Origin of the sequence: Bradyrhizobium sp. IC4059 (assembly GCF_020193615.1) — a bacterium.
Taxonomy (GTDB): Bacteria; Pseudomonadota; Alphaproteobacteria; order Rhizobiales; family Xanthobacteraceae; genus Bradyrhizobium; species Bradyrhizobium yuanmingense.
The window spans coordinates 55882-111008 of record NZ_JADYVH010000009.1; the positions used below are offsets into that span (position 1 = coordinate 55882).

Here is a 55127-nt window from a genome sequence, read left to right on the forward strand (position 1 = left end):
ATGCCGGTGGCCTTGATGTCGGTGGTGTAGACGAAAGGCAGCCAGTCCAGCGTGACCGAGAAGATCAGGATGAACAGGATGCCGGTGAAGAAGGTCGGCAGCGAGAAGCCGACGAAGGCGAGCGTATTCGCGATCTGGTCGAACAGCGAATACGGCCTGGTCGCGGCATAGACGCCGACCGGAATCGCGATCAGCAGCGCCAGGATCTGCGCCGAGCCGATCACGTAGAGCGTGGCGGGCAGGCGCTGGAGGATCAGCGTGTCGACGTTCATCCGGCTGACGAAGGAGAAGCCCCAGTCGCCGTGCAGCATGGCGTTGAGCCAGTGCAGGTAGCGGAGGTAGATCGGGTCGTCGAGACCGAACTTGGCCCGGAGTGCCGCCTGCACTTCGGGCGGCACGTTCGGATTGGTGGCCAGTTCGGAGAACGGATCGCCGGGCGCGAGCGCAAGCACGACGAACAGCACCAGCGAAATCGCCAGCAGGCTCGGAACGGCGATCAGGAGGCGACGCAGGACATACTGACTCATAGGGAAGAATCCCGTCTAGCCTGCGCTCATGCCTCCCGGTACCAGTCCTGAAGGTTATCGGTCCGATTGGCCCAGCCCGAGAGCGCCGGCCGCAACGTGTTGGAGCAGGCATCCACCAGCAGGCGATGCATCACCGGAATGAACACGGTGTCCTGCCACAACAGGTCGTTGCACTTGATGTAGAGCGCGGCGCGCTTGACTGGATCGGTCTCGGTCTCAGCCGCAGCAATGGCGTCATCATACTCCTTGTTGACGTAGCGCGGGAAGTTCTGCCCCTGCCATTTGTTCTCCTTGGTGGCCACATTGGCGGAGATGTAGCGCCGCATGTGCAGGGCCGGATCGGGCTGCGTCATCGGGATCTGGAACTCCTCGATGTCGGCATAGAACTTCGGATAGGTGTCCGGGTTGGCGACGTCAGACGAGAAGAAGACCGAGGCGACGACCGATTTCAGCTCCACGTCGATGCCGGCCTTCTGACAGGCCTGCTTGACGATGGCCTGGGTCTTCTGGCGCGGACCGTTGGTCGAGGTCTGGTACAGAAGCTTGAATTTCTTGCCGTCCTTCTCGCGGATGCCGTCGGCGCCGACCTTCCAGCCGGCGTCATCGAGCATCTTCGACGCCTTCTCGATGTTGAACTCCCACGAGGTGTTCTTGGAGACGAACTTCTCGGGGCCGTTGAGGTAGTTGGCCGTGGTGCGGCCGGCCCGACCATAGATCGCCTTCTTGACGGAGTCGCGGTCGACGAGCAGGGCGAGCGCCTTGCGCACGTTCGGATCGGAGAAGATCGGGTGCTTGGTCTTCATCGAGGACCGTTCGCCGTCGATCTCAGTGTTCGGATCGGTGAAGTTGATCGCGATGAACTCGATGTCGCCGCCGGTGGCATAGACGGTCTTGCCCTTGCCGCCCTTCTCCAGACGCAGCAGCACGTCGTCTTCGACCTGCATGTTCCAGGCGAAATCGAATTCGCCGGTCTGGATCACCGCGCGCGCCGCCGAGACGGCATCGCCGCCGCCCTTCATCTCGATCGTGTCGAAATGCGGACGGTTGGGCATGTGATAGTCGGGATTGAGCTCGCCGCGGACCACATCGCCCGGCTTGAACTCGACGAACTTGTAGGGACCGGTGCCCACCGGGGCAAGATTGTTCGGCGCCTCGCGGGACTTCGAGCCTTTGTAGTCGGCAAACAGATGCTTGGGGAGAACGCATCCATAAGCGCCGACGAACGCGTTGGCCCAGAACGGCGTCGGGGTCTTGAACAGGATGCGAATCGAAAGATCGCTGACCTTCTCGACCGTGATGTCACCATAGGTGCTGATGCTGACGGCAGCCGTGGCGGGATCGCTGGCGTATTGCCAGGTGAACACGAAGTCGTCGGCAGTCAGCGGCTTGCCATCGTGCCATTTGACTCCCGGCTTGATTTTCCAGACCACCGATTTGGCATCGGCGGCGAGACCGCCGTTTGCAAGCGAGGGAATCTCTGCCGCGAGGATCGGGTTGAGATTGCCGTCGGCGTCCCAGCTGGCGAGCGGTTCGTAGAAAAGCCGCGATCCGTCCTGGTCCTTGGTGCCGGTGGCGAAATGAGGATTGAGCAGCGTCGGCCCCTGCCACCACAGCACCTTGAGAGGGCCGCCGCCCCCGCGCTTGGTCGGCTTGTAGACCGCGGGGCTCTGCGCCATGGCAACGCCGCCAAGCGCGAGGAGCTGGTTGGCGAGGGGAGCGGTGAGACCGACCGCGGCGAGGCGCTTGACGAAGGCGCGGCGGTCCATCCGCCCGTCCTTCACCTGACCGATCATCGAACGCAGCTCTTTGTCCAGCATGGTTGTCCCCCGTCTGGTTCCGACATGGATGCAGGCGGCCGCTCGCGACCGCCGGGTTTGGCTGGCGGTAGATGGCACACCGAATGGGGTGCACGTCAACTGGGACCGTGTGTATGCAAACGGTCTATTGGCTGTCCGTTGGGCAAAATTGCGCTCCGCAGCCCATCCGTTCGGCAATCCAGCATCAAAATCTGCTGGATTGCGCGCTGCACTGCGGAAAATTTGTTCGCTGGATCAGACGAAGTATCGAGGCGAATTCCTACGCCACGGACATGTCGAGCGGCGGCGCGACGTGATCTGGCAACGGACAGACGTAAGGAGTGCGGGCCGTCCGCTTCTGGAGATCCGCCTTGGCAACCTTGATCAGCTCCGGTTCCGTCAACGCCTTGATGCCGAGACCTGCCATCGCCTTGGCGGCCTGCACCATGGCCTTGTGCGCGTGCGGGCTCTTGCCCTGCGCCACCACCTGCCAGGTGTGGAAGGGCGTGCCGATTGCAACCGTCGGTGCGTGCACCTGCACGGTCGGCACCACCCAGCTCACGTCGCCGACATCGGTGGAGCCGACCAGCGGATTGCGCTTGGCATCGAGCGGCACCAGGAAGTCGGCCAGCGGCCGATCGGTCGGCTCCATGCCGATCGCGTAATAGACCGAGGCGATATCCTTGTCGCTCAAGGTCGCACGGATCTGGCCGGCAAAGCTCTTGTCCGCATCGTCGAAATGCGGCGGTCCGAGCTCTTCCATGACCTGATGCAGCGCCTGCTCCAGCGGCGTGTTGGGCAGGATATTGGAGACCGCGGAGATGATCTTCATCTCGACCTTGGTCTCGGTCATCAACGCCGCGCCTTGCGCGATCTTGGACACACGCTCGACCAACTCGTTCATGCCGGCCAGATCGCGCGCGCGGATCGAATAGCGCACGCGGGCATGGGCCTGCACCACGTTCGGCGCGATGCCGCCGGTGTCGAGCAGGGCATAGTGCACGCGCGCGTCGCTCGGCATGTGCTCGCGCATGTAGTTCACGCCGACATTCATCAATTCCACCGCATCGAGCGCCGAACGGCCAAGATGCGGCGAGGCCGCCGCATGCGAAGTGCGGCCGGTGAAGATGAAATCCGCGCGCGTATTCGCAAGCGAGGGCGTTACCGCCACCTCCCAGAAGCTGTGCGGGTGCCAGGTGATGGCGATGTCGGCGTCCTCGAACGCGCCGGAGCGCACCATGAAGGCCTTGGCCGCGCCGCCTTCCTCCGCCGGACAGCCGTAATAGCGCACGCGGCCGGGCACCTTGTTCTCGGCCAGCCAGTCCTTCACCGCGGTCGCGGCGAGCAGCGCTGCGGAACCGAGCAGGTTGTGACCGCAGCCATGGCCATGGCCGCCGGTCTCGATCGGGCGATGCTCGGCGACACCCGCCTCCTGGCTGAGGCCCGGCAGCGCATCGTACTCGCCCATGAAGGCAATGACCGGACCGCCCTCGCCCCACTCGCCGATCAGCGCAGTCGGGATGCCGGCGACGTTCTCGGTGATGCGGAAGCCCTGATGACGGAGCTCGGCGAGATGCTCGGCGGCGGACCGCGCCTCGGTGTAGCAGACCTCAGGCATGCCCCAGACCCTGTCGCTGAGGTCGATGAAGCGTGCCTTGATCGTGTCGATGCCACGCCAGATGTCGCTGCGGTTGTCCATGCTTGTCGTCCGTGATCCCTTGGTCAAACGAGGCGGCAATGGTTAGCAGCTTCACTGCACGGCGCCTAGCACTGCGCCGGACAGCAGCCATGCGCCGGATCAGATGACGATGTGTTTCCGGGCCTTTCCAAGATTTCACGCGGCGTTCTCCCGAATAGTTGGGAACGAGGCTTTCAAGACGGCCTGCTCCGGCCTAAATTAGGCGTGCTTCGCGCGTCGCTCCGCCAGCCTGCCGGAGCGATGCTCTCAGCCAGGAGAACTCCATGAGCGCTCTGACCGAATGGAGAGTGCCGCCGGCGAACCAGCCGCGGGCGAGCGACTATGGTTTCGATCTCGACCGCGCGCTCGGCTCCGTCGTCGGCCTGCACGCCATCATCCCTCCGGACGCCTTCAGTGCCGAGACGCTGGGCACCGAACGCGCCGGCAACGGCGTCGTGATCGATGACGGCCTGGTGCTCACGATAGGTTATCTCATCACCGAGGCAGAGTCGGTCTGGCTGCACCGCGCCGACGGACGAGTGGTGGAGGGCCATGCGCTCGGCTTCGATTCCGAGACCGGGTTCGGGCTGGTGCAGGCGCTCGGCCAGCTCGACATTGCGCCGCTGCCGCTCGGCTCGTCGGCGGCGACACGGATCGGCGACCGCGTCGTGGTCGGCGGCGCCGGCGGACGCACGCGTTCGGTCGCGAGCCAGGTCGTGGCCAAGCAGGAATTCGCCGGTTACTGGGAATATCTGCTGGACGAGGCCATCTTCACCGCTCCCGCGCATCCGAACTGGGGCGGTACGGCGCTGCTCAACGAACGCGGCGAGCTGATCGGCATCGGCTCGCTCCAGCTCGATCGCGAACGTGACGGCGAGGCCGAGCACGTCAACATGATCGTGCCGATCGACCTCCTGAAGCCGGTCCTGGAGGACTTGCGCAAGTTCGGCCGTGTCAACAAGCCGGCACGACCCTGGCTCGGACTCTACTCGACCGAGATCGACAACCGCGTGGTGGTGATCGGGATCTCCGCCAATGGCCCGGCCGCCCGCGCCGAGCTCAAGACCGGCGACGTCATTCTCGCCGTGAACGGTGACAGGGTGACGAGCCAGACCGCCTTCTACAAGAAGATGTGGGCGCTCGGCGCCGCCGGCGTCGACGTGCCGCTCACCGTTCATCACGAAGGCGTCACCTTCGACGTCACCGTGACGTCGACCGATCGCTTCAAGCTCCTGAAGGCGCCGAAGCTGCACTGATCCAAAAGGCTTTGAGGAAGCGGGCGATGACCGAGGCCGTGGTGGACGACATCGTGGCCGTGCTGCCGCCGCTGCTCAATGCGCTGGAAGCGCTCGGCTTCTTCCAGCGGCATCTGCATCCACCGGCCTTCGCCTCGGTGATGGATGCGATCGGCACGCCGGACGAGGCGCTGCAGACGGCGCACGCAGCAATCGGGGATTGGCCGGAGCAGTTCGGAGGCTTGCGCGAGCGGCTCGATCGCGCCTGCGGCGAGACGCTCGCTGCCTTTGCCGGCATTCGTGAGGTCGAACGTGGCCATGGCGATCTCGTCGCGGTGTTCCGCGCGCTGCGCCATGTCCCGCGCGCGCAGGAGGCGCTCTATCCGCTGGCGGCGCAATTTCCGCCCGTGAGCGGCTTCTTCCTCAACGCCGCCAATCGCGACAATGCGGATTTGTTGTCGCGGCTCCAAGCCAGCGCGAGCGAAGATACCGGCATCTTCCACGACCACAACGAGCCTGGCAGCCGCGGCGGCTTCTCGGTCTATGTCCCCGAATATTATGCGCCCGAGCGTGCCATGCCGCTGGTGATGGCGCTGCATGGCGGCAGCGGCAACGGACGCGGCTTTCTGTGGAGCTGGCTCCGCGACGCCCGCACTCTCGGGTCGATCCTGGTGGCGCCGACCGCGACCGGCCCGACCTGGGCGCTGATGGGCGACGACACCGACACACCGAACCTCATGCGCATCATCGATACTGTACGCGGCCGCTGGCGCATCGACCCCTCGCGCATGCTGCTGACCGGCATGAGCGACGGCGGCACCTTCTGCTACGTCACCGGCCTCGACGGCGCCTCGCCCTTCACGCATCTCGCCCCGGTTGCGGCGACCTTCCATCCGCTGATGGCGGAGATGGCCGACGCAACGCGCCTGCAAGGCTTGCCGGTCTTCATCACTCACGGCAAGCTCGACTGGATGTTTCCGGTGCAGACCGCACGGCAGACGCAGGCGGCGCTGTCCGCCGCCGGTGCCCAAGTCACCTATCGAGAGATCGACGACCTCAGCCACACCTATCCGCGCGAGATCAATGCGGAGCTGATGGAGTGGCTGAATGGAGAATGAACAACCTCACCTTGGATGCGCCGCATAGTCGCGGAACCATCACTCCGGGCCGACGTTATCGCCCGTCACCGGAGGTTCGCCATGCAGACTTTTTTCGGAATGATCCTGGGCGCGTTGCTGCTTGCGGGCGGCGTCTACGTCTATGATTCCATGCAGACGTCGTCAGTCGCCAAAGGCGACATCGCGACCACCAACCGAACGATCGTGAACTGGGACGTCGCCAAGGCCGATTGGGATGCGCTGCGCGATCGCGCGCACAAGGACTGGGTCCGGATCTCGTCGAAGTAATTTCGTCCGATCGACATGAACGAGGCGCCGTCGCAGACCCGCGACGGCGCCTTTGTATTGCGTCCTGAAATATCGCCGGCTCAGTTCATCTTGGCCTTGCGAGCGTCGGCGATGACCTGCTCGAACTCGGTCATGCTGAGCACGCCGGGCACGCGATACTTGCCGACGATGAAGGACGGGGTGCCCTGGAAGCCGAAAGCTTCAGCCTGCTCGTTGTTGCGCTTGAGGATGGCGTCGATGTCCTTGGCGTGGCCGGTGAGATCGCGCTTCAAGCGATCCATGTCGACCCCGGCAGCCGCGAGCAGCTCGTTGATGCGCGGCTCGGTCAGGCGCGAGCTGACGCCGATCAGGGCGTCATGGGCCTGGTGATACTTGCCCTGGAACTTGGCCGCCAGCGCGCTCCGCGCCGCGGTGACCGAAACCGGCCCGAGGATCGGCCAGTCCTTCATGACCAGCCGCACCTTGCCGTCGTCCTGGACCACCTGGCGCAGCTCGGGCTCGAGCTTGCGGCAATAGGGACAATTGTAGTCGGACCATTCGACGATGGTGATGTTGCCGTCGGGATTGCCTGCGACCGGCGTGTCGGGATCGCGCAGCACCTTGGCTTCGGTCAGCACCTCGTCATCGCCGGTGGCGGCGCGCGCCGAAACGATCCCACCCACGGCGAGAGCGCCCGCTCCGATCAGCGTCAAGGCTGCGCGCCGGCTCGGCCCAAGGCCATTATTCCCAAATCCAGTCATATCGTCCCGTTCCGGTCCCGTCTTGCGGATATACGCCCGCGCACCGGTCATTGTTACGGGTCATATAGAATGCCGCGGGCGCGATTGCCACGCGAATCGCGTCCGGCTCGACTAAGCTGCCGGCAGCATCGCCATCAAGGTCCCGCTCATCATGGCGATCAGCGTGGTCTTGCCGTCATGCTCGGCGTAGGCCTTTGCCTCGCAGAAGGTCAGCGTGCGGCCGGGCTTGACCACTTCGGCCTTGAAGACGAAACGCTCGCCACGGGCGGGCGCGAGCAGCGTGGTCTTGAATTCGACGGTGAGGATACCGGCCTCCGCCGGCATCAAGCTGAAGGCCGCAACGCCGCAGGCGTTGTCGAGCCCGGCCGTGATGATGCCGGCATGGATGAAACCATTCTGCTGCGTGAGGGCCGGCGCATGCAGCATCGCCAGCTCGACCTCGCCCGGCGCGAGCCGGACGATCACGATACCGAGCGTGCGCATGGCCGGTTGGGCATCGAACATCGCGATGGCCGCCGCGCGATAGCCCGGGTTTTTCGGCTCGAAGGCAGTCATGGCTCACACCTCGGCTGGTTCGGCAAGATGCTTCAAGGCAGCTTCGCGAATGCAATCGGCGAACGGGGCGGACTTGCGGAGCTGACGGTCCATGTGCACGCCGGTGATCTCGCACGTCGCCGCGAGCTCGCCGGTCTCCGCATTCGTCATGTCGTGCCGGAAGCGGATCGACTTGTCCCTGATCTCGAGCAGATGGCTGCGGATCTCGACGATGTCGCCGGCGAGCAGCTCGCGCTTGTAGGCGATGTTCTGCTGCACCGCGGCCATGCCGCGGCCGGAGATGCGCAAATAGCTCGGCGTCAGGCCGAGACGAGCGAACAGATTCCAATTGGCCTCGTCGAACTTGCCGACATACCACATGATATTCATGTGCCCGACATGGTCGCATTGCCACGGATAGACCGTGCCGCGATAGGTCGCCTCCTGCTCCATCGCATTTCCTCCCGCAATTTCGTCCTTGCTCGTTGATACGGTAGCGTATCAAACCCGTGTCACGTTAGCAATACGGCACCGTATCAAGACCGGGTGAGGCTTTCTTCATGAGCGACGGCAAGGGCGACGTCTGGGTCGAGGCTGGGTTTGCCGAGCTCGCCCGCGCGGGGGTGGAGGGCGTGCGGGTCGAGGTGCTCGCCAAGAATCTCGGCGTCACCAAGGGCGGCTTCTACCGGCGCTTCGCCGACCGCGCCGCACTGCTCGAGGCCATGCTCGAAGCCTGGCGCAAGGGCCGCATCGCCGCGATCGCGCAGCAGACGAGCCTCGACGGACAAGCGCCCCGCGAGCGGCTGAAGGCGGTGATCCAGCTTTATTCCGAGCGGCTCAATCCAGAAGGGATGGCGATCGAGCTCGCGATCCGGCAATGGGCCCGATCGGAGGACAACGCCGCGGCGGCGGTGGCGAGCGTCGACGCGGCGCGGCTCAGGCACGTCGGCGACCTCTATCGCGCAACCGGCCTTGCGGCCGAGGAGGCCGACGCGCAGGCCTTTCTGTTCTACTGCTTCATCTTCGGCCAGAGCCTGTTGTTCGTCGAGAGCGGTCCGCGCAAGCGGTCGCAGCTCGTGGCGAAATCTGCCGAGAAGCTGCTCGACTGAGCATGATCCGGACCCCAAGGGCCGGGTGAGCGCAGGTGTTCTGACAAGATCATGCGCGACACTTCAGGCGAATCGGCCGGAGCGTCGCTCCGGCCTTCGCAGCAATGCGAAGCTCAGGCGGCGCCCTTCAGCTTCTTGGTGCATTCGCTGTAATAGCCGCCGCCTTTTTGAATCCATTTCAAGCCGCCGTTGCCGTTGGTGGTCTTGTTGGCATTGTACTGGTCGACGCAGGTGTGCAGGCGCGCCTTGCCGGGCGTCTCCTTGGCATATTTCGGATCGACCGCGTTTGGGTAGACCGCAGGACCGGCCGGCAGGGCCGGCGCGGCGGCGGGTGCCTCTTCCTTCTTGGCCTGCTTCGGCTCCGCGGGAGCTGTGGGCGCAGCCGCTGTCGGCGCAGCGGCGGGCGTCGCATCGGCACCGCATTGGGCCTTGCGGAAGTCATTCCACTTCATGGTGCCGAGCGAGCCGTCCTTCTTGGCGGCCTGGTACTTCGCGCTGCACTCCTGCGCTGTCAGTGCCTGTGCCGGCGCGCTCGTCAGCAATCCCGCGACACCGGACGCTGCGATCGCATACAACAATTTCGTCTGAATGGTCATCCCTGGGTCTCCTGCTTGATCTTCCCCGACGGAAGTGAATTGAGGATTGCTATCCTAGCGTGCCGGCCGCTTGCGACAAGGATGCGATGGGTTGCGCCGGCAAAATATAGTGATCCTGCCGCTCAACTCATTCATGTCGCGTTCAGCAACGCGAGCCAACGTTCCAGCCCTTCGCAATTCTCGCAAGCAGAGTGCACCACATGACCTTCACGTCCCGCCTCGCCGCCGTTGCTCTCGCCTCCCTGCTCGTCACCGGCACCGCTTTCGCGCAGACCGCCGCGCCGGCCGCCAAGACCGACACTGCCGCCACCGTCGACGACAAGAAGGCAACGAAGGAGCGATCGGCGGAATCGCTGGAATGCTCCAGGCAGGCGGACGCCAAGGGATTGAAGGGGAAGGAGCGCAAGAAATTCCGTCGCGAATGCAAAAAGGAGGCGAAGGCCGGCAGCGCAGTCGCCGCTCCCGCAGCCGACAAGAAATAAGCCCGTCACGATTCCTTCCGAGCCTCCGCGGAAGGCCTCGCGCATTGCGGCATGATGAGCCTGCAATTGTGCGCCTCGCGCTGATTTGCGATAAGGTGGCGTGAAGCACATCACCGCCTCCCTGTCGTTCGAATGGCCGAGCCGTGCCACGATCCTGAGCACGGTGGAGACGCTCGTCATCGGCACCGCCGGCGGCCTTGTGTTTCTGCTCGCCGGCCTTCCCGGCGGGCTGATCTCCGGCTCGATGATCGCGGTCGGGATCGCCGCGATCGCCGGCCGCCAGCTGACCTTGCCGCCGATTTTGACCCAGACCGTGCTGGTGCTGCTCGGCATCTCGCTGGGCTCGGTCGTCTCGCGCCATTTGCTTCAGCAGGTCAGCGCCTACCCCGTCACCATCGGCCTGCTTGCGCTCGCCACGTTCTGCTCCACGTTCGGGTCGAGCTATTACCTCCAGCGCATGCATGGCTGGGACCGCACCTCCGCTTTCCTGGCCGGCAGTCCCGGCGCGCTGTCGCAGATCACGATCCTGGCGGTCGAGCGCGGCGCCGACCTGCCGGGCATTGCGGTGGTGCAGACCATGCGCGTCATGATCCTGACCGCCGCGCTGCCGATGGTGCTGGCGATTGCAGGCGTCACGCCCTCCGCTGCACCGTCGTTGACGACGACCATCGCCTCGCCGCTCGACCTGCTCGAGCTAGCCGCCGCGTCGCTGGCCGCAGCGCTCGTGTTGCGGCTGATCAGGTTTCCCGCGAGCTGGATGTTCGGCGCGATGATCGCCTCCAGCGTGCTGCATGGTGCCGGATGGGTCGAGGGCGGCCTGCCGGACTGGGTGCGTGGCGTTGCGCTGATCGGGATCGGCGCACTGATCGGCAGCCGTTTCGCGCGGATGCGGATCAAGACGCTCGCCGGCCACCTCCGCGCTGCGCTGGGCTCGTTTGCCGTGGCCATCGCCGTCTCCGCCATCTTCGTTGGCATCGTGGCGCTGACCACCCCGGTGAAATTCTCCGACGTCGTCGTCGCCTTCGCGCCGGGCGCGATGGACGCGATGCTGGCGCTGGCCTTGACGCTGCACATCGACCCGATCTTCGTCGGCGCCCACCACCTGTCGCGTTTCGTCTTCGTGACGATCGCAACGCCGGGCATCGTGCACCTGTTCGGGCGCACGCAGGACGACGTGGATGATTGAGCTTTAGCGCTTCGCGGTCCGCACGAATCCCCACGCGGCGATCGCGGCCATCACGAGGGAGATCAGCACGTTGTAGCCGGCGAGCGACAGGCCGAGGAAGCGCCATTGCACCTCGTCGCAGCGCACCACCTTCACGGTGTCGAGCTTCGACAAGAGATCGGCGGCGCTGCCGAGGTTGACGACCGGACCGGAGCAATCGGTCGGCCCCTTCCAGAACCCCCATTCGACCCCGGAATGGTAGGCGCCGAGGCCGGCATTGGCGAGCGTGGCCAGGGTGAGGATCGCCAGCCCAGCCAGCAGCAGCGGCCGCGGCGCGCCGCTTCGCGCCGCCAGCGCCGTCAGCACACCGAGCGGTATCGCAAGGTAATAGGCGTAGCGCTGCTCCAGGCACAATGGGCAGGGCAGGATCTCCAGGACGAGCTGGAAGAACCAGGCGCCCGCAATCGTGGCTGCGCCGATCAGCGTGACCAAGGCCGCGGCGGTCAGCGCGGGGCTCGTGGCGCCCGGCTTGAACGCAGGTATGGCGGCACTCTGGGTGGTCACGGCAGCCTCTTTCGTATCTCTCGCGCGCCCTAAGCCTCTAGCCCCGGCCCATGCGGCTGTCGAGAACGGCCGGGATCACTTTGGCGCGGGTTGACCCCGTCCCGTCCATGGCTATAGTCCGCCGGCTTCGCGACGCCGCCTATGGGGCCGACCGAGGGCCCCTGTGGCGGAACTGGTAGACGCGCTCGACTCAAAATCGAGTTCCGCAAGGAGTGCTGGTTCGATTCCGGCCAGGGGCACCACGCTTCGCCCTTCGGGCTTCGCGTGGCGGGGCTCGAAGGGCGAAGCGTGTCCGGCGAAGCCTCTTGGCGAAGTCGAACTGGTTCAGCAAACTCGAGCTACGACCCGAGCGTTGCTGCGAGCACATCGGCCAGGCCACGCCCGGTGCTGCCGTCTTCATCCAGGCCCGGATTGTAAATGGTGATCTCCAGGCCGACCGCCTTGCCACTCGCCAAGCCAACCCGGAGCACGGTCGATAGCTCGTCCCACGACAACCCACCCGGCACGCGAAAATCGACAGCCGGCATGATGGCATCGTCGAGACAATCGGCGTCGAGATGGATGAAGAAGCCGTCCAGCTCGGCTCGCATCAGGTAATCGACGGCTTCGCGTGCAGCGGCCTCGATGCCCCGCGCCCGCACAGCAGGAAGATCAAGCACCTTGAGCTCTTCGGGAAGCGGCTGGCTTCCATATTCCGCCTGATCCTGGTGATCGCGATATCCAAACGCCACAATGTCTTCAGGGCGGACCAGAGGACCGTGACCTTCGATGTCGGCCAGGAGGGACGGGCCGTAGCCGGAAACGAAGGCAAGGTCCATCGAGGCGCCCTCACCATTGGGCTCCGCCTCGGGCTGGAAAAAATCGGCGTGGCCGTCGATGAACAACAGGCCGTAGCGGCCGCGCCGTCGAAGCGCGAGCATCGAGCCCAGCAAGATCGTGCAATCGCCGCCCAGCACCAGCGGAAACTCGCCCGCGACAAGCACCGCTTCCACCGCGTCGGCGAGCTGGGGCGACCACGCCGCTATTGCGCCGGCGTTCAAGATGCCGGTCTCGGGATCCGGCACCGGATCTTTCGAAGGCACCACCAGCCGCCCGGCGCGGCGTGCGCCGATGCGCTCCGCAAGTCGAAGCTTCAGCAGCTGTTCGGGCAAGCGCTCCACGCCGTCGGTCGCAAGGCCGAGCGTCGAAGGCGCTTCGATAATTGCATAGGGCATGGTCGGCATGGCGCCTTCCCGCTCGCGACTATTGTGCCGAGTAGGTCACGGCCTCGATCTTGTGACCGTCTGGATCGCGGACAAACGCCCCATAATAGTTGAGGTCGTAACTCGGCCGCAGCCCGGGAGCGCCAGCGTCGCTGCCACCATGCTCTAATGCTGCTGCGTAGAAGCGATCGACCATCGCGCGGTTCTCGACGGCAAAGGCGATATGACTGCCGTTACCCACGGTCGCGGGTTTTCCATCGATCGGAACTTGAACGCTGAAGTGAAACGTCCCGCTTCCGTAGCCCAGTCCACCCTCGTCCTCGGCCATCGGCGTCATCCCGACGACCGGCAAGACCGCATCGTAGAAGCGCTTCGCACGCTGAACATCATTCGTACCGACGGAGACATGATGGATCACAACGACCTCCCGTTCCGGTGTTGCTTCGTAACGGTGAGCTTCCGGTCGTTGTTCCGCAGAGCCGCCTGCGGTTCTACCCACCACGAAGCAGATGCCGGGAACCCCGCCCCCGAAGTTGCTTTATCTACAAAGGAAGCAAGACATGGACACACGCGTCAGACATTGCAGGGTCCGGATCGGATCCGTGGATACCTTCTACCGAGAAGCCGGTCCTGAACGCGCGCCCGTCGTTCTGCTACCGCACGGCTATCCCTGTTCATCCTACGAATTCCGCAATCTGATGCCGCGACTGGCCGATAAATGGCGGCTGATTGCTCCCGACTATCCCGGGTTCGGCTATAGCGGGATACCTGATGACTTCGATTACAGCTTCGACGGCTATGCCGCGTGGCTCGACCAGTTCGTGAAGCAGCTGAAGATCGAACGCTTCGTGATCTACCTTCATGATTTCGGCTCACCGATCGGAGCCAGGCTGGCGATCATGCGGCCTGAAAGGGTGGTGGCCCAGATCATTCAAAACGGCGACATACCTTACGAAGATGCGCTTGGCCCGGCATACGCCGACATCGAGAAGTTCTGGTCACTGCCCGATCAGGAGATGCGTGCGGCGATGAGGGAAGCTATCACTGAAGAGAATTTCCGCGACGAGTTCCTGAATGACGTGCGTGCGGATCTGGCTGGGCTCATCGCGCCGGACCTTTGGCGATTGCACTGGTCGCTGATGACCGAGCGGCGGAAAGACGCCGCCGCAGACGTTCTGTTTGGCCTCAAGGCGAACCGCCAATGGTTTCCCGAGCACCGCCGATATCTTCAGCAGCACAAGCCGCCAACATTGATCCTGTGGGGGCCGCAGGACCATTACATGCCTGAGGAGTCAGGGCGGGCCTATCTCCGCGACCTGCCGGATGCCGAACTGCATTTCCTGGATGGCGGCCATTGGCTGCTCGAAACCAACCTCGATGAGGTTGTCGCGCTGACGCGATCATTTCTCGAACGGATCGAACCTTAACGGGCAACGACAGCGCTTTTGTCGCCAACCGGCACCGGCGCGGGCGGCAAGCTTCCCCGATCGTCCCGGGACGTTCGACTTCCCCCAGATATTCCCTATATCGTGCGGCAACGATCTTGACGCAGCGGACCGCTTCGATGGCCAGGAGACGCACGACGGACACGGACGACCTTCCCCGCTATTTCGTCTGGGTCCGGGGGCTCGAAGGGCCCGAGCCGCAGAAATGGACGGCGATGGATTTCGGCGTCGGCGATTGGAAGCGGCCGCTCGTGCTGGCCTATTTGGAGCTACCGGAAGACGAACGGCCGCTGTCGCTATCGGTCCTGGCGCGGCGATATCCGCCGCCGCGGGTTGATCTTTCGTAAGCTGGATTGGCGGCGGCACTCCGTCGCGCGGCAACGTTGGGTCGGCACATGGCAGTCCCGTGACTTTCCCGCCCCCATGATTATGGGTGTCACCGTCTTCGGGCTGCGGTTAGACTTGCCTCGCGCCGCGGGGGACACGCGGATCGCGGGACCATGATCATGACCGAACAAGGCGAGACGGGTGAAGCCATCACCATCCTCCTCGTCGAGGACGATGCGCCGACCTGCTGGCGGCTGCAGGATGCGCTGGCCAAGGCCGGTTACGAGGTCCGCAGCGCCGGTACGCTTGCGGAGGCGCGGCAGGCCCTCGCCGCCGGGGCGCCGCGCGTGCTGCTGACCGACCTCCGACTGCCCGACGGCCACGGCGTCGAGCTGATCCGCGAGATGCGGCAGCGCTTCCCCGACACCGAAATCATGGTGATTTCCGCGCTCGGCGACGAGGAAAGCGTGATCTCCGCGATCACGGTCGGCGCCACCGGCTACCTGCTCAAGGACGCCTTCCCCACCGACATCGCCACCACGGTGCGCGATCTGGTCGCGGGACATTCGCCGATCTCGGCCTCGATCGCCCGCTTCATCGTGCGCAGGACGCAAGGTGCCGCGCAGAATTCGGCGGAGCCGCCGCCCGGCCCCGCGCTCAATACGGCAAGGCTCACCCCGCGCGAGATCGATATTCTGTGGGGCATCGCCAAAGGCTTCAGCTATGCCGAGATCGCGAGCCATCTCGGCCTGTCCAAACAGACCGTCCCCGGCCATATCAAGAACATCTATCGCAAGCTCGAGGTGCATACGCGCAGCGAGGCGGTGTTCGAGGCGGTGCAGCAGGGCCTGATCAAGCTGTGAGCGAGATCGCGGCCAAAGCACCTACGAAGGCACCGACACGCCCGCGGCGCCGGCTAATCGCCTCGCGCCTCGTGCCCTATCTGCTGCTTCAGGCGCTGATCGTGATCGTCACGATCCTGGGGATTCGGTTGCTGCAGCCGAGCGATCCCGACGACTACGCGGTGGACGATTTCTCGGCGCGGGAGGACGGTCTGACGCGCCCGGTGACGCTGCCGCATTTCACCTCGTCGCGCTATTCGCTGGCCGACCCGCCGATCTACGCCGGCACCTTCACGTTCCGGAGCGGCGATGCGGCCTCGGGCTGGTCGGTGTTCCTGCCGCGCTTCAGCAACGCGGTGGAGGTCGCCGTCAACGGCGTCGTCGTGCTCGACTCCCGACGCGACACCAACGCCAACCGGCCCGACCGCAACACGCCGCAGATCGCAGCCATCCCCGCGTCGCTGCTGCGCGAGGGCGGAAACGAGATCACGGTGCGGCTGTTCGTATGGGGCCCGCTCAAGGGCTTCCTCGACACCGTCTATGTCGGGCCGGATGCCGCCTTGCGCCCGGCCTATGAGACACGCACGCTGCTGTTCGTCACGCTGCCTGTGGTTTTTTCCGCCTGGCAGGCGATCCTTGCCGTCATCCTCGCGATCATGTGGCTGATGCGGCGTCACGAGCCGGTCTATGGCGTACTGGCGACGGCGATGGTGCTCGGCGTGGTGCAGGCATTCGCGCCGCCGCCGGTGCCGCCGGCCACGGTATCGCACCTGGCCGCGGTGCTGCTGGCCTCTGCACCGATCGAGAGCGCGCTGATCGTCGTGTTCGGCGTGCTGTTCTTCGGCTGGCGCTGGCCGCGCTACGGCACGCTGCTGTTCGTGCCCGGCGTCCTCGTGTTCGTGGTCGGGCTGATCGGGGGCCCGCCGCTGCCGCGCATCCTGTTCCTGGTGCTCGGCATTCCCACCGTCGGGCTCTGCCTGTTCCTGATGGCCTGCGTCACCGCAACCGCGGTGGTGCGGCGGCAGGACGCGGCGAGCTTCACGATCGGCTGCGCGGTGACCATCGTGTTGGTCTGCTGGGTCCAGGACATGCTCACAGTGCTCGACATCGTGAGCAACGATCGCATCTTCGTCTCGCGCCTGTCCTATTCGGCGATGCTGGTCGCGATCGGCGCCGGGCTGACCTGGCGCTTTGCCCGCGCCTTGAACCAGGTCGACAGCTTTGCCGGCCAGTTGGTGACGCGGGTGCGGGAGGCCGAGGAGCGGCTGAAGGCGAGCTTTGCCCGCGAGGAGGAGCGCGCCCGCGCGGCGGCGCTCGCCAACGAGCGCACGCGCCTGATGCGAGACCTGCACGACGGCCTTGGCGGCCAGCTCGTAAGCATCGTCGCGCTGTCCGAGCGCGGCAGCGCGAGCGCGAGCATCACGGACGCCGCCCGCGCGGCGCTGAAGGATCTCCGTCTCGTGATCGATTCCATGGACGACATCGGCGGCGACCTGATGCTGGCGCTCGGCTCCTGGCGCGAGCGCGCCACGGCCCAATTGCGGCCGCACGACATCACGCTCGACTGGCGCGTGGCGACGCCGCAGGGCCTGCCGCTGCATCCCGAGCTCAGGCCATGGCACGTCGTCCAGATCGTGCGCATCCTCGACGAAGCCGTGACCAATGCGGTCAAGCACGCGCAGGCCCGCCGCATCGCGGTGACCATCGACACGTTCGACGCGGGCCAGGGGCCGTACGGCGTGATCAGCGTGACTGACGACGGAGGCGGCTTTGCGCTGGCCGGCAATGGCGAGGCCGCGGGGGCCGGCCAGACCGCGCGCGGCTTGCGCAACATGAAAAGCCGCGCCGCCCGCTGCGGCGCGGTGCTCGACCTGACGTCTGATTCCTCCGGCACGCGCGTGCGGCTGAAATTGCCGCAACGTTTTCCCGACAGCGACATGGCCGCGGGCTGAAAGAGCCCCCTCCCCGAACGTGTGGGGCGCACGGAGAGAGGGGACGGGCCGGGTAAAATTGGCTGCGGAGGACGGGGGGTTCGTCCGCAGGCCCCTTGGCCCGAAGCGATGCATCAATTCAATGAAGCGGAAATATCAGCGCACGCCGACGCGATTGACCGGGCCGCCGCGATTCATCGGCGTGCCGGCACGCACACCGACACCGGGCGCGCCGACACCGGGGGTCGCGACGGCAGCCCGCGCGACCGGCGCTCCCACCACCACGGCGCCAGTCGGCCGCACCACGCAGCCCTTCGGCACGCCGACGGTCTTGCAATAGACCACGGCCTGCGCCGGGCTCGTGCCCAGCGACACCATCGCCGCGCCCGCCAGCGCCATGACCGTCAGCCCTGCGCCCAGCGCTCCAGCTCTCTTCGACATCTTGCTCTCCTGGTTCCGTTCGGCGTCCCGACGCAATCACCGGGTCTCGCAGCCGAGGTGCAGCCTGAATGACAAAAGTCGGCGCGCGGATACATGCCATGAAGATGGGGGTACCGCGGGCGGGAGGACTGGCCGCTGCCATGAACATGGCATGGACCGGCGCCCGGCCTTTGCGGAATGGTCCGGCCCGATTGATCCCGGTCGGGACCAACGAGAATTCCAAAGAGGTGCTCCATGAAGATTTCGGTTCTTGCCGCGCTGCTGCTCGCAGCTGCCGCCCTGCCTGCTGCCGCACAGTCCGGTCCATCTGTGCAGGAGCAAATGGCCTGCCGCGGCGACGCCAGCAAATTCTGCGCCGAGCATATCGGCAAGCCGTCGCAGATGAATGCCTGCCTGCGCGAGAACAAGTCGAAGCTGTCCGATTCCTGCCGCAAGGTGGTCGAATCGCGCGGAGGCTAGTCGTTCATCCTTCTCTCTTGGAAGAAGCCAGAGAGGGCAGCGCTCTGCCGCCCTCTCGAGAAAATGCCAAAGGCGCGCCGCTATTCCTGCATCATTTCGCCGCTTCCGCCGAACTCGGCGGGAAAATCCTTCAGCTTGGGCAGGCCATCGCGCATCGGCAGCACGGTCTCGGCATAGTTGACGTGGACGCCGGGCGTGAACGCGAGGGTGGGGATGGTGGCGGCGAAAACGTCGACCAGACCGAGCGGCGGATGGTTGGTCATGAGATGGCCACCGCACTTCCTGCAATATTTGCGCTGGCTGAGCGGCGTCTTGACGAAGGTCTCGACATTCTGAGCGCCTTCGGTGATGCGCACGGCTTCCGGCTTCCACAGGCTGAAGGCGTTGACCGGACCGCCCGACCACGAGCGGCAGGAGCGGCAATGGCAATAGCCCATCGCCTCCGGCGCGCCCGTGACCTCGACCGTGACCGCGCCGCAGAAGCAGTTTCCGACATGTTTCATTTGGACGTCTCCCTTTTTCTGATGGATCGTTATCGCGCGTCGGCGCCCCGCGCGCCGTTTCGATTGGATGCGCGGGGCTTGACCTAGACTATACCGACCGGCGCCAGGGAATAAGCATGGAGACGCGTTGCTTGTACTGCCGGTACTCGTCGCCGAAGAGATCGACGAGATCGCTCTCCTCCAGCGCGATGCCGACGAAGATGTAGAGCGTGGTCACGGCCGCGAACAAGAGATGACCCGCGGTCATGACTGGCGCCGCCCAGAACGCGATGATGAAACCGAGATAGATCGGATGGCGGACGAATTTGTAGAGCAGCGGCGTCTTGAAACGCGGCGGCTGCATTTCCTTGCCGACGAGATGATTCGTCACCTGATGCAGGCCGAACAGTTCGAAATGGTTGATGATGAAGGTCGAGGTGAACACCAGCACCCAGCCAGCGAAGGACAATGTGACCAGTGTCACGGCAAGATCGGGGTTCTCGACCTCCCATATGACCGCGGGTAGCGGACGCCACTGCCAGAACAGCAGGAGCAATGACAGGCTCGCGAACAGCACATACGTGCTTCGCTCGACCGGCTTGGGGACGAACTGCGTCCACCAATCCTTGAATTGCCGGCGTGCCATCACGCTGTGTTGAACTGCGAACAGCGACATCAGCAGCAGATTGATAACGACCGCGCGAACGACGGGCGCTTCGGCACCGGTATCGATGGTCTTGGGCACCATCACCCCCATGACGAAGCCGATCGCGTAGAGAATGGTGACGAAAAACACGAGATACGCCGCAATTCCGTACAGAAAGGCGATGAACCTGAAAATACGAGAGCCCGTAACCTCCGGGCCGAGAGAATGAACCTGGTGATCAATTTGGGTCATGAAACACTCCGTTGTGCCGAGGCATCGACACGATTTGGTCTTCGCACCATGCCGGATCGGACGTCCCGCGGCTTTCGCGGACGATTGATTTTCGCCTGAGACGACTTTGATTTTTGCTTGAGACGACGAGAACGTGCGATTTCGCTTTGAAAACAACGTGCTGGACGGCGACCTCCGGGAGCTCAATTGCGACGGAAAACCCGTCCCGTTGCAGCCGCAGGTGTTCGATCTGCTGCTTTATCTGGTCACGCAACGGGCGCGTGTGGTCAGCAAGGATGACCTGATGAGCCAGGTCTGGAACGACCGCATCGTCTCGGATTCCGCCCTCAACAGCCGGATCAACGCCGCGCGCAAGGCGCTCGGCGACGACGGCGCGAGCCAGCGCCTGATCAAGACCATTCCGCGCAAGGGCTTTCGGTTCGTCGGCGAGGTCCGGGAAGAGGTGGCGGCATCGCCCGCGCGGACCGAAGCCAGGCTCGCTCCCCCGCGCATGGCGGACCGCCCGGCGGTCGCGGTGCTCGCCTTCGAGAACAAGAGCGGGGATCCCGAGCAGGACTATTTCGGCGACGGGATCAGCGAGGACATCCTCACCGCGCTGTCGAAGCAGCGCTGGTTCATGGTGATCGCCCGCAACTCCTCCTTCACCTACAAGGGACGCGCGGTCCATATCAGGCAGATCGCCGAGGAGCTCGGCGTCCGCTACATCGTCGAAGGCAGCGTGCGCAAGACGGACAACCGGGTGCGCATCACCGCGCAGCTCAACGACGCCGTGTCGGGCGGTCATCTCTGGGCCGAGCGCTATGACCGCGAGCTCGTCGACGTCTTCGCCGTGCAGGACGAGATCACCAACGCGATCGCCGCCGCGATCGAGCCGCAGATCCACGCCGCCGAGAATTTCCGCAACCGTCGGAAGCCGCCGGCGAGCCTCGACGCCTGGGACCTCTTGATGCGCGCGCTGTCGCATTATTGGCGCGTGACCCGCCAGGACCAGACGGCCGCGAAGGAACTGCTCGCGCGCGCGATCGCGATCGATCCGAACTACGGCCAGGCGCTGTCGGTGTTGGCCGTGAACGACATGTTCGGCGTGCATCTCGGCTGGACCGAGCTGGCCGCGGTTGCGCCGTCCGCGGAAGCCGCCGCGCTCAAAGCGGTGCGCTGCGACCATGAGGATGCCTGGGCACATGCCGCGCTCGGCAGCGTCTGCTTCTCGACCCGCAGGCTCACCGACGCGCTATCCGAGTTCGAGCAGGCGCTCGCGCTCAATCCGAACTTCTCGCTGGCGCAGGGCTACTACGCGCTGGCACTGTCCTACGCCGGACGGTCGAAGGACTCGTTCGAGGCTGCGCAAAAGGCGATCCGGCTGTCGCCGCGCGATCCGTCATTGGCGATCTATCACGGTATCGCCGCCTATGCGCGCTTCACCGAACGGCACTATGGCGAGGCCATCGCGCTGGCGCGCGAGGCGATCCGCCACCGCGGCGATCTTACCGGCGCATACCGCGTGCTCGCCGTCTCCGCCGGCATGACCGGCGATGGCACGCTTGCGGAAATGGCACTCGGAGAGCTCCGCCGCACCCAGCCGGGCATCTCGCTGCACTGGATCGCGACGCAGCTGCCGTGGGCCAGTGAGCGAGATCGCGAACACTATCTGGAGGGATTCCGCCGCGCAGGCTTGCAGTGAGGCGTCTTACCCTCCCTGCAGGGCAAGCGCTAGGTTCGCTTCCGGCGTAAATGGACGACGACATCGAGCCGCGCGATCTCGTGGCCGGGAAGCGCCTCGGGCATCTTGGTGAAGGCGAGGCCCTCGGCCACGTCGACCAGCACGTCCTCGCCTTCGAGATAGAAGTGCGGATGCAGGGACGTGTCGGTGTCGAAGAACGACTTGATGCCGTCGGCCGCGATCCGGCGCAAGAGGCCCGCTTCGGTGAACTGGTTCAGCGTGTTGTAGACGGTGGCGAGCGACAGGTATGCGTTCGCAGCCATCGCTTCTGCGTAGAGACTTTCTGCGGTGACGTGACGATGGCCGCCCAGGAACAGCAATCGGCCCAGCGCCACGCGCTGGCGTGTCGGGCGCAAGCCGGCATTGCCGAGCAATTGCAGGCAGTGCTGCACGCCCGCATCCGGCGACGGCTCAAGACCGGCGACATCGGATCCGCCGTCGTCATCCGCAGGGATAGTCGTGGCCTGAATGTCCATCCATCGTCTCACGGCTCAAGCAAACGGGATGCGCAGCCGCGTCCCGCTACTTGCCATTCGATCGCAAAAGCGGCGGGCCGGCTTTGATCCGGATCAAATTTTGGCGTCGACCGCCTCTGACCTGGCGCAAGGCGGGCCGGCTCATTCCCGGCCAGAATGCGCGGGCATAGATGAGGTTCGCATGTCCAAGCCGGTTCCTGACAAGGCAGAGGTCGCACTCGAATATCCCGACAAATTCTATGTCGGCACCTTCGAGCATTCGTCCCGCTTCGAGGCGAAGCTCGACGGCAGCGGCATTGCGCTGGTGCTGCAACATCCTGGTGCGGCCGATGAACGCAAATCGGTGCATCTGCACATCAACTTCGGCCTTCTGGCCGGCATCCTGCGGGAGCTCGCCGGCAGCGTCGCCGCGCTGCCCAAGGACGACATCGCGCACCGCGAGCAGCTTGCAGAGGCGCTCGACGAATTGCGGCGCGCGCTCGGCGCAAAATGACGGGCTGATGCTTTTGGTCGCAGGCGCGGACTTGTGCACTGCCCCTGCATGCTCTCTTCACTTCTGAAGGCCGCCTGATCCCTCGGAGCTGGCCGATCTACCGTGCCGTCGCACAGGCGGAGAAACAGGACGAGCTGTACATTTTTTGTGCGAGCACTGTCGCGACTTTCATCTTGCCGCGCTGAACGGGACTGTGTGAGCCTCGATGGCGGATGGGGACTGGGATGGACCGACCGTCGCTTTGCGCGCGAGGGCGCGTGCGAAGCGTTTCCGGCTGGTCTCGCTTGAGAAAGATTACGACATGCCAAAACGAGTGTTGCTTGGTCTCCTCCTGGCTTGCGGCCTTGCGGCCCCTGCGCTGGCGCAAGAGCCGAAGACGGGGGGTGTGATCAATGCCGTGATTCAGCCCGAGCCGCCCGGCCTGATGCTTGCACAGGTCCAGAACGGCCCGACCCAGATGGTCTCGGGCAACATCTTCGAAGGCCTCTTGCGCTACAGCCCCAAGCTCGATCCCCTGCCGGAGCTCGCCGAGAGCTGGAGCGTCAGCGAGGACGCCAAGACCTACATCTTCAAGCTGAAGAAGGGCGTGACCTGGCACGACGGCAAACCCTTCACCGCCGCCGACGTGCTGTTCTCGATCGAGATGCTGAAGCAGACCCATGCGCGCGCCCGCACCAATTTGGCGCAGGTCGACAAGGTCGAGACGCCGGACGATCATACGGTGGTCTTCACGCTGAAGCAGCCGTTCGGCCCGTTCCTCGGCATCTTCGAGGTCGGCTCGATGCCGATGGTGCCGAAGCATCTCTATGCAGGCACCGACTGGAAGACCAACCCCTACAACAACGCACCCATCGGCACCGGCCCATTCATGTTCAAGGAATGGCAGAAGGGCTCGTTCATCCGCCTGGTCAAGAATCCGAACTACCACGAAAAGGGCAAGCCCCATCTCGACGAGATCTACTGGCAGATCATCCCGGACGCCGCCGCGCGCTCGGTGGCTTACGAGACCGGCAAGGTCGACGTGCTGCCCGGCGGCTCGGTCGAGAATTTCGACGTGCCGCGGCTGTCCAAGCTGAAGGACACCTGCGTCACCGGCGCCGGCTGGGAATTCTTCTCGCCGCTGGCCTGGCTGTGGCTGAACAACCGCCAGGGTCCGCTCGCCGACAAGCGGGTGCGGCAGGCGATCATGTATGCGGTCGACCGCGACTTCGCCAAGGACGTGATCTGGAACGGGCTCGGCAAGGTCGCCACCGGCCCGTCGGCCTCGACCATCAAGTTCTATACCGATGACGTGAAGAAATACCCCTACGATCCGGCCAAGGCCAAGGCACTGCTGAAGGAAGCCGGCTACAAGGGCGAAAAGATCCGCCTGCTGCCGCTCGCCTATGGCGAGACCTGGCAGCGCTGGGGCGAAGCCGTCAAGCAGAACCTCCAGGACGTCGGCATGACCATCGAGACGATCGCCACCGACGTCGCCGGCGGCAACCAGAAGATCGCCGAGTGGGATTACGACATCGCCTTTACCTATCTCTACCAGTACGGCGACCCCGCGCTCGGAGTGGGACGCAACTACATCTCCAGCAACATCGCCAAGGGCCAGATGTTCAACAACGTCGAGGGTTACTCCAACCCGGATATCGACAAGCTGTTCGCCGAGGGCGCGGTTGCAACGCCGGATTCCAAGCGCAAGGAGATCTACGAGAAGGCGCAGAAGATCCTGGTCGAGGACGTGCCGGTGGCCTGGATGCTCGAGCTGCAATTTCCGACCATCATGCGCTGCAAGGTCAAGAACCTGATCACCACGGGGATCGGGGTCAATGACGGCTTCAAGGACGCATGGCTCGACAAGTGAAGCCTCTTACCTCTCTCCCCTGCGGGGAGAGGTCGAATGTGCGCATAGCGCACATTCGGGTGAGGGGGAGTCTCCACGAGACCAACTGCTGATACGCTCGCCGAGAATCCCCCTCACCCCAACCCTCTCCCCGCAAGCGGGGCGAGGGAGTCATTCCGTCTCCGTGGCGCCAGGTCACATCACCAATATGACTCACTAGATGCTCTCCTTCGTTGCTCAGCGCGTCCTGAAGGGCGTGATCGTCCTGCTCGCGATCGTCGTTCTCAATTTCTTCCTGATCCGCCTGGCGCCCGGCGATCCCGCGATCGTGATGGCGGGCGAGGCCGGGGCCAGCGATCAGGTCTTCGTCAAGCAGCTCCGGGAGAAGTTCGGGCTCGACAAGCCGCTGCCCGAGCAGCTCTTCATCTACGTCAAGGGCGTCGTCAGCCTCGACCTCGGCTTTTCCTTCCGCCAGCAGGCTCCGGTCGCAAAACTGATCGGCGAGCGGCTGCCGGCGACGCTGTTGTTGACGCTGACCGCCTTCGCGATCTCGCTCACGCTCGGCATCCTGTTCGGCACCTTCGCCGCGCGCTTTGCCGGAACCTTCCTCGACACCGCCATCACCGTGTTCGCTCTGATCTTCTACGCCATGCCGATCTTCTGGGTGGCGCTGATGGGCATCCTCCTGTTCTCGGTCACGATGGATTGGCTGCCGAGCTTCGGTTACGAGACGGTCGGCGCCAATCTCACCGGCCTTGCCCACGCGTTCGACGTCGCAAAGCACCTGATCATGCCGGCGATGACGCTGGGACTGTTCTTCATGGCGACCTACACCCGCATGACGCGCGCCTCGATGCTGGAGGTGAAACGCCTCGACTTCGTCAAGACGGCGCGCGCCAAGGGGCTCTCCGACGCCGTGATCCAGCGCCGCCACGTGCTGCGCAACGCGCTGCTGCCGGTGGTGACGCTCGCCGGCGTGCATTCCGGCACGCTGATCGGCGGCGCCGTCATCACCGAGACCGTATTCGCCTGGCCCGGCATCGGGCGGCTGATGTACGACGCACTGCTGCAGCGGGATTACAATCTGCTGCTCGGCGTGTTCGTGATCTGCTCCGCCATGGTCCTCACCTTCAACCTCATCACCGACCTCGTCTATCGCCTGGTCGATCCGCGGATCGAATACGCCGCATGAAACAGTTCTGGAAATCGATGCTGAAGAGCCCGAGCGGCGTCATCGGGCTCGTCATCCTCCTGGTTGCAATCTCTGTCGCGGTGTTCGGACCGATGCTGTTCCCGAACTCGCCCTGGCGCATGGTGCAGCGGCCGTTCCTGCCGCCGTTCACGCTCGGGGCCGTGCCGCTCGGCACCGACGCGCTCGGCCGCGACATCTTCGCCGGCATGATCTTCGGCGCCCGCGTCTCGCTTCTGGTCGGTCTCGTCTCCACGCTGGCGGCGCTGATCGTGGGCGTGCCGATCGGGGCCATGGCGGGTTATTTCGGCGGCAAGGTTGACGACGCCCTGATGCGCTTCACCGAGTTCTTCCAGACCATTCCGAGCTTCGCGCTCGCGATCGTGCTGGTCGCCATCCTGCAGCCCTCGATCTATTCGATCGTCGCCTCGATCGCGGTGGTGAGCTGGCCGCCGGTCGCTCGCCTCGTGCGCGGCGAGGTGCTGTCGCTGCGCACGCGCGAATATGTCCAGGCCGCCGTCGTCACCGGCCAGAGCAACAGCTGGATCATCCTGCGCGAGATCCTGCCCAACGCGTTGTCGCCCGTGATCGTGCTGGCCTCGTTGATGGTGGCCACCGCGATCCTGCTTGAATCCTCGCTGTCCTTCCTCGGCCTCGGCGATCCCAATCTGATCTCCTGGGGCTACATGGTCGGCGCCGGCCGCACCGTGATCCGGCAGGCCTGGTGGATCACCGTGTTTCCCGGCATCGCCATCCTGATCTCGGTGCTCGGGCTGAACCTGATCGGCGAAGGCCTCAACGATGCGCTCAATCCGCGCCTGTCGCGGGAGGGCCGCTGACGATGACCGCCTCGCCCGCCGTCTCCATCAGGAACTTGCGGATCGCGCTGCCCAAGGGCGCCGAGCGCCCCTTCGCGGTCGACGGTGTCTCGCTCGATCTGCAGCCCGGCAAGATCGTCTGCGTCGTCGGCGAGTCCGGCTCCGGCAAGTCGATGTGCGCGCATGCGCTGATGGGCCTTTTGCCGGATACGGTCTCGGTCACCTCCGGTGAAATCCAGTTCGAGGGCCGGGACCTGCTCAAGCTCGCTGACGACGGCTGGCGCGATCTGCGCGGCCGTCGGCTGGCGATGATCTTCCAGGAGCCGATGACCGCGCTGAATCCGTTGATGCGGATCGGCGACCAGATGGCGGAGATGTTCGAGGCGCACGGCCTGCTCACGCCGAAGGAGCGGCGGGCCAAGGCGCTGGCGCTGGCAAGCGAAGTCGGCCTGCCCGACCCTGAGCGTATCGTGCGCGCCTATCCGCACCAGCTCTCCGGCGGCCAACGCCAGCGCGCCATGATCGCGATGGCGCTCGCGCTCGAGCCCGCGGTGCTGGTCGCGGACGAGCCGACCACCGCGCTCGACGTCACCACGCAGGCCCAGATCCTGAAGCTGATCCGCAACCTCCAGCGGAGCCGCAACATGGCGGTGATGTTCATCACCCATGATTTCGGCGTGGTCGCCGACATCGCCGACCAGGTCGTGGTGCTCCGCCACGGCAAGGTCGTGGAGGAAGGTCCGGCCGCGGCCATCTTCAACGAGCCGCAGCACGACTACACCAAGGCATTGCTTGCCGCCGTGCCCTCGATGGATCCGCCGCCGCGAGAGCCATTGGACGATCGGGCCAAGGCCGTCGAGGTGATCGGGCTGGACAAGACCTACGTCACGTCGGGCGGCTGGTTCCGCCAGGCCCGCCGCGTCGATGCGGCGCGCGCGGTCAACTTCAACATCCTCAAGGGCGAGACGCTCGGCCTCGTCGGTGAATCCGGCTCGGGCAAGTCGTCGGTAGCGCGCCTGGTGATGCGACTGATCGAAGCCGACCGCGGCACGGTGCGGATCGGCGAGACCGACCTGACCTCGCTTTCCGGCAAGGCGCTGCGCGGCGAGCGCCATCGCATCCAGATGATCTTCCAGGATCCGTTCGCCTCGCTCAATCCGCGCCGCAAAATCGGCCACATCATCGCCGACGGGCCGATCGCAGCCGGGACCGATCCGAAGGTGGCGTTCGACCGCGCCCGCGATCTCCTCAAGATGGTGGGCCTGGACGCCGGCGCGCTCGAGCGCTATCCGCATGAATTCTCGGGCGGCCAGCGCCAGCGCATCGGCATCGCCCGCGCGCTTGCGCTCGAGCCGGAGATCATCGTCGCGGACGAGGCCGTCTCCGCGCTCGACGTCTCGGTGCAGGCGCAGGTGTTGAAGCTGCTGGAAGATCTCAAGGCGCGCCTTGGCCTGTCGATGCTGTTCATCACCCACGATCTGCGCGTCGCGGCCCAGATCTGCGACCGTATCGCGGTGATGCAGCGCGGCGCCATCGTCGAGCTGAAGCCGACGGCGCAACTCTTCGCCGCGCCCGAGCACGCCTATACGCGCGAATTGCTCGCAGCCGTGCCCGGACGGAAGGAGCACGCGCCGGCGGCCTGAGACGGTTCGTCCTCGTTCATTGATTTCCGTGATGGTTCCAAAAACTTGCACGCCGAGCGAGGCGAAACATATTCGATTCAGCGGCATTTGCTTTCGTGAGATCATCCTTGCTCATGTCGGCAAGGGGTGACTTGACGCCATAGTCGCTCGTCGCGGCTGGCGTCGTACAACGAACGTGATGTGATGGGCAGCTCAACAACCCAGCAAGCAAGACGCACCGGGATGCTGGGAACTGCGCAGCCTGGTCACGCGCTTTTTATCCGGTCGTGACTGGACCGGCCGCTTCAAAGCTTAAGGGCATGACCATAGATGACGTTTGAATGATCGACGTCATCTCATGACGGACTCACACTGATATTCGGAGCCAACATGGGCGAAGTTATTCGATTTGTCTCGAAGTCCGAGCGCGAGCGAACGCGTCTCATCCAGGAAGCGCGGGCGATCTACGACAGCATCTTCCCGCCGGTCGATCCGACGGACGAGGGCCAGGGAAAGCCGGCGATCGGTCGCCCGTTCATCGGCCGCGACGGAGGTAACGTATCGTGATCAAGATCATCGCCGTGCTTTGCAGCCTCGCCTCTCCCTCCAATTGTCACGAGCAGATCGTCACCACGTCGGACTTTGCGCAAATTTCGGTGCAGGCCTGCCTGATGGGCGCGCCGCAGCTTGCCGAATGGATGAACCAGCATCCGGCCGAGCGCCTGGCGGCCTGGCGCTGCGTGATCGGAGACCAGGGGCGTCGGGGAATCTAGCGAGGCGGATTCTCCTCCGACAAATCAAGGCGACCCACAAATCACGGAGTGACGCCAGTCCATTGCCGGTCTACCCTCCCTGTTCGAAAATGAGGGGGAAGCCGGATGGAGGTCGCCAGCCTCGTTCTTCCCGTATTCGCGATCATCGTCACCGGCTGGCTCGCCGGCGAGCTCGGCTATCTCTCGCGGGCGCTGGCCGATGCCCTGGTGCATTTCGCCTACAACGTGGCGATGCCGGCGCTGTTGATTGTCACGATCGCCCAGGAGCCGGCGCGCAATCTCCTGGAATGGCGTTTTCTGCTCGCCTTCGGCGGCGGCTCGCTGATCTGCTTCGCGCTCGTGTTCGTGCCGGTCCGCGCAGGCGGCAAACACGACCTCGCCAGCAGCACCATTCACGGGATGGCGGCGGCGATGACCAACACCGGGTTCGTTGCGCTGCCGATCCTGCATGCGATCTACGGCCAACCCGCCGTCCTGCCCGCGGCCGTCGCGACGGTGTTCGTGGCCGCGGTGATGTTTCCGATCACGGTGATCCTGCTGGAAAAGCGCGATGCACGCGGGGCCTCCGTGGGCTCTATGGGACTGGCAAAGCAGATCCTGCTCAATCCCATGGTGCTGTCGACGTTCATCGGCCTCACCTGGGCGGTGACGGGACTGCCGATTCCGGCACGGTCGCGGCCTATCTCAACATGATCGCTGCCGCGCTCACGCCGTGCGCGCTGTTCGCCATTGGGCTTGGCCTGTCCATCGAGGGCTTGCGGTCCAACCTGAAAGCGTCGTTTGCGCTCGCGGCGGTGAAACTGGTGGTCATGCCGCTCATCGTCTACGGGCTTTGCGTCGTGATCGGCCTCACCCCTCTCTACACGGTTGCGGCGGTCATCTGCGCGGCCGTGCCGACGGCGAAAACCGTCTACGTCCTCGCACATGAACACAAGGTCGAGGAGAAGCTGGTTGCGGCCACGGTCTCGATCACGACGATGCTGTCGGTCGCGACATTGCTCATCGCGCTTTATCTGCTCTCGGGATCGGCGAGCGGCATGCGTTGATCCGCCAGTGGCCTCCACCTTGCCGGAGCCCTCTATCTCGTGGTGTTGCTCCAGGTGGGAGCCGAGTTGGTCACGCCGACCGAGGGCCAATTGTATGATCCGATCGACGGCGCGGTGACAGTGCCAACCGACTGTCCCGACGATCCGTAGGCCGCCCTCGGTTGCGCGGCCGGCGCTCCGGCTCCGCCATAGGTCGGAGCCACCACACCAGTGCTGTATTGCCGGCTGGACCGGACCTTTTTCGCCTCAGCTGCGAATGGTGCGGCAAGCAGTCCCGTCGTGATCAGCGCGGAAATGGCGAGTCTGATGGTTTTCATGGCTGATCCCTTCACCCGTTGCGCGCCCCGATATGCCAAGTGTTCATGCATCGGCAAATTTCCATGGGTTCTCCCTTCATAATTCCGTGTGCGGACGAAGGTGCCGGAGCGCGGCGGACTCATACCGTCTTCGGATGGACCCGAATCAGCGCTAGTGCATTGCTTTCAGTGACTTCCCTGGACGCAAGCATGACCGGCGCCGAACTGAAGCAGCTTCGCAACGACCTCTCCGATGCCCTCGAGCGCAAGCTCAGCGCGGCCGACATGGCCAAGCTTTGCGGACTGCCGGAAAGAGGCGGCGCCGACACCATCCGGCGCTGGGAGGTCAGCGGCCCGACGCCGGAGGGGACCAGGATACTGCGCGTGCTCGCGATGGCGAGCGAGCGCTATCCGATCCTGGAGAAGTTCGACATCTTCGATCGACACGACGTGCGTGAGGAAGACAGGCCGGCAAAGCGCGCCGCCTTTCGCGCGCAGATGCGCGATGAGGCACGGCGGCGTCTTGGTTAACGCAAGGCGCGCGCAAGTTACCGACAGAGTGCGCCGTTAAGCCTTCCTTCACCACTTCTTAAGTTGCCATTAAGCACGAAAATCATTTGCGGCCCAACAAGTTACGTTGGCCGTCGCTGTGCCACGGATGTGACAGCATTTTCGTCAAAAGCGAGCTATCTGCAAAACCAATGCGGCGCAGCAAACGCGCCTGCCGGGGACCTTACGTGTTGGAGTTCAAGACGATGAAGAAGATTCTGTTTGCGACCGTGGCGCTGCTCGTGTTGGGCGCGGCTGCGCCGGCCGTCGGTGCCGATCTCGGCAACCGCAATTATTACAAGACGCCCGCGCCGGCCTACGCCGCGCCGATCTACAATTGGACGGGCTTCTATCTCGGCGCCCATGTCGGCGGCGCGTTCTCCAGCGACAACAATTTCAATGGCCTCTCCACCGGCAACAACGGCAACGGCCGCTTCCTCGGCGGCGTGCAGGTCGGTGCGGACTGGCAGTTCCACCCGAACTTCGTGGTCGGCGTCGAAGGCCAGTATTCCTGGCTCTCCGGCAGCGTCGGCGCCGTGTTCCCGGGCGGCATCGCCTACACCAACGACCAGCGCGGCCTCGGCTCGATCACGGGCCGCGTCGGCTACACCTGGGGTCCCGGCCTGGTCTATGTGAAGGGCGGCTACGCCTATTCGGACAACAACGAGAGGGTCACCGTCGGCGGCGTGCCGGCCGCCTTCGTCATCACCGGCGATCACCGCAACGGCTACACCGTCGGCGCCGGCCTCGAATACATGTTCGCCCCGAACTGGTCGGCCAAGGCCGAGTACCAGTACTACAATTTCGGCGACGCCAGCTTCACTGCCGGTCCGCTCGCCGGCACCGGCGCCTTCACCACCGACGACCATACCTTCAAGGCGGGCGTCAACTACCGCTTCAACTGGGCGAGCCCGGCCATGGCGCGCTACTGATCGGTTACCAGGACCTTATCAAGATGAAGGGGCCGGCCTCGTTGCCGGCCCCTCTTTTTTCGCTCTGCGGAACAACGTCAACCGATTGGGCTCATTGCGATTCCTTAACCGGTGCTGCCGATACTGCAGCCACAAATAGAAGAACATTGGGGGAATTTTCGATGCCGATCCGTTTGGGCCTTGGCCGCTTCCTTGGCAGTTTCCGTCCGCGTTTCAAAATGCCCAAATGGGGCGTGCGCGGCAGCCTGTTCGCGGCGTTTGCGGTCATCGCGGGCATGGGCCTCGTGATCGCGGCCGGCGCCGGCCTTGCGCTGCAGAATCTCGGCGGACGCATGACTGAACTGAGCGGACGGGACATTCCGCGCCTTTCCGCCAGCCTGCAATTGTCGGCGCTGAGTGCGAGCCTCGCGGCGCAGGGACCGGCCCTGCTTGCGGCGCAGAGCGAGGACGCTCTGAACGAGCGCACCAAGAAACTCAGGGAATTACAGGAGCAGACGCAGCAGAAGCTCAACGAGATCATCGAGCTCGGCGGCGACAAGAGCGTCGTCTCCGGGCTCAGCGAGACGATGAAGAGCATCAACGAGGCGGCTCAGAGCCTGACGAAAGCCGCCCGCGAACGGCTCGACATCGCGGCGCTGCACGACAAGCAATATGACGCGCTTCGCGCCGCGCAGGGCGCATTCGTCGGCGCAGCGAGTCCGGCGATGCTGGACGCGCAGACCCGCGTCAATGCCATTCTCGGTTCAGCCGACCTGTCAGCCGCAGACGCGACCGACGCCGCGCAGACCGTCGGTCAGCTCGGCAACGTCGTCGCCAGCGGTAATCTCGCCGCCGCCAACATGAGCGCGGCGCTGTCGGCGAACACCAGCGACAAGCTCGATGACATCCAGAAGGAATTCAAGACGGCGCAGGGGCGCCTGCGGTCGAACCTCGATCTGTTGCCGGACAACCAGGGCAACAAGATGCTGCGCGACACCGCGGAAAAGCTGCTCGCGCTCGGCACCGGCAAGACCGGCGTGTTCAATCTGCGCGAGAAAGAGCTCGACTCCATCGACTACGGCCAGACCATCCTGGACGAGACCCGCAAGCTCAATGTCGGGCTCGGCATCAGCGTGCAGCAGCTCGTCGACGGCGTGCAGAAAGAGACCAACACCTCGACCTTCCAGGCGCGGCAGGAGATTTCGCTCGCGACGTCGGTCATGCTGGGCTTGGGCGCGCTGATGCTGGTCGGCTCGGCGCTGTTCGTCTGGCTCTATGTCGGCCGTAACATCCTGCGCCGGATCGGCGCCTTGCAGCAGTCGATGCAGCTGCTCGCGAACGGGGATCTCGAAACCGAGATCTACCGCTCGAAGAATCACAACGACGAAATCTCGGTGATGGCGAACACGCTGCAGGTGTTCCGGGAGAGCATGATCGAGACCCGCGCGCTGACGAGCGAGCAGGACAAGGACCGTATCGCCAAGGCCGAGCGCGCCGCGCGCATGGAGGCGAAGATCGCCCAGTTCGAAAGCACGGTGCGCTCCGCGCTCGACAATCTGGCCCAATCGGCCAATTCGATGCAATCGACCGCGCAGAGCATGTCGAACACCGCCGACCAGTCCAACGCGCTGGTCAACGCGGTCGCCTCCGCCGCGGAGGAGACGTCGGTCAACGTGCAGACCGTCTCGGCCGGCACCGAGCAGCTGTCCTCCTCGATCCAGGAGATCAGCCGTCAGGTCGTGACCTCCGCCGAGATCGCCAAAAAGGCGGTCGACGAAGCGGGAGCGACCGACGCCACGGTGCAGAGCCTTGCCGACAGCGCGAGCCGCATCAGCGTCGTCGTCGACCTGATCCAGACCATCGCCTCGCAGACCAATCTGCTCGCGCTCAACGCCACCATCGAGGCGGCACGCGCCGGCGAGGCCGGCCGCGGCTTCGCGGTGGTTGCCTCCGAGGTGAAGAGCCTGGCGAGCCAGACCGCCAAGGCGACCGACGAGATCCGCACCCAGATCGCCAGCATGCAGTCAGTCACGACCTCCGCGGTCGGCGCCATCCAGGGCATCGGCCGGATCATCGGCGAGATCAACGACGTCACCACCACGATCGCAGCAGCGGTCGAGGAGCAGGGCGCCGCGACGCGCGAAATCGCCCGCAACATCCAGCATGCCGCCGGCGGCACCAGCGAGGTCTCCAGCAACATCGTCGGCGTCTCCACCGCGTCCGCCGAAGCCGGCGCTGCGGCCACCGAGGTGCTGGGCGCCTCGGACGCGCTGCGCCGCGAGGCCGATATGCTGCGCGGGGAGATCGACGCCTTCCTCAACGACATGCGGGCGGCGTAAGGCCCTGTCCTGTAGCCTGGATGGAGCGTAGCACAATCCGGGCTACGGAAAACTGCCTCGGTATGACCGCCATGCTGTCGCCGCCCAGCATCCTTTTTCGGCTAGCGCCCCGCGCGCGCTGGGTTTAAGCCGATAGCATGAGCTCGAAAACCGACACCCCGCAGTCCTCGGCCGAGGCCCTGCGCTACCCCTGGGAACAGCATCCCGGCCCCGAACAGGTGGTCGAGGTGCGGCCCGGCGTGTTGTGGGCGCGGCTGAAGCTGCCGTTCCGCCTCAACCACGTGAACATCTACCTGCTCGCCGATGGCGACGGCTATGCGATGATCGATGCCGGCTTCGGCAACGAGGAGACGATCGAGGCCTGGACGAAGCTGTTCGACGGACCGCTGAAAGGCGTCAACATCACGCGCCTGATCGTCACCCACTCCCACCCGGATCATGTCGGTCTCGCCGGTTGGATCGTCGAGCGGTTCGGCTGCCCGCTGGTGATGTCGCAGGTCGAATATCTGCAATCGGTCTATCACCAGAACCGCGGCACCGAGGAGCGGCGCGAGGCGCAGCGGCTGTTCTTCCGCCGCCATGGTATGGACGAGTCGCTCACCGAAAAGCTGCTCGGCCGCGGCCAGGACTATCTGAAGCGCGTCTCGGTGCTGCCGCCGTCCTACCGCCGCATCTCGCATGGCGACGACGTCGTGATCGGCACGCGCCGTTTCAAGGTCATCACCGGCGGCGGCCACGCCCTCGACCAGGTGATGCTGTATTGCGCCGACGACAAGCTGTTCCTCTCCGCCGACCAGGTGCTGAGCAAGATCTCGCCGAATGTCAGCGTCTGGGCGGTCGAGCCCGACCAGAATTCGCTCGGCGAATATCTGGCCTCGCTCGCCAGCCTGACCACGACGCTGCCCTATGACGTGCTGGTGCTGCCCGGCCATGGCGTGCCATTCTACGGATTGAAGACCCGCATCAAGCAGCTCGCCGACCACCACGAAGAGCGCTGCCGATTGATCGCGGAAGCCTGCCGTGAGGTGCCGCAAACCTCGCGCGCCCTGGTGCCCGTGGTGTTCAACAAGCACGTGCTGGACGAGCACCAGATGGGCTTTGCCGCCGGCGAGCTCGTCGCCCACGTCAACTACATGATCGTCGAGGGCCGCCTCACGCCCGAGATGCAGGACGGCGTGCTGCAGTTTCGGACGACGTGAGTTCTTCGCCTCTCCCCGCCTGCGGGGAGAGGCCGACACGCGAAGCGTGGCGGGTGAGGCGGAGTCTCCGCGAGTCCAACTCTCACCATCATTGCCGAAACAGCCCCTCACCCCAACCCTCTCCCCGTAAGAACGGGGCGAGGGAGCAGACCTCCGGCGCGGCTGGCGCCTCACTTCATATTCGCGATCGCGTGCAGCGCCGCGATGTAGCCGAACGGCCCGAGCCCGCAGATCACGCCGGTCGCCACGAACGAGATCTTGGAATGCCGGTGATATTCGTCACGGGCGTGGATGTTGGAGATGTGCACCTCCAGCACCGGGCCCTCGAACGTCTTGATCGCGTCCATGATCGAGACCGAGGTGAAGGAGAGGCCGGCCGGATTGATGACGATGGCCTCGGCGTCCTGCCGCGCCGACTGGATCAGATCAACCAGCACGCCCTCGTGGTTGGACTGGTGGAAGGCGAGCTTGAGGCCGAGCCTGGCGGCTGCGTCCTCGCAGCTCGCGTTGACCTCCGCGAGCGTCGTCGTGCCGTAGATGTGCGGCTCGCGGATGCCGAGCATGTTGAGGTTGGGACCGTTGAGGATCATCACGCGCTTCATGGAAGGGTCCTTTCGAGAGCTTGGTTGAGCAAGGAAAGCGCGCGCCGGGCCGCGACGGAAGACCATAGGCTGGGTCGCCCCGGCAGATGGTGCAGAGCAGCATTATATGTCGCGCAGGATTGATCGGGATCAAACTGAGACGCGCCGGATAGGGCATTTTGCCCAAATGCCCCACAGATCCAAATGTGGGATAGCGCATAGACATTGGAGCTGGAAAAGCTCTAAGTAGACCCGTCCCCTTGGTCAGGTTCCGTTGCAGGTTTGCCGATGGATTACGCCCAATTCTTCGATTCCGCCCTCGATCGTCTCCACACCGAGCGGCGTTATCGCGTGTTCGCCGACCTCGAACGCACGGCCGGCCGGTTCCCGCATGCGGTCTGGCACTCGCCCAAGGGCAAGCGCGACGTCGTGATCTGGTGCTCCAACGACTATCTCGGCATGGGCCAGCATCCGAAGGTGGTCGGCGCCATGGTCGAGACTGCCACGCGCGTCGGCACCGGCGCCGGCGGCACCCGCAACATCGCCGGCACGCATCATCCGCTGGTGCAGCTCGAGGCCGAGCTCGCCGATCTCCACGGCAAGGAAGCCGCGCTGCTGTTCACCTCGGGCTATGTCTCGAACCAGACCGGCATCCCGACCATCGCAAAGCTCATTCCGAACTGCCTGATCCTGTCGGACGAGCTCAACCACAATTCGATGATCGAGGGCATCCGCCAGTCCGGCTGCGAGCGGATCGTGTTCCGCCACAACGACGTTGCGCATCTCGAAGAGCTGTTGAAAGCGGCCGGTCCCGATCGGCCGAAGCTGATCGTCTGCGAGAGTCTCTATTCCATGGACGGCGATGTCGCGCCGCTCGCCAGGATCTGCGATCTCGCCGAGAAATATGGCGCGATGACCTATGTCGACGAAGTCCACGCCGTCGGCATGTACGGCCCGCGCGGCGGCGGAATCGCCGAGCGCGACGGCGTGATGCATCGCATCGACATTCTCGAGGGCACGCTGGCCAAGGCGTTCGGCTGTCTCGGCGGCTACATCGCCGCCAACGGCCAGATCATCGACGCCGTGCGCTCCTATGCGCCGGGCTTCATCTTCACCACCGCGCTGCCGCCGGCGGTCTGCTCGGCCGCGACCGCCGCGATCAGGCACCTGAAGACGTCGAGCTGGGAGCGCGAGCGCCACCAGGACCGTGCCGCCCGCGTCAAGGCGATCCTCAATGCCGCCGGCCTGCCGGTGATGTCGAGCGACACACACATCGTACCGCTGTTCGTCGGCGATCCCGAGAAGTGCAAGCAGGCTTCCGACCTGCTGCTCGAACAGCACGGGATCTACATCCAGCCGATCAACTATCCGACCGTCGCCAAGGGCACCGAGCGCCTGCGTATCACGCCCTCGCCCTATCACGACGACGGCCTGATCGATCAGCTCGCCGAAGCGCTGCTGCAAGTGTGGGACCGCCTCGGCCTGCCGCTGCGCGCGAAGTCGCTGGCCGCGGAATAGGCCTCTTTTACCCTCCCCTGGAGGCTAAGAGCGGGCGGACAGCTCGCCCCACCGCTTAACGACGCCGGCAGTTCCTACCGCCGCACGGCATTTCGCTGTCGCCTGCACTCGCTCAACGCGCTAGGTTTGCAAGGAAAATGAGCTCGGGCGCCGCCGGCGCCCAGGGAGAGAGCCCCCGACCCATGCTGCACGATTGGGGCGTGATCGCCGCCGCCTTCGGCTATATCGGCTTCCTGTTCCTGGTGGCGAGCCACGGCGACCGCCGCTCGCCGGCCGGTCGCGGCCGCGCCTCCGGACTGATCTATCCGTTGTCGCTGGCGATCTACTGCACGTCCTGGACCTTCTTCGGGTCGGTCGGCTTCGCGACCCGCACCTCGACCGATTTCCTCGCGATCTATGTCGGCCCGATCCTGATGATCGGGTTGGGGGCCGGGGTGCTCCGACGCGTGATCCAGCTGGCGAAAGCCCACAACATCACCTCGATCGCCGACTTCATCGGGGCCCGCTACGGCAAGAGCCAGGCGGTGGCGGCGACCGTCGCCGCAATCGCGATCATCGGCTCGGTGCCCTATATCGCGCTCCAGCTCAAGGCGGTGGCTTCTTCGCTGGGCACAATCCTGAGCGAAGACCAGGCCTTCTCGCACATCCCGATCCTCGGCGACATGGCGCTGATGGTGACGCTGACGATGGCGGCCTTCGCTGTGCTGTTCGGCACGCGACAGACCGACGCGACCGAGCACCAGCACGGCCTGATGCTGGCGATCGCGACCGAGTCCATCATCAAGCTGGTCGCCTTCCTCGCCGCCGGCATCTTCGTCACCTTCTGGATGTTCTCACCGCATGAATTGATCGAGCGCGCGATGAGGACGCCGGAAGCGGTGCGCGCCATCAATTATTCGCCGTCGATCGGCAACTTCCTGACCATGACATTGCTGTCGCTGTGCGCGATCATGCTGCTGCCGCGCCAGTTTCACGTCAGCGTGGTGGAGAATTCCTCGGATGCCGAGGTCGGCCGCGCGCGCTGGCTGTTTCCGCTCTACCTCGTCGCCATCAACCTGTTCGTGATCCCGATCGCGCTCGCCGGCCTCGTGACCTTCCCGTTCGGCACGGCCGACCCTGATATGTACGTGTTGGCCCTGCCGATCGAGAGCGGCGCGAACCTGCTCAGCGTCGCCGTCTTCGTCGGCGGGCTGTCGGCGGCGACCGCCATGGTGATCGTCGAATGCGTCGCGCTCTCCATCATGGTCTCGAACGACCTCGTGGTGCCGCTGGTGCTGAAACGTCGGCCGGAGGGGCGCGCCGGCGGGGCCGATTTCAGCAACTTCCTGCTGCGCTCGCGCCGGCTCGCGATCTTCGCCATCATGGTGATGGCCTATTTCTACTATCGCGCGCTCGGCAGCACCCAGCTCGCGGCGATCGGCCTGCTCTCCTTTGCCGCCATCGCCCAGCTCGCCCCGAGCTTCTTCGGCGGCTTGCTCTGGCGGCGCGCGACCGCGCGCGGGGCGATCGGCGGCATGCTGGTCGGGTTTGCGGTGTGGCTCTACACGCTGTTCATGCCGAGCTTCATGGATTCCTCGACTTCAGGCATCCTGCTGCTGCAGCATGGCCCGTTCGGCATCGAGGCGCTGCGGCCGCAGGCACTGTTCGGCGCCGACCTGCCGCCCCTGATGCACGGCGTGATCTGGTCGCTGTCCCTCAACATCCTGACCTATGTGCTGCTGTCGCTGGCACGCCGGCCATCCTCCATCGAGCTGCTGCAAGCCGATCTGTTCGTGCCCAATACGCTCGCACCGATCTCCCCGAGCTTCCGCCGCTGGCGCAGCACCGTCACCGTGCAGGACATCCAGACCACGGTGGCGCAGTATCTCGGGCCCGACCGCGCACGACACTCCTTCGAGGCCTTCTCGGCGCGGCGCAACGTGCGGCTGGAGCCCGGTGCGCCCGCCGATTTCGAGCTGCTGCAACACGCCGAGCATCTGATTGCCTCCTCGATCGGCGCGGCCTCCTCCCGTCTCGTGATGTCGCTGCTGCTGCGCAAGCGGACGGTCTCCGCCAAGGCCGCGCTGAAGCTGCTCGACGATTCGCACGCCGCGCTGCATTTCAACCGCGAGATCCTGCAGACCGCGCTCAACCATGTGCGTCAGGGCATCGCCGTGTTCGACGCCGATCTGCAACTGATCTGCTCCAACCGGCAGTTCGGTGACCTCCTCAATGTGCCGCTGCATCTGATCCAGTTCGGCACGCCCTTGCGCGAGATCCTGGAGTTCATCGGCCTCGGCGATCCGAACGATCCGCTCGAGCGCGAGGCCCTGCTGGAACGGCGCCTGGCGGCCTACACCACCGACAGCGAGCCTTATCTCGAGCGGCTGCCGGAACGCCACATGGTGATCGAAGTGCTCACCAACCGCATGCCCGGCGGGGGCTTCGTCATCACCTTCACCGACGTCACGCCGACCTTCGAAGCCGCCGAAGCGCTGGAGCGCGCCAATGCGACGCTGGAAAAGCGCGTGCGCGACCGCACCGAGGAGCTGACGCGGCTGAACTCCGAGCTGGCCATCGCCAAGAGCGCGGCGGAGGACGCCAGTATCTCCAAGACGCGTTTCCTCGCCGCCGCCAGCCACGACATCCTGCAGCCGCTGAATGCGGCGCGGCTCTACGTCACAAGCCTCGTCGAGCGCCAGCACAATGGCGAGGAGACGCGGCTGGTCGAGAACATCGACGAATCCTTGCAGGCGATCGAGGAAATCCTCGGCGCTCTGCTCGACATCTCCAGGCTCGACGCTGGCGCGATGGCGACCTCGATCTCGAGCTTCAAGATGGCCGATCTGATGCGCTCGCTGGAAATCGAGTTCGCGCCGATCGCGCGCGCCAAGGGACTGGAGCTCGCCTTCGTGCCCTGCTCGCTGCCGGTCGAGTCGGACCGGCTCCTGCTGCGGCGCCTGCTCCAGAACCTGATCTCGAACGCGATCAAGTATACCCCGCGCGGCCGCGTGCTGGTCGGCTGCCGCCGCCGCGGCGCCTCGCTCAAGATCTGCGTCTACGACACCGGCGTCGGTATCCCCGCGGTCAAGCGCGGCGAGATCTTCAAGGAATTCCATCGCCTGGAGCAGGGCGCGCGGATCGCGCGCGGTCTGGGCCTCGGCCTCTCGATCGTGGAACGCCTGGCTCGCGTGCTCAAGCACGGCATCGCCATCGACGGCAATCGAAGCGGCGGCTCGGTGTTCTCGGTGACCGTGCCGACAGCGAAGGCGGTCACCCATACCGCGGCCGTGACCAGCGCGACGCCGCTGGCGCGCACACCGATCTCGGGCGCGCTGATCGTCTGCATCGAGAACGATGCGGCGATCCTCGACGGCATGCGCACGCTGCTCAAGGCCTGGGATGCCGAGGTGATCGCGGTCGCCGATCCCGAAGGCGCGATCGCTGCGATCGAAGCCGCCGGCCGCCGCGTCACCGGCCTTCTGGTCGACTATCACCTCGATCGCGGCAACGGCATCGCCGCCATCCGCGAGATCCGCCGCCGTTTTGGCGATACCATCCCTGCGATCCTGATCACGGCCGACCGCAGCCCCGCCGTGCAGGTCGCCGCGCGTGACGAGAAGATCGCGGTGCTCAACAAGCCGGTGAAGCCGGCTTCGCTGCGTGCCCTGCTGGGCCAGTGGCGCACGCAACAAATGGTGGCGGCGGAGTGAGGCCCCCGGGGTCAATAGTCAGTCGATACGCTGAGCGCTCGCCACCTCTCCAGCTCTTCGAGGCGGAGCTTATCGATCGCAGCGATGGCGTCGACGGCATCGCTTCCGAGCGCAATGCGCAGAGGCGGGCGCTCCATATCGGCAAGCTTCAGAACCACGGCCGCGGCTTTGGCTGGATCGCCGGGCTGCCGGCCGTCGTAATCGCGCTGCATCCTGACGGCAGCGCCGACGAGCGCATCGTATTCCGGGCGTCCTTCGCCGGTCCCATGTGCGGCTCGCGCAAAGCCGGTGCGAAAGCCGCCGGGCTCGACGATCGTGACGTTCACGCCGATCAGCGCCATCTCGCGCGCCAGCGATTCCGAAAAGCCCTCGATACCCCATTTCGCGGCCGAATAGGCGGCGCGGGCTGGGGCGCCGATCCGGCCGCCTACGGACGAGACTTGCACGATGTGGCCACGGCGCTGCCGGCGCAGCACCGGAATCGCCGCCTTGGTGACGATAATGGTGCCTATCAAATTGGCCTCGATCTGCCGCCGGAACGAGTCCAGGCCAGTATCCTCGACCGATCCGAGGTCGCCGTAGCCGGCATTGTTGACGACCACGTCGAGTCCGCCGAACGTCTCCGCAGCAAGCGCGATGGCTGCCGGCGCGGCAGCTTCATCCGCGACGTCGAGCGTTGCAAGGCACAGTCTTTCAGCGAAACGTTCCCGCAACGGTTCAAGCGGTTGGAGCGTCCGCGCAGTGGCAACCACCTGGTCGCCCGCGGCGAGTGCCGCTTCCGTGATGGCACGGCCAAGCCCGCGAGAGCTGCCGCTGATGAACCAAGTCTTCAAGCCAGTCACCGTATGTCTCAAGGCGCAAGCCGCGTGAAGACATAGTCGCGGCTCTTGGCCCGGGCTTCGTGGCAGGCGAAGCAGGTGCGGTGCTGCGCCTCGTCCACCGGCTTGCCGTTGATGAAGCGGCCAAAGCCCCAGCCGCCGGTAGCGGCGTATTTCCTGGAATCCTTCACCATCACCTGGACCGTGGTGGCGGCGCCGGGAATCGTCGCGGACGCAAACTCGGGTGACTGTTTCCGCTTCCACGCGCGCTTGACCAGAATGGTGCCATCCGGGAACGGCAGTTTTCCGGCCTGATAGGCGTCGATTGCGGTCTGATTGCCGACAACAGCGCGCAGCTCGTCGAGTGGCGCGGCCTCTTCGGCCGGCGCGATCAGCTCCCACCGCTTATAGCCGGCTGGGATTGTGACGCCGAAGATCGGCGAGGCGTCCGCCGCGCTCTGTTCCGCTGGCCCTTCCGCGAAGGCGATCGTGACGAGGTAGGGCATGCAGGTCAGGAGCACGACGAGGAGGACCACGGTCAGCACGATCATTGTGGTGTGGAGAGATTTCTTCTTATCGGGTTCGGCTATCGTCATGATGTTTCATCGGGCTCGATCAATGAGGCTGGACGGAGGTGCCGACGAATGCCTAGGCGCCATCGGCGTCGATGACGGCCTTGGCAAAGGCTTGTGGCGCTTCCTGCGGCAGATTGTGGCCGACGCCGCCGGTGATCAGGCGAAACTCATATCGGCCTGAGAACTTTTTGGCGTAGGCGCTAGGATCGGGATGGGGCGCGCCGTTGGCATCGCCCTCCATCGTGATCGTCGGCACTTCGATTTGCGGAGCTGCGGCCAGCTTCTTTTCGAGAGGCTCGTATTTCGCCTCGCCCTGGGCAAGCCCGAGCCGCCAGCGGTAATTGTGGATCGTGATCGCGACGTGATCCCTGTTGCCGAGCGCCGCCGCGCTCCTGTTGAAGGTGGCGTCGTCGAACTTCCACTGCGGCGAGGCCAGCTTCCAGATCAGCTTGGCGAAATCGTGCGTGTACTTCTCGTATCCGGCCCGGCCGCGTTCGGTCGCGAAGTAGAACTGGTACCACCATTGCAGCTCCGCCTGCGGCGGCAACGGCGCGTTGCCGGCAGCCTGGCTCGAGATCAGATAGCCGCTGACCGCTACCAACGCGCGACAACGGTCCGGCCACAGCGCGGCGATGATGTCGGCGGTGCGTGCACCCCAGTCGAAGCCGGCGACGACGGCTTTCTTGATCTCGAGCTTGTCCATCAGCGCGATGATGTCCGCGGCCATGGCCACAGGCTCGCCGTTGCGCGGCGTCTCGCTGGAGAGGAAGTGCGTCGTGCCGTAGCCACGCAAGTATGGGATGATCACGCGATAGCCGGCCTTTGCCAGGAGGGGCGCGACGTCGATGAAGGCGTGAATGTCGTAGGGCCAGCCATGCAGCAGGATCGCCACCGGACCGTTCGAGGGACCCGCCTCGGCATAGCCGACGTTGAGAACGCCGGCATCGATCTGCTTGATCGCGCCGAAGGACGCATTCGATGCTTGGGATCGCTGCGGTTCGGTCTCGGCACGAGCGAACGCGATCACGCCGATGCCGGCGGCGGCGGCTCCGGTGGCGATGCCGAGAAACTGGCGGCGGTGCTGATCGATGAGCTGCTTCATGATGATGTGACCTTGTCGTGATTTATGATGGTGCGTCAGATCAGCGCGACCGTGACGTCGATGTTGCCGCGGACGGCCTTGGAGTAGGGGCAGGTTTGATGCGCTTCATCGATGATGCCGCGTGCGATCTCGGGGTCGAGTCCCGGCAGGCTGACATTGAGGCGCGCCCTCAGCGCGTAGGCGCCCTCGTCGAGCACCAGATCGATCTCCGCATCGATCGCGCTTTTCCTGGGAAGGGTCACCTTCTGCTTCCGCGCGGCGAGTTCCATGGCGCCTTCGAAGCAGGCCGACCAGCCGGCCGCAAACAATTGCTCGGGATTTGTGCCGATGCCGGCCCCGCCCGGCGGCGACAGCTTGACGTCGAGGCGACCGTCGGAACTGCGCGATATGCCATCGTGCCGGCCGCCGCTGGTGTGGGTCCGGGCCGTGTAGAGCAGTTTTGCCGTTTGCGTCATGAAGAGCTCCTTGCCGTCGCGCAAACTGACTAGCGGCGACGCGCGCCGAAGACCCGTTTGGACTTGTGAGAAGTTGTGAGGCCGGCGCAGAAGCTGATGCGAGGTCTGCAAACAAGGTCTGAGGCCGATGCAACGCAGGCCTTGCGGGATGGCTGCCCTCTGGCTATCCGGTTCGCAAATGAGCAAGATTTCGCGATGACCACGCCGACCGGGCCAAGACTCTCGTTCGGACCATTCACCGTGGCGCCACATGAAAGGCTCGTGACGCGCGACGGCGTCACAGTGCCGCTGGGTGCGAAGGCGTTCGACGCGCTGACCGCACTGATGTCGCGGCCGAACGAGGTCGTCAGCAAATGGGATCTAATGGCGCTGGTGTGGCCCGGCATCACCGTCGAAGACGCCAATCTGCGCTTTCACATCGCCGCTCTCCGCAAGGCGCTCGGCGACGGCAAGGACGGCGCGCGATACATCACGACGCTCTCCGGACGCGGCTATTGCTTCGTGGCGCCGATCTCGCACACGCAGCTTCCGGCGGCGCGGCGCTCGTCCCCGCCGATGGAATTGCCGCCGGTCAAGCTGCCAAATCGGCTGCAACGGATGGTCGGGCGCGACCAGGCCGTCGCCACCATCTCCGACAAGCTTCTCACCTCGCGCTTCGTCACGATCGTCGGTCCGGGCGGCGTCGGCAAGACTGCCGTCGCGGTGGCGATCGCCCACGACCTGCTCGCGACGTTCTCCGACGCCGCGCATTTCGTCGACCTTGCCGCGCTCAGCGATCCCGATCTCGTGATCACCTCGATCCTGTTGATGCTCGGCTTGCCGGCCGAGACCGACGATCCCCTGCCCGCGCTGCTCGCGCATGTCAGGGACAAGCGGTTGCTGCTCATCCTCGACAATTGCGAGCATGTCATCGCCGCGGCGGCACCGCTGGCTTCGGCGATCTTCCACGCTGCGCCTGATGTCCACATCCTCGCCACCAGCCGCGAAGCCCTGCGCGTCGAGGGCGAGCAGGTCTATCGATTGGCACCGCTCGCCGTACCGCCTGATAGTGCCGGGCTGAGTGCGGCGGCTGCACAGACCTATCCCGCGCTTCAGCTCTTCATCGAACGGGCGACCGCTGGCGGCGCGCAGATCGCGCTCGACGATACCAACGCCGCGACTATCGCGAGGATCTGCCGCAACCTTGACGGCATGGCCCTGGCGATCGAGCTCGCCGCGGGCCGGGTCGAAGCTTACGGCCTGGAGCAGACGGCCGCGCTGCTCGACGAGCGTCTCAATCTACTCTGGCAGGGCCAGCGCACCGCGCCGCCGCGGCAGAAGACGTTGCGGGCGACGCTGGACTGGAGCTACGGGCTGCTGTCCGACATCGAGCGCCTCGTCCTCCGCAGGCTGGCGGTCTTTGCAGGTCACTTCACCATCGACGCCGCCCTCGAGGTCGTCCCGGATGAACGTGCCGACCGCTCCCGCTTGTTCGATGCCATCGACAGTCTCGTCGCCAAATCGATGGTCGCGCCGCGGCCGGTCGGCGCCATGATGCGCTACCGTCTGCTCGATACCACGCGCGCCTATCTGCTCGAGATCGAGCCGAACGACGCCGGGCTCGCCGCCCGGCACGCGACCTACTACCGGCGATGGCTGGAGCAGGCCGGCAGCACATGGGCGGCAACGCCGAACGCCGACGAACGGGCGATCCACTTCTCCGCGCTCCACAATGTGCGTGCCGCGCTGGACTGGTGCTTTGGCGCGGGCGGCGACGCCACCGCCGGCATCGCGCTCGCCGCCGCGGCAGCGCCGATCTTCCTCGCGATGTCCCTCTTGATCGAATGCCGGCGCTGGTCGGAACGGGCACTGCTTGCGATGACCCCGTCCGCGCGCGGCAGCGCCGATGAAATGCACATCCAGGCTGCCCTCGGGCTGACCCTGATGTTCACGCGCGGCGGCAGCGAGGCGGCGCGCGTGGCCTTGAGCAGGAGCCTTGCGATCGCGGAGGCGCGCGGCGACGCGCCGAACCAGCTCCAGCTGCTCGGCCGCATGCACATCTTCCACGAACGGATGGGGCAGTTCGATGCCGCGCTTGGCTATGCGCAGCAGAGCCTTGCGGTCGCGCAGCCGCTCGGCGATCCCGGCTCGATCGTCCTCGCCCATTCGTTGCTCGGGGTCTCGCTGCATCTGGCCGGCGAGCACCGCGACGCGCTCAAGATGCTGGAGGTCGCATGGCAAGGGCCGGGCGCCGAACGAATCAGCACCATCCATGGCTTCGATCATCGCAACCGGGCCGGCATCACGCTGGCGCGCGAACTCTGGTTGCAGGGCCGGCCCGCGGACGCGCGGCAGCTGGCGCAACAGACGGTGACTGAAGCCGCGCAGATGGAGCATCCGATCACGCTGTGCATCGCGTTGATCTGGGCGGTCTCGATCTCGCTCTGGGACGGCGATCTCGACGGCGCCGAGCAGAGCATCGACCAATTCATCGCGCATGCCGAATCTCGATCGATGGGTCCCTATCTCGTGGTGGGCCGCGGCGTGAAGGGCGAACTGGCGATCCGTCGGGGAGACGCCGCGCAAGGCGTCGATACGATCATGGCTTGTCTACGCGAGCTCCACGAGGCCGGCTACGAACTGCTCACCACGACCTTCAACATCGCACTGGTTCAAGGCTTGTTGGCGCTTGGACAGGTCGAGCAGAGTGCGCGCCTGATCGACGATGCGATCCGCCTCGTCGATCAGAGCGGCGATCATCTCTACATGCCCGAGTTGCTGCGGATGAAAGGCAGAGTTCTGTTGTCGCTGCCGGAGCCCGACGCCGAGCAGGCAGAAGCCCACTTCATGCAATCCCTGGATCTCAGCCGCCGGCAAGGCGCCGCGGCCTGGGAGCTGCGCGCTGCGATCGATCTCGCCGGGCTGTTTGCCGGACGCGGGCAGCGCGACGAGGCGAAGCGATGGCTCCAATCGGCGCTCGAGGGCTTTGCCGAGGGCGCCGATACGGCGGATATCAAAGCGGCCAGCGTGCTTCTGACCACGCTGTAGCAGCCCTATTCCGTCGGCGTACCCTGCTTCCACTGGCCGCCGGCGATCTTGGCGGCGGCAATCACCGCTTGCGTCCGGCTCTCGACGCCGAGCTTCTGCAGGATCGCCGAGACATGCGCCTTGATGGTGGCCTCTGAGACACCGAGCTCGTAGGCGATCTGCTTGTTGAGAAGGCCCTCCGACAGCATCATCAGGACGCGAACCTGCTGAGGCGTCAGCGTCACCAGGCGGTCCCGCAGGCGGGTCATGTCGGGATCGGCGGCGGCGGAGAGGTCGGTATCGGCGGGGACCCAGACGTCGCCCTCCATCACCTTGAGGATGGCGTCGCGCAAGGTCTCGACCCCGAATCGCTTCGGGATGAAGCCGGACGCACCGAACTCGAGCGAACGGCGGATCGTGGCGCTGTCGTCGGAGGCCGAGACGATCACGACCGGGATCGCCGGGTATTGCGCACGCAGATAGATCAGGCCGGAAAAGCCGGAGATCCCAGGCATGGAGAGGTCGAGCAGGACCAGGTCGACCTCGGAGGCCTGCTCAAGAAGCTTGGTCAGATCCTCGAAGGATCCGGCCTCGTCGATCCGAGCCGCGGGGAGAACGCCCGCCACCGCCTGCCGCAGCGCATCGCGGAACAGGGGATGATCATCGGCGATGACGAGATGGGTGTTTGCATTGGCTGTTGCAGTCATCTGTTCCGCAGGCCGACGAAAGATCGGGAAAGAAGTTCAACTCGTTGCTGATCAAGCAGCAATTGCGATTGTTTACTGACTGGAGCCGTCTTGCAAGGCAGCCTTCCGCCCGTAGTCGCAAGGCGGTTAATCACAGGCGTCAACCAACTGATGTTGCAGCGCAAAAAGCCGCTGACGAGTCTCATCAATCCCTGAACAGCAGGTCTCGGGTCAACTCATCGATCACGGCGACCGCTTGAAGCGCTGCCCTCAATCGCTCGCGATCACGGGCCGACAACGGCTTGACCAACACCGCATTGGAGGGCGCCGTCCCCTGCGCCACATCCGCAATCTGTTGCGACACGATCAGCTCCAGAAAGATACCATGGGCCTCGTCGAGCGCATCGAGATCGGTCTGGCCACGGCCAACCAGGGCCTTCACGCCCGCGAGGCGTTGCGATGTCGATCGGCCCATCACATGGTATCGGATCGCCATCGCACGCGCTGCAGCGACCAGGCCGAACAGCCCTGCCGCCTTGAGGTCGATGCGACCGCCGTCAGTGCGAATGCCGCCGAAGAATTTCAGGCTCGCAGGGACGCTGATCCCCTCGACCAGAAGCTTGGCGAACGCGACCTGCCCCTCGGCTGCCGCGAAAGCCGCCTGCCTGACCGCGACGGCAAGGCTGCCGTCGCCATGAACGGCCCGGAGATCGAAAAAGATATCGACCGACAGCAGATCCTTTGGACTGGAGCGGCAGACCCAGTGCTCGATGCGGTCCCGCCACGTTGCGACAGAGCCGCGCCAGGGTGGGTTTTTCGCCATGACGCCCCCCTTGCAATAAGGCACACCGGCCTCGTGCAGAATATCTGCAACGTGCGCTGCGAACGTCTCAAACCAGCGATCCTCGTCGCCTCCCGGCTCGCCTTGCGCGAAGATCACGGCATTGTCCTGATCCATCGCCAGCAGGCTTTCGCCGCGCCCGGCAGACCCGAGCACGATCAGCGTGTAGGGCGTGGGGGCCGCGCCCCGACCGCGATCCCGCATGATCCGCTCGGCGATCACAGCGGCCTGACGGGTGAGGGCGCAGAGCTCGCTGGAGATCACCTCCGCAATCTGACGCCCGGACAATCCTTCCGCCAGGAGCACCTCCGCAACCCGCGGCAGCTTCGCCCAGGCCAGCGCCAATGCCTGCGTATCCGTAGCATCCTCGATCTCGTCGCCGAGCGATATGGCCTCCCCTGCCCGCAGACGCAGCAGGTCCCGCGCGGACAACGCACCGACCACCCGGCCGGCCTCATCGACGACGCCGAGATGGCGGGTCTTGAGGCGATTCATCCGGCCAATCGCGCGATAGACAAGCGCGTCCTCGGGAATCGCCGCCAGCGGCCTGCTCATGATGCGGTGCACCGGCAGCTCCAGCGCGGGGGCACCGAGCCGGGCGATCGCCCGCAGCACGTCACGCTCGGTAACGATCCCGGCCTCGACGGCCTTGATATCGTCGGCGGCCGCATCCGCCGCACCGACGTACACAGCCGATATTCTCTCGCTGGTCATTCGCGCCAGGGCTTCGCTCACCGAAACGTCCGGACCGACGAAAATGACGGGATACCGCATGATGTCGCGGTTGCGGTGGCGATAGGCATAGGCGTCGAATCGCTTCAGCGTTTGCTCTGCATCGATACGAGCCGTCGCTTCGACCGGCTCGACCCAACCCATCCGCACCTGATCGTCGAGCACCGTGGTGAGCGCGCGACAGACCCGCTCGGCTTGAGCGACGGTCCGGATGCCGTGCTCGCGCAGCCTCGGCAGCAGCGCAAGGAAGATCCGTGCCGTCGTGATCGCATCGCCGAGAGCGGAGTGCCGGCCGGCTACGTCAATGCCAAGCCAGGCCGCAAGATTCTCCAGCTGGTATCCGCCGAGGTCCGGCGCAACGATCTCCGCAAGCAGTCTGGTATCGAGCGTTCGAGGCCGGGACCATGGCAATCCCGCCAGATCGCATTCGCGCTTCAGGACGGCCAGATCGAAACCGATCATGTGCCCGATGACGACCGTCCGGCCGAGGAATGCCTCGAAACGCGGCCACACATCCACGAATAGCGGCGATTCAGCGACCATGGCATCATCGATGCCGTGAATGCGCGTCGTTTCGGCGGGGATCGGTTGATCGGCCGGCCGCAGCAATTGAACGAACGAACCGCCGTCGACCAGCTTTCCGGCCGACAGACGCACGCCGGCAAGCTCGATCACCCGCGCCTTGCGCGGATCGAGCCCAGTCGTTTCGGCATCGATGACAACGGCGTCGAGCGACAAAAGCGGGGCAGCACCACTCGTCGTATCCATTGTCCTCCCTCGGAAGGCCCGGACCGTGCGATGCTGGCCGGCAAACCGGGCATTGGCAGAGGCCGGGCGATCCTACGCCAGCAGCCTGTTGGTCACGGCAGCCGCATCGATGCGATCGACCAATTCGTCATGGATGTTGCACAGGCTGACGCGCAGGTAATTGCGGATCGTCTCGAAATCCCGTCCGCGCAGCTTTTCGTGGATCGGCATCATCGCAAAATAGGTTTCCGCCAGCGGCTCGGGAATGTCCATCACGCGCTTGGGCGCATGCCCGCCAACAAGGTCGAGTCGCTGCTCCAGCTCGCGCCGAGCCTCAAGCCAGGCGTCCTCGCCGAGCGACGGCGGCACGGGGTAACGGTCGAAAACCGAGAGGACGACGAGGATCATCTGGTCGAGAACCGCCCGGCGCTGCATGCCGGCATGTGGGCGCAATACCCCCTCGACCATCTCGCCGACCATCGCAAGCCCGAGCGGATAAGCCTGCCAGCGCGACCGTTCGACGGCTTGTGCAAAGCCTTCCTCGGCAAACAGCACCTTGGCGTAATGGCCCGCGCGGGCACGCGAATACTCGTAAATACCCTTTTGCACGATGAATGCCGACTGCGCGTCTATGAAGTCGGCAAGCGCCTTGCGATCGCCAATCCGCGGCCGGGGACGAAAGAATTTCTGCAGCAGCTTCATCGCAATCCGATCCTGCCAAACGGAATCGCCGTGCTATCCCGCGCTCGCCGTGCCCGAATTGTCAACGGCCGCAGCGCCGTTCGCATCCGCAACATCGGTTCCCTCCGAAAGTATTAGAAAGACCTCGGCACTCCTGATGTTAGCCTCCGACATTCCAAATTGGCGAAAGACCGGTTGGAAGGCGGCACGGGGGGGCCGCAGCGACGGGTATGCAACCCCTCGATTCCTCCGGCTCGCATGCCGGAGTGCTGACAGAGGAAATGCAGCCCATGCCTGACTCCCAAAATCTCAAAGAACGAGAAGAAGCCCACTGGCGCAAGACCTCGCGCCTGATGCTGATCAACCTCGGCATCTGGTTCTTCTTCGGATACGTCATCCACATGTTCGTGGTTCCGCTCAACGCCATCAAGCTGCCGATCCTTGGCTTCCCGCTCGGCTTCTATATGGCCGCGCAGGGTTCGCTGATCGCCTTCGTGGTCATCCTGTTCGTCTTCGCCAGACAGCAGGACAAGATCGACCGAGAATTCGGCTTCGCAGAAGACGATTAGGGGGATTGAACATGGCTACGCAGGCCTCAACCGGCGGCTCCGACTTTCTCAGCAACCTCGGGCGGATCTACGGCTTCTACACCGGTGGATTCGTCGCGTTCGTCCTTCTGCTCGCCGCCCTCGAAGTGATCGGGGTGCCGAACAAGGTTCTCGGCTACCTGTTCGTGTTCTTCACGCTCGCGGTCTACGCCATCATCGGCATTCTGTCGCGAACGGCGCAAGTCTCGGAATACTATGTGGCCGGTCGCAGCGTACCGGCGTTCTACAACGGCATGGCCACCGGTGCCGACTGGATGTCGGCAGCGTCCTTCGTCGGCATGGCGGGCACGCTGTTCCTGCTCGGCTATGACGGACTTGCCTGGGTGCTCGGATGGACCGGCGGCTTCGTGCTGGTCTCCATCCTGATCGGGCCTTATCTGCGCAAATTCGGCGCCTATACGGTGCCCGACTTCTTGTCCTTCCGTTATGGCGGCAATTTCGCCCGGGCGCTGGGCGTCGTCGTGCTCGTCGCCTGCTCGTTCACCTATGTCACGGCGCAGATCTACGGCACGGGCATCATTGCCTCGCGCTTTCTCGGAATGCAGTTCGAGCTCGCGGTTTTCGCGGGACTGGTCGGCATCCTGGTCTGCTCGATGCTGGGCGGCATGCGCGCGGTGACCTGGACGCAGGTGGCCCAGTACATCGTGCTGATCATAGCCTACCTGACACCGATCGTGATCCTGTCGACCAAGATTTACGGGATACCGCTTCCGCAGCTGACCTATGGGCACGCGATCGCGGACATCACGGCGCGCGAACAGGACATGCTCGCGAACGGACTGGCGGCGGCGGCAAGCCTCAAGCCGCACATTCAGCCGTTCTTCAGCTATAGCCCGCTGAACTTCTTTGCAATCATCCTGTGCATGATGGTCGGGACGGCCTCGCTGCCGCACATCCTGATGCGCTACTTCACGACACCGTCGGTGCGTGAGGCGCGGCAATCCGTGGCATGGTCGCTGCTGTTCATCTTCCTCCTGTACTTCTCCGCGCCTGCCTATGCGGCGTTCTCGAAGCTGGAGGTGTACACGAACATCATCGGGCGCGATCTGTCCGCGATCAGACCCTGGCTGTTCAGCTGGGGCGAGCTCGGGCTGATCCAGATCTGCGGCAAGAACGCCGTCAACATCGACGCCGTCATTGCCGCCTGCAAGGCCGTTGCCGGTCACCCCGGAGTGGTCCGGCTGCAGGACTTCGTGATCAACACGGACGTGATCGTGCTCTCGACACCGGAGATCGCGGGGCTTCCCTACGTGATCTCGGGCCTCGTCGCGGCCGGCGGCCTGGCCGCGGCTCTGTCCACCGCCGACGGGCTGCTGCTCGCGATCGCCAATGCGTTGTCGCATGACGTCTACTACAAGATGATCGATCCGAACGCGCCGACGGCACGCCGGCTGATCATCGCGCGCGTGCTGCTTCTGGCGGTCGCAGTCATTGCCGCGGCGACGGCTGCCACCAAGCCCGGGGATATCCTGGCCATGGTCGGCTGGGCGTTCTCCCTGGCGATGGCGGGCAACTTCCCGGCGCTTGTGATGGGTGTGTGGTGGAAGCGCACGACGTCCACGGGCGCGATCTGCGGCATCATCGCCGGATTTGGGCTGTGCATGTTCTACCTGCTCGTCACGCGCTATTTCCCGGGCGCGGGCGTCAAGTATTTCGGCATGACGTCGCTGCTCAATCCGGTCACCGGCGCACCGCTGGTGGACATCGCCAAGGCCATGGCATTGCCCAACGCCATGGAGAGTTGGCCGACGCTGGCCCACCCGCTCGCCAACAAGGTGGGTTGGTTCAACCTCAACAACATCGCATGCGGTTTGCTGGGGACGCCATTCGGCTTCGCGGTGATCATCATCGTGAGCCTGCTGGGAAGGGCGCCGTCGCGGGAAATGCAGGCCTATGTTGACGAGATTCGCAAGCCGCGAGGCCGCACGGTGCTCGAAGAGAAAACGACCTGAGCGGATCGGATCGATTGCGACGAACGGGGCCTTGCGAGGCCCCGTTCTTGTTTGCGACCGGCGGCGCTCGCTTGCCCAGAACCGTCTGCCTTGACATTGTTGGGTGCGGCGGCCGGTGCAGAATGCCCGACGGGCCGGGCCGAGCAGGCAGCCCTCGCAAGACCATCCTGCGCCAGAGCGAGGTCCGGAGGAGGACAGATTTTGGACATTGCCGACTCGTTCGCCAGATACTGGTATTTCCACCTGCCGAACTTCGTTCTGGCGGCTCTGATGTACACCATGCTCGGCCGCTTCCTGCTCGGCCTCTTCGTCGACGCCGACTCGCCGAACTATATCTGGCGCTTCTTCTGCCGCCTCACCGATCCGGTGCTCACCGCCATTGCAACCGTCACGCCGAAGGCAGTTCCTCCAGCCATCGTGTGGCTGTTCGGTTTTGTCTGGATGTTCTGGTTGCGGATCGTGCTCCACTACACATTGCTCGTGCTCAACCTCGCGCCGCGGCTTGCGGGAGGAGGATCATGAGCCGCAACTTCTTCCTGATCGGTATTGCCTTCTTCGGAATGATCAACGGCCTCTTCAACCAGCTTTGGCTGATCTTCGCCCTGCTCTACGTCCAACCGCTCGCAGGCCCTCTTCTGTTCGGAAACATGTCGCTGACGCTGATGTTCGCCTCGCTGATGGTCTCGACCGCCACCGTGATCCTGGGCGGCATTCCCGCCGCCATCTACGAACGCGTCACCGGCGCACAGGAGTCGAACGGCGTCTCGCTTTGGATCTGGCTGGCCGGCACGGCTATCCTGGCGCTCCCCGCCGCCGGCAATTTCATCAGCGTCGGCCTCTGAACGGCGGGCGGGAACCATTGAAGGCAGGCCCCGCAGGGACTACCCTAGACGCATCTCGATCCCAATGAGCCAGGCGACGGAGTTCCTCCTCATGGAAGAAATGCGCCGCATCGCCTTTGAAACGGTCCTGCGCGCGTGCGGATTTGCCTCCCTCGCCATATTCTGCGTCATGATCGGCCTTTCGTTTCTGCCGCGCTCCGCCTTTCAGGCGGGAGGCTTTCTGAGCCTGATCATGACACTGGTGCTTCTCCTGAAAGCGCAGGAGGCGCGGACCAAAGACCACCGCCGCACCGAGATGTGGCTGTATCTTCCAAAAGACAGACGCCCGCCTCAGCCGCATGCACAAAAAACAGTCTCGGCGGTGATGCGAGAAACCTATCTGGTGTTCGCATACTGGTCTGCCCTGGTGTCAGTCGTGATGTGGATTGTCGCGATGGGCTTTTCCGTCCTTGGACTTTAGTTTGAGGCTGCAGACCCCACGGTATTTCGTTCCCGCGGCTCCGTGATTTCCCGTCCGACATCTCCGCGATCCTTCCGATTCGCGTCGAAAGTACTATTGGGCCGGACGCGATAGGCATGTAATTGCTCGCCCCCGATTGGTGGCGCGCCCGCGTGGCGCGAATCGGTTCTTGAAAAGAAAACAAGCGGGAGCGAATCTGAATGACGACAGTAACTGCAACATCGGCACCATCTGCCGGCGCCGGGATGACGAAGGACGAACGGTTCGTCATTCTCGCCTCCTCGCTCGGTACCGTCTTCGAGTGGTACGACTTCTATCTCTACGGTTCGCTGGCCGGCATCATCGGCGCGCAGTTCTTCTCGGCCTATCCGCCGGCAACCCGCGATATCTTCGCGCTGCTGGCGTTTGCCGCGGGCTTCCTGGTGCGTCCGTTCGGCGCGATTGTGTTCGGCCGTGTCGGCGACATCGTCGGCCGCAAATACACCTTCCTCGTCACCATCCTGATCATGGGTCTGTCGACCTTCATCGTCGGCCTGTTGCCCAACGCGGCGACCATCGGCATCGCGGCCCCGATCATCCTGATCGTGCTGCGCCTCGCCCAGGGTCTGGCGCTCGGCGGCGAATATGGCGGTGCGGCGACCTACGTCGCGGAGCATGCGCCGAACGGCAAGCGCGGCTTCTACACCTCCTTCATCCAGACCACGGCAACC

57 protein-coding genes and 1 tRNA gene (2 of these 58 only partly in view) are annotated in these 55127 nt (G+C 64.8%); 35 read left to right on the plus strand and 23 right to left on the minus strand.

Going from position 1 to position 55127, the window contains the following annotated elements; genetic code table 11:
- From I6F12_RS25825 to I6F12_RS25835, 3 genes are all read right to left on the minus strand, one after another.
- Window positions 1–527 carry the 5' portion of an ABC transporter permease gene (locus tag I6F12_RS25825; RefSeq protein ID WP_025033623.1) on the minus strand. The gene continues 433 nt to the left of window position 1, outside the view, so only the first 527 of its 960 coding nucleotides appear in the window; the start codon lies at window positions 525–527; its stop codon lies beyond the left edge, outside the window.
- 26 nt (window positions 528–553) lie between these two features.
- Complete coding sequence (locus tag I6F12_RS25830; protein WP_035996767.1) at window positions 554–2344, minus strand: peptide ABC transporter substrate-binding protein; 1791 nt, start codon at window positions 2342–2344, stop codon at window positions 554–556.
- A gap of 259 nt (window positions 2345–2603) precedes the next feature.
- Window positions 2604–4022, minus strand: a complete 1419-nt coding sequence (locus tag I6F12_RS25835; RefSeq protein WP_225157522.1) for a M20 family metallopeptidase — start codon at window positions 4020–4022, stop codon at window positions 2604–2606.
- A 263-nt stretch (window positions 4023–4285) separates the two neighbouring features.
- Between I6F12_RS25835 and I6F12_RS25840 the strand changes: the two genes are divergently transcribed.
- The 3 genes from I6F12_RS25840 (at window position 4286) to I6F12_RS25850 (ending at window position 6642) form a co-directional block, all read left to right on the plus strand.
- Window positions 4286–5257 (plus strand): S1C family serine protease, encoded by a 972-nt coding sequence (locus I6F12_RS25840; RefSeq protein ID WP_225113025.1) that lies wholly within the window; start codon window positions 4286–4288, stop codon window positions 5255–5257.
- A gap of 26 nt (window positions 5258–5283) precedes the next feature.
- On the plus strand, window positions 5284–6354 hold the full coding sequence (locus tag I6F12_RS25845) for a phospholipase (RefSeq protein WP_225128543.1): 1071 nt from the start codon (window positions 5284–5286) through the stop codon (window positions 6352–6354).
- Between the two features lie 81 nt (window positions 6355–6435).
- Complete coding sequence (locus I6F12_RS25850) at window positions 6436–6642, plus strand: hypothetical protein (RefSeq protein ID WP_035996755.1); 207 nt, start codon at window positions 6436–6438, stop codon at window positions 6640–6642.
- 80 nt (window positions 6643–6722) lie between these two features.
- On the opposite strand, the gene I6F12_RS25855 is transcribed toward I6F12_RS25850, so the two are convergent.
- The 3 genes from I6F12_RS25855 to I6F12_RS25865 form a co-directional block, all read right to left on the minus strand.
- Window positions 6723–7382, minus strand: a complete 660-nt coding sequence (locus tag I6F12_RS25855; protein WP_035996797.1) for a DsbA family protein — start codon at window positions 7380–7382, stop codon at window positions 6723–6725.
- Between the two features lie 111 nt (window positions 7383–7493).
- Window positions 7494–7937 carry a PaaI family thioesterase gene (locus I6F12_RS25860; protein ID WP_036020678.1) on the minus strand — a complete coding sequence of 148 codons (444 nt, stop codon included), beginning with the start codon at window positions 7935–7937 and terminating at the stop codon, window positions 7494–7496.
- A gap of 3 nt (window positions 7938–7940) precedes the next feature.
- Entirely contained in the window at window positions 7941–8369 is a 429-nt protein-coding gene (locus I6F12_RS25865; RefSeq protein WP_035996751.1) for an acyl-CoA thioesterase, read from the minus strand.
- A gap of 107 nt (window positions 8370–8476) precedes the next feature.
- On the opposite strand from I6F12_RS25865, the gene I6F12_RS25870 reads away from it, so the two are divergent.
- Window positions 8477–9025 (plus strand): TetR/AcrR family transcriptional regulator, encoded by a 549-nt coding sequence (locus I6F12_RS25870; RefSeq protein WP_035996748.1) that lies wholly within the window; start codon window positions 8477–8479, stop codon window positions 9023–9025.
- Between the two features lie 113 nt (window positions 9026–9138).
- Here the strand turns inward: I6F12_RS25870 and I6F12_RS25875 are convergent, their stop codons facing one another.
- Entirely contained in the window at window positions 9139–9621 is a 483-nt protein-coding gene (locus tag I6F12_RS25875) for a hypothetical protein (protein ID WP_225157523.1), read from the minus strand.
- A 200-nt stretch (window positions 9622–9821) separates the two neighbouring features.
- Between I6F12_RS25875 and I6F12_RS25880 the strand changes: the two genes are divergently transcribed.
- Together I6F12_RS25880 and I6F12_RS25885 are read left to right on the plus strand one after the other, a co-directional pair.
- Complete coding sequence (locus I6F12_RS25880; protein ID WP_036020676.1) at window positions 9822–10103, plus strand: PsiF family protein; 282 nt, start codon at window positions 9822–9824, stop codon at window positions 10101–10103.
- A 100-nt stretch (window positions 10104–10203) separates the two neighbouring features.
- Window positions 10204–11289, plus strand: a complete 1086-nt coding sequence (locus I6F12_RS25885; RefSeq protein ID WP_036020673.1) for an AbrB family transcriptional regulator — start codon at window positions 10204–10206, stop codon at window positions 11287–11289.
- A gap of 3 nt (window positions 11290–11292) precedes the next feature.
- On the opposite strand, the gene I6F12_RS25890 is transcribed toward I6F12_RS25885, so the two are convergent.
- Window positions 11293–11832 carry a disulfide bond formation protein B gene (locus tag I6F12_RS25890; protein WP_109142230.1) on the minus strand — a complete coding sequence of 180 codons (540 nt, stop codon included), beginning with the start codon at window positions 11830–11832 and terminating at the stop codon, window positions 11293–11295.
- Window positions 11833–11989: 157 nt separating this feature from the next.
- On the opposite strand from I6F12_RS25890, the gene I6F12_RS25895 reads away from it, so the two are divergent.
- A tRNA-Leu gene (locus tag I6F12_RS25895) sits at window positions 11990–12074 on the plus strand.
- 96 nt (window positions 12075–12170) lie between these two features.
- On the opposite strand, the gene I6F12_RS25900 is transcribed toward I6F12_RS25895, so the two are convergent.
- Both I6F12_RS25900 and I6F12_RS25905 read right to left on the minus strand, forming a co-directional pair.
- Window positions 12171–13055: an arginase family protein gene (locus I6F12_RS25900; protein WP_225157524.1), complete on the minus strand. Its 885-nt coding sequence runs from the start codon at window positions 13053–13055 to the stop codon at window positions 12171–12173.
- Window positions 13056–13074: 19 nt separating this feature from the next.
- Entirely contained in the window at window positions 13075–13452 is a 378-nt protein-coding gene (locus I6F12_RS25905) for a VOC family protein (protein WP_225157525.1), read from the minus strand.
- Window positions 13453–13594: 142 nt separating this feature from the next.
- Here I6F12_RS25905 and I6F12_RS25910 point away from each other — a divergent pair, with 142 nt between their 5' ends.
- From I6F12_RS25910 to I6F12_RS25925, 4 genes are all read left to right on the plus strand, one after another.
- A complete protein-coding gene (locus tag I6F12_RS25910) occupies window positions 13595–14461 on the plus strand; it encodes an alpha/beta hydrolase (protein WP_225157526.1) in 867 nt (288 codons plus the stop codon).
- A gap of 137 nt (window positions 14462–14598) precedes the next feature.
- The gene (locus I6F12_RS25915; protein WP_036020661.1) at window positions 14599–14826 is read left to right on the plus strand and encodes a hypothetical protein; all 228 of its coding nucleotides are present in this window, start codon (window positions 14599–14601) and stop codon (window positions 14824–14826) included.
- Between the two features lie 159 nt (window positions 14827–14985).
- On the plus strand, window positions 14986–15669 hold the full coding sequence (locus tag I6F12_RS25920) for a response regulator transcription factor (protein ID WP_036020692.1): 684 nt from the start codon (window positions 14986–14988) through the stop codon (window positions 15667–15669).
- Window positions 15666–17600 (plus strand): ATP-binding protein, encoded by a 1935-nt coding sequence (locus tag I6F12_RS25925; RefSeq protein ID WP_035996724.1) that lies wholly within the window; start codon window positions 15666–15668, stop codon window positions 17598–17600. The genes I6F12_RS25920 and I6F12_RS25925 overlap by 4 nt, the downstream gene beginning before the upstream one ends.
- Window positions 17601–17735: 135 nt before the next feature.
- Here I6F12_RS25925 and I6F12_RS25930 read toward each other — a convergent pair whose 3' ends face one another.
- On the minus strand, window positions 17736–18020 hold the full coding sequence (locus I6F12_RS25930; RefSeq protein WP_035996722.1) for a hypothetical protein: 285 nt from the start codon (window positions 18018–18020) through the stop codon (window positions 17736–17738).
- A gap of 234 nt (window positions 18021–18254) precedes the next feature.
- Between I6F12_RS25930 and I6F12_RS25935 the strand changes: the two genes are divergently transcribed.
- Window positions 18255–18479 carry a hypothetical protein gene (locus tag I6F12_RS25935; RefSeq protein WP_035996719.1) on the plus strand — a complete coding sequence of 75 codons (225 nt, stop codon included), beginning with the start codon at window positions 18255–18257 and terminating at the stop codon, window positions 18477–18479.
- Between the two features lie 80 nt (window positions 18480–18559).
- Here I6F12_RS25935 and I6F12_RS25940 read toward each other — a convergent pair whose 3' ends face one another.
- Together I6F12_RS25940 and mddA are read right to left on the minus strand one after the other, a co-directional pair.
- Complete coding sequence (locus I6F12_RS25940) at window positions 18560–18982, minus strand: GFA family protein (RefSeq protein ID WP_036040263.1); 423 nt, start codon at window positions 18980–18982, stop codon at window positions 18560–18562.
- A gap of 88 nt (window positions 18983–19070) precedes the next feature.
- Complete coding sequence (gene mddA / locus I6F12_RS25945; RefSeq protein ID WP_225157527.1) at window positions 19071–19859, minus strand: methanethiol S-methyltransferase; 789 nt, start codon at window positions 19857–19859, stop codon at window positions 19071–19073.
- Between the two features lie 133 nt (window positions 19860–19992).
- Between mddA and I6F12_RS25950 the strand changes: the two genes are divergently transcribed.
- Window positions 19993–21540, plus strand: a complete 1548-nt coding sequence (locus I6F12_RS25950; protein ID WP_225157528.1) for a winged helix-turn-helix domain-containing tetratricopeptide repeat protein — start codon at window positions 19993–19995, stop codon at window positions 21538–21540.
- 29 nt (window positions 21541–21569) lie between these two features.
- Here the strand turns inward: I6F12_RS25950 and irr are convergent, their stop codons facing one another.
- Window positions 21570–22055, minus strand: a complete 486-nt coding sequence (irr, locus tag I6F12_RS25955) for a Fur family transcriptional regulator Irr (RefSeq protein WP_057028406.1) — start codon at window positions 22053–22055, stop codon at window positions 21570–21572.
- A 181-nt stretch (window positions 22056–22236) separates the two neighbouring features.
- Here irr and I6F12_RS25960 point away from each other — a divergent pair, with 181 nt between their 5' ends.
- From I6F12_RS25960 to I6F12_RS26000, 9 genes are all read left to right on the plus strand, one after another.
- A complete protein-coding gene (locus tag I6F12_RS25960) occupies window positions 22237–22548 on the plus strand; it encodes a hypothetical protein (RefSeq protein ID WP_225140744.1) in 312 nt (103 codons plus the stop codon).
- A 301-nt stretch (window positions 22549–22849) separates the two neighbouring features.
- A complete protein-coding gene (locus tag I6F12_RS25965; protein WP_035996790.1) occupies window positions 22850–24400 on the plus strand; it encodes an ABC transporter substrate-binding protein in 1551 nt (516 codons plus the stop codon).
- Between the two features lie 199 nt (window positions 24401–24599).
- On the plus strand, window positions 24600–25571 hold the full coding sequence (locus I6F12_RS25970) for an ABC transporter permease (protein ID WP_035996702.1): 972 nt from the start codon (window positions 24600–24602) through the stop codon (window positions 25569–25571).
- On the plus strand, window positions 25568–26407 hold the full coding sequence (locus I6F12_RS25975; protein ID WP_035996700.1) for an ABC transporter permease: 840 nt from the start codon (window positions 25568–25570) through the stop codon (window positions 26405–26407). Before I6F12_RS25970 ends, I6F12_RS25975 begins: the two co-directional genes overlap by 4 nt.
- Before the next feature lie 2 nt (window positions 26408–26409).
- Window positions 26410–28029 (plus strand): ABC transporter ATP-binding protein, encoded by a 1620-nt coding sequence (locus I6F12_RS25980; RefSeq protein WP_192893054.1) that lies wholly within the window; start codon window positions 26410–26412, stop codon window positions 28027–28029.
- A gap of 369 nt (window positions 28030–28398) precedes the next feature.
- Window positions 28399–28575, plus strand: a complete 177-nt coding sequence (locus tag I6F12_RS25985; protein ID WP_197424428.1) for a hypothetical protein — start codon at window positions 28399–28401, stop codon at window positions 28573–28575.
- Window positions 28572–28781: a hypothetical protein gene (locus I6F12_RS25990; RefSeq protein ID WP_035996696.1), complete on the plus strand. Its 210-nt coding sequence runs from the start codon at window positions 28572–28574 to the stop codon at window positions 28779–28781. The genes I6F12_RS25985 and I6F12_RS25990 overlap by 4 nt, the downstream gene beginning before the upstream one ends.
- Before the next feature lie 105 nt (window positions 28782–28886).
- Window positions 28887–29474 carry an AEC family transporter gene (locus I6F12_RS25995; protein ID WP_225157529.1) on the plus strand — a complete coding sequence of 196 codons (588 nt, stop codon included), beginning with the start codon at window positions 28887–28889 and terminating at the stop codon, window positions 29472–29474.
- Complete coding sequence (locus I6F12_RS26000; protein WP_249787063.1) at window positions 29471–29827, plus strand: AEC family transporter; 357 nt, start codon at window positions 29471–29473, stop codon at window positions 29825–29827. The genes I6F12_RS25995 and I6F12_RS26000 overlap by 4 nt, the downstream gene beginning before the upstream one ends.
- Before the next feature lie 32 nt (window positions 29828–29859).
- Here the strand turns inward: I6F12_RS26000 and I6F12_RS26005 are convergent, their stop codons facing one another.
- A complete protein-coding gene (locus I6F12_RS26005; protein ID WP_036020690.1) occupies window positions 29860–30144 on the minus strand; it encodes a hypothetical protein in 285 nt (94 codons plus the stop codon).
- Window positions 30145–30333: 189 nt separating this feature from the next.
- On the opposite strand from I6F12_RS26005, the gene I6F12_RS26010 reads away from it, so the two are divergent.
- From I6F12_RS26010 to I6F12_RS26025, 4 genes are all read left to right on the plus strand, one after another.
- Window positions 30334–30654, plus strand: a complete 321-nt coding sequence (locus I6F12_RS26010) for a hypothetical protein (protein WP_035996689.1) — start codon at window positions 30334–30336, stop codon at window positions 30652–30654.
- Window positions 30655–30878: 224 nt separating this feature from the next.
- Window positions 30879–31604: an outer membrane protein gene (locus tag I6F12_RS26015; protein WP_035996788.1), complete on the plus strand. Its 726-nt coding sequence runs from the start codon at window positions 30879–30881 to the stop codon at window positions 31602–31604.
- Between the two features lie 161 nt (window positions 31605–31765).
- Window positions 31766–33922 carry a methyl-accepting chemotaxis protein gene (locus I6F12_RS26020; protein ID WP_074447650.1) on the plus strand — a complete coding sequence of 719 codons (2157 nt, stop codon included), beginning with the start codon at window positions 31766–31768 and terminating at the stop codon, window positions 33920–33922.
- 137 nt (window positions 33923–34059) lie between these two features.
- Complete coding sequence (locus I6F12_RS26025; RefSeq protein ID WP_035996672.1) at window positions 34060–35121, plus strand: MBL fold metallo-hydrolase; 1062 nt, start codon at window positions 34060–34062, stop codon at window positions 35119–35121.
- 170 nt (window positions 35122–35291) lie between these two features.
- On the opposite strand, the gene aroQ is transcribed toward I6F12_RS26025, so the two are convergent.
- A complete protein-coding gene (aroQ, locus tag I6F12_RS26030; protein ID WP_035996668.1) occupies window positions 35292–35723 on the minus strand; it encodes a type II 3-dehydroquinate dehydratase in 432 nt (143 codons plus the stop codon).
- A 267-nt stretch (window positions 35724–35990) separates the two neighbouring features.
- On the opposite strand from aroQ, the gene hemA reads away from it, so the two are divergent.
- Together hemA and I6F12_RS26040 are read left to right on the plus strand one after the other, a co-directional pair.
- Window positions 35991–37220 (plus strand): 5-aminolevulinate synthase, encoded by a 1230-nt coding sequence (gene hemA, locus I6F12_RS26035; protein WP_035996665.1) that lies wholly within the window; start codon window positions 35991–35993, stop codon window positions 37218–37220.
- A gap of 182 nt (window positions 37221–37402) precedes the next feature.
- A complete protein-coding gene (locus I6F12_RS26040) occupies window positions 37403–40912 on the plus strand; it encodes a hybrid sensor histidine kinase/response regulator (RefSeq protein ID WP_225142881.1) in 3510 nt (1169 codons plus the stop codon).
- A gap of 11 nt (window positions 40913–40923) precedes the next feature.
- Here the strand turns inward: I6F12_RS26040 and I6F12_RS26045 are convergent, their stop codons facing one another.
- Genes I6F12_RS26045 through I6F12_RS26060 form a run of 4 tightly spaced genes read right to left on the minus strand, consistent with a single transcriptional unit; the run spans window position 40924 to window position 43862 of the window.
- On the minus strand, window positions 40924–41745 hold the full coding sequence (locus tag I6F12_RS26045; RefSeq protein WP_225157530.1) for an SDR family NAD(P)-dependent oxidoreductase: 822 nt from the start codon (window positions 41743–41745) through the stop codon (window positions 40924–40926).
- Between the two features lie 17 nt (window positions 41746–41762).
- Entirely contained in the window at window positions 41763–42326 is a 564-nt protein-coding gene (locus tag I6F12_RS26050; protein ID WP_225157531.1) for a cytochrome P460 family protein, read from the minus strand.
- Between the two features lie 52 nt (window positions 42327–42378).
- A complete protein-coding gene (locus I6F12_RS26055) occupies window positions 42379–43407 on the minus strand; it encodes an alpha/beta hydrolase (RefSeq protein WP_109142218.1) in 1029 nt (342 codons plus the stop codon).
- A gap of 35 nt (window positions 43408–43442) precedes the next feature.
- On the minus strand, window positions 43443–43862 hold the full coding sequence (locus I6F12_RS26060; protein WP_035996651.1) for an organic hydroperoxide resistance protein: 420 nt from the start codon (window positions 43860–43862) through the stop codon (window positions 43443–43445).
- Between the two features lie 195 nt (window positions 43863–44057).
- Between I6F12_RS26060 and I6F12_RS26065 the strand changes: the two genes are divergently transcribed.
- A complete protein-coding gene (locus I6F12_RS26065; protein ID WP_225157532.1) occupies window positions 44058–46889 on the plus strand; it encodes a tetratricopeptide repeat protein in 2832 nt (943 codons plus the stop codon).
- Window positions 46890–46894: 5 nt separating this feature from the next.
- On the opposite strand, the gene I6F12_RS26070 is transcribed toward I6F12_RS26065, so the two are convergent.
- The 3 genes from I6F12_RS26070 to I6F12_RS26080 all read right to left on the minus strand — a co-directional run bounded on the left by I6F12_RS26070 (window position 46895) and on the right by I6F12_RS26080 (window position 50576).
- Complete coding sequence (locus tag I6F12_RS26070; protein WP_225157533.1) at window positions 46895–47575, minus strand: response regulator transcription factor; 681 nt, start codon at window positions 47573–47575, stop codon at window positions 46895–46897.
- Between the two features lie 184 nt (window positions 47576–47759).
- Window positions 47760–49895, minus strand: a complete 2136-nt coding sequence (locus I6F12_RS26075) for a DUF294 nucleotidyltransferase-like domain-containing protein (protein ID WP_225157534.1) — start codon at window positions 49893–49895, stop codon at window positions 47760–47762.
- Between the two features lie 72 nt (window positions 49896–49967).
- Window positions 49968–50576 (minus strand): hypothetical protein, encoded by a 609-nt coding sequence (locus I6F12_RS26080; protein ID WP_225157535.1) that lies wholly within the window; start codon window positions 50574–50576, stop codon window positions 49968–49970.
- 269 nt (window positions 50577–50845) lie between these two features.
- Between I6F12_RS26080 and I6F12_RS26085 the strand changes: the two genes are divergently transcribed.
- The 6 genes from I6F12_RS26085 to I6F12_RS26110 form a co-directional block, all read left to right on the plus strand.
- Window positions 50846–51124, plus strand: a complete 279-nt coding sequence (locus tag I6F12_RS26085) for a DUF4212 domain-containing protein (RefSeq protein ID WP_035996678.1) — start codon at window positions 50846–50848, stop codon at window positions 51122–51124.
- 11 nt (window positions 51125–51135) lie between these two features.
- Window positions 51136–53115, plus strand: coding sequence for a sodium:solute symporter family protein (locus I6F12_RS26090; RefSeq protein WP_036040224.1), 1980 nt, complete (start codon window positions 51136–51138; stop codon window positions 53113–53115).
- Window positions 53116–53316: 201 nt separating this feature from the next.
- Entirely contained in the window at window positions 53317–53637 is a 321-nt protein-coding gene (locus tag I6F12_RS26095; protein WP_035996633.1) for a YggT family protein, read from the plus strand.
- A complete protein-coding gene (locus I6F12_RS26100) occupies window positions 53634–53957 on the plus strand; it encodes a hypothetical protein (RefSeq protein WP_225157536.1) in 324 nt (107 codons plus the stop codon). The genes I6F12_RS26095 and I6F12_RS26100 overlap by 4 nt, the downstream gene beginning before the upstream one ends.
- A 64-nt stretch (window positions 53958–54021) precedes the next feature.
- Complete coding sequence (locus tag I6F12_RS26105; RefSeq protein WP_035996630.1) at window positions 54022–54417, plus strand: hypothetical protein; 396 nt, start codon at window positions 54022–54024, stop codon at window positions 54415–54417.
- A 245-nt stretch (window positions 54418–54662) separates the two neighbouring features.
- Window positions 54663–55127, plus strand: partial view of an MFS transporter gene (locus tag I6F12_RS26110; RefSeq protein WP_225128591.1) — the 5' portion only. The gene runs 1161 nt beyond the window's last position; 465 of the gene's 1626 nt are visible here — the first part of the coding sequence; the start codon lies at window positions 54663–54665; the stop codon falls past the right edge of the window.

Coding starts and splice junctions, on each gene's coding strand:
- I6F12_RS25830 (WP_035996767.1), bottom strand. CDS start 2,344: ATGCTGGACAAAGAGCTGCGTTCGATGATCGGTCAGGTGAAGGACGGG.
- I6F12_RS25835 (WP_225157522.1), bottom strand. CDS start 4,022: ATGGACAACCGCAGCGACATCTGGCGTGGCATCGACACGATCAAGGCA.
- I6F12_RS25840 (WP_225113025.1), top strand. CDS start 4,286: ATGAGCGCTCTGACCGAATGGAGAGTGCCGCCGGCGAACCAGCCGCGG.
- I6F12_RS25845 (WP_225128543.1), top strand. CDS start 5,284: ATGACCGAGGCCGTGGTGGACGACATCGTGGCCGTGCTGCCGCCGCTG.
- I6F12_RS25850 (WP_035996755.1), top strand. CDS start 6,436: ATGCAGACTTTTTTCGGAATGATCCTGGGCGCGTTGCTGCTTGCGGGC.
- I6F12_RS25855 (WP_035996797.1), bottom strand. CDS start 7,382: ATGACTGGATTTGGGAATAATGGCCTTGGGCCGAGCCGGCGCGCAGCC.
- I6F12_RS25860 (WP_036020678.1), bottom strand. CDS start 7,937: ATGACTGCCTTCGAGCCGAAAAACCCGGGCTATCGCGCGGCGGCCATC.
- I6F12_RS25865 (WP_035996751.1), bottom strand. CDS start 8,369: ATGGAGCAGGAGGCGACCTATCGCGGCACGGTCTATCCGTGGCAATGC.
- I6F12_RS25870 (WP_035996748.1), top strand. CDS start 8,477: ATGAGCGACGGCAAGGGCGACGTCTGGGTCGAGGCTGGGTTTGCCGAG.
- I6F12_RS25875 (WP_225157523.1), bottom strand. CDS start 9,621: ATGACCATTCAGACGAAATTGTTGTATGCGATCGCAGCGTCCGGTGTC.
- I6F12_RS25880 (WP_036020676.1), top strand. CDS start 9,822: ATGACCTTCACGTCCCGCCTCGCCGCCGTTGCTCTCGCCTCCCTGCTC.
- I6F12_RS25900 (WP_225157524.1), bottom strand. CDS start 13,055: ATGCCGACCATGCCCTATGCAATTATCGAAGCGCCTTCGACGCTCGGC.
- I6F12_RS25910 (WP_225157526.1), top strand. CDS start 13,595: ATGGACACACGCGTCAGACATTGCAGGGTCCGGATCGGATCCGTGGAT.
- I6F12_RS25915 (WP_036020661.1), top strand. CDS start 14,599: ATGGCCAGGAGACGCACGACGGACACGGACGACCTTCCCCGCTATTTC.
- I6F12_RS25920 (WP_036020692.1), top strand. CDS start 14,986: ATGACCGAACAAGGCGAGACGGGTGAAGCCATCACCATCCTCCTCGTC.
- I6F12_RS25930 (WP_035996722.1), bottom strand. CDS start 18,020: ATGTCGAAGAGAGCTGGAGCGCTGGGCGCAGGGCTGACGGTCATGGCG.
- I6F12_RS25935 (WP_035996719.1), top strand. CDS start 18,255: ATGAAGATTTCGGTTCTTGCCGCGCTGCTGCTCGCAGCTGCCGCCCTG.
- I6F12_RS25940 (WP_036040263.1), bottom strand. CDS start 18,982: ATGAAACATGTCGGAAACTGCTTCTGCGGCGCGGTCACGGTCGAGGTC.
- mddA (WP_225157527.1), bottom strand. CDS start 19,859: ATGACCCAAATTGATCACCAGGTTCATTCTCTCGGCCCGGAGGTTACG.
- irr (WP_057028406.1), bottom strand. CDS start 22,055: ATGGACATTCAGGCCACGACTATCCCTGCGGATGACGACGGCGGATCC.
- I6F12_RS25960 (WP_225140744.1), top strand. CDS start 22,237: ATGTCCAAGCCGGTTCCTGACAAGGCAGAGGTCGCACTCGAATATCCC.
- I6F12_RS25965 (WP_035996790.1), top strand. CDS start 22,850: ATGCCAAAACGAGTGTTGCTTGGTCTCCTCCTGGCTTGCGGCCTTGCG.
- I6F12_RS25970 (WP_035996702.1), top strand. CDS start 24,600: ATGCTCTCCTTCGTTGCTCAGCGCGTCCTGAAGGGCGTGATCGTCCTG.
- I6F12_RS25975 (WP_035996700.1), top strand. CDS start 25,568: ATGAAACAGTTCTGGAAATCGATGCTGAAGAGCCCGAGCGGCGTCATC.
- I6F12_RS25980 (WP_192893054.1), top strand. CDS start 26,410: ATGACCGCCTCGCCCGCCGTCTCCATCAGGAACTTGCGGATCGCGCTG.
- I6F12_RS25985 (WP_197424428.1), top strand. CDS start 28,399: ATGGGCGAAGTTATTCGATTTGTCTCGAAGTCCGAGCGCGAGCGAACG.
- I6F12_RS25995 (WP_225157529.1), top strand. CDS start 28,887: ATGGAGGTCGCCAGCCTCGTTCTTCCCGTATTCGCGATCATCGTCACC.
- I6F12_RS26000 (WP_249787063.1), top strand. CDS start 29,471: ATGATCGCTGCCGCGCTCACGCCGTGCGCGCTGTTCGCCATTGGGCTT.
- I6F12_RS26005 (WP_036020690.1), bottom strand. CDS start 30,144: ATGAAAACCATCAGACTCGCCATTTCCGCGCTGATCACGACGGGACTG.
- I6F12_RS26010 (WP_035996689.1), top strand. CDS start 30,334: ATGACCGGCGCCGAACTGAAGCAGCTTCGCAACGACCTCTCCGATGCC.
- I6F12_RS26015 (WP_035996788.1), top strand. CDS start 30,879: ATGAAGAAGATTCTGTTTGCGACCGTGGCGCTGCTCGTGTTGGGCGCG.
- I6F12_RS26020 (WP_074447650.1), top strand. CDS start 31,766: ATGCCGATCCGTTTGGGCCTTGGCCGCTTCCTTGGCAGTTTCCGTCCG.
- I6F12_RS26025 (WP_035996672.1), top strand. CDS start 34,060: ATGAGCTCGAAAACCGACACCCCGCAGTCCTCGGCCGAGGCCCTGCGC.
- aroQ (WP_035996668.1), bottom strand. CDS start 35,723: ATGAAGCGCGTGATGATCCTCAACGGTCCCAACCTCAACATGCTCGGC.
- hemA (WP_035996665.1), top strand. CDS start 35,991: ATGGATTACGCCCAATTCTTCGATTCCGCCCTCGATCGTCTCCACACC.
- I6F12_RS26040 (WP_225142881.1), top strand. CDS start 37,403: ATGCTGCACGATTGGGGCGTGATCGCCGCCGCCTTCGGCTATATCGGC.
- I6F12_RS26050 (WP_225157531.1), bottom strand. CDS start 42,326: ATGACGATAGCCGAACCCGATAAGAAGAAATCTCTCCACACCACAATG.
- I6F12_RS26055 (WP_109142218.1), bottom strand. CDS start 43,407: ATGAAGCAGCTCATCGATCAGCACCGCCGCCAGTTTCTCGGCATCGCC.
- I6F12_RS26060 (WP_035996651.1), bottom strand. CDS start 43,862: ATGACGCAAACGGCAAAACTGCTCTACACGGCCCGGACCCACACCAGC.
- I6F12_RS26065 (WP_225157532.1), top strand. CDS start 44,058: ATGACCACGCCGACCGGGCCAAGACTCTCGTTCGGACCATTCACCGTG.
- I6F12_RS26070 (WP_225157533.1), bottom strand. CDS start 47,575: ATGACTGCAACAGCCAATGCAAACACCCATCTCGTCATCGCCGATGAT.
- I6F12_RS26075 (WP_225157534.1), bottom strand. CDS start 49,895: ATGGATACGACGAGTGGTGCTGCCCCGCTTTTGTCGCTCGACGCCGTT.
- I6F12_RS26080 (WP_225157535.1), bottom strand. CDS start 50,576: ATGAAGCTGCTGCAGAAATTCTTTCGTCCCCGGCCGCGGATTGGCGAT.
- I6F12_RS26085 (WP_035996678.1), top strand. CDS start 50,846: ATGCCTGACTCCCAAAATCTCAAAGAACGAGAAGAAGCCCACTGGCGC.
- I6F12_RS26090 (WP_036040224.1), top strand. CDS start 51,136: ATGGCTACGCAGGCCTCAACCGGCGGCTCCGACTTTCTCAGCAACCTC.
- I6F12_RS26100 (WP_225157536.1), top strand. CDS start 53,634: ATGAGCCGCAACTTCTTCCTGATCGGTATTGCCTTCTTCGGAATGATC.
- I6F12_RS26105 (WP_035996630.1), top strand. CDS start 54,022: ATGAGCCAGGCGACGGAGTTCCTCCTCATGGAAGAAATGCGCCGCATC.